The organism is Streptomyces sp. NBC_00344, assembly GCF_036088315.1.
In the GTDB taxonomy this organism is placed as follows: domain Bacteria; phylum Actinomycetota; class Actinomycetes; order Streptomycetales; family Streptomycetaceae; genus Streptomyces.
The window spans coordinates 5433330-5489251 of sequence record NZ_CP107996.1 but is presented as its reverse complement, the minus strand read 5'-3'; the positions used below and the strand labels follow the sequence as shown (position 1 = coordinate 5489251).

General features: G+C 69.3%; 57 protein-coding genes (2 of these 57 cut by a window edge). 29 read left to right on the top strand and 28 right to left on the bottom strand.

Annotated features, from left to right (window positions below; translation table 11 throughout):
- From OHS16_RS24760 to OHS16_RS24750, 3 genes are all read right to left on the bottom strand, one after another.
- Positions 1 to 64: the 5' portion of a GNAT family N-acetyltransferase gene (locus tag OHS16_RS24760; protein ID WP_328539450.1), read on the bottom strand. Its footprint begins 410 nt before the window's first position; only the first 64 of its 474 coding nucleotides appear in the window; the start codon lies at positions 62 to 64; its stop codon lies beyond the left edge, outside the window.
- Positions 65 to 273: 209 nt separating this feature from the next.
- Positions 274 to 885 carry a DUF1349 domain-containing protein gene (locus OHS16_RS24755; protein ID WP_328539449.1) on the bottom strand — a complete coding sequence of 204 codons (612 nt, stop codon included), beginning with the start codon at positions 883 to 885 and terminating at the stop codon, positions 274 to 276.
- The gene (locus OHS16_RS24750; protein WP_328539448.1) at positions 882 to 2408 is read right to left on the bottom strand and encodes an aldehyde dehydrogenase (NADP(+)); all 1527 of its coding nucleotides are present in this window, start codon (positions 2406 to 2408) and stop codon (positions 882 to 884) included. Before OHS16_RS24750 ends, OHS16_RS24755 begins: the two co-directional genes overlap by 4 nt.
- 131 nt (positions 2409 to 2539) lie before the next feature.
- On the opposite strand from OHS16_RS24750, the gene OHS16_RS24745 reads away from it, so the two are divergent.
- The 4 genes from OHS16_RS24745 (at position 2540) to OHS16_RS24730 (ending at position 5870) form a co-directional block, all read left to right on the top strand.
- Positions 2540 to 3313: an IclR family transcriptional regulator gene (locus tag OHS16_RS24745; RefSeq protein ID WP_328539447.1), complete on the top strand. Its 774-nt coding sequence runs from the start codon at positions 2540 to 2542 to the stop codon at positions 3311 to 3313.
- 6 nt (positions 3314 to 3319) lie between these two features.
- Positions 3320 to 3790, top strand: coding sequence for a GNAT family N-acetyltransferase (locus OHS16_RS24740; protein WP_328539446.1), 471 nt, complete (start codon positions 3320 to 3322; stop codon positions 3788 to 3790).
- Positions 3791 to 3898: 108 nt separating this feature from the next.
- Positions 3899 to 5347, top strand: coding sequence for a penicillin-binding transpeptidase domain-containing protein (locus tag OHS16_RS24735; protein WP_328540971.1), 1449 nt, complete (start codon positions 3899 to 3901; stop codon positions 5345 to 5347).
- Between the two features lie 91 nt (positions 5348 to 5438).
- A complete protein-coding gene (locus tag OHS16_RS24730; protein ID WP_328539445.1) occupies positions 5439 to 5870 on the top strand; it encodes a hypothetical protein in 432 nt (143 codons plus the stop codon).
- A gap of 116 nt (positions 5871 to 5986) precedes the next feature.
- Here OHS16_RS24730 and OHS16_RS24725 read toward each other — a convergent pair whose 3' ends face one another.
- Positions 5987 to 6778, bottom strand: coding sequence for an HAD family acid phosphatase (locus tag OHS16_RS24725; protein WP_443042690.1), 792 nt, complete (start codon positions 6776 to 6778; stop codon positions 5987 to 5989).
- Between the two features lie 189 nt (positions 6779 to 6967).
- On the opposite strand from OHS16_RS24725, the gene OHS16_RS24720 reads away from it, so the two are divergent.
- Positions 6968 to 7747 (top strand): GNAT family N-acetyltransferase, encoded by a 780-nt coding sequence (locus tag OHS16_RS24720; RefSeq protein ID WP_328539443.1) that lies wholly within the window; start codon positions 6968 to 6970, stop codon positions 7745 to 7747.
- Between the two features lie 240 nt (positions 7748 to 7987).
- On the opposite strand, the gene OHS16_RS24715 is transcribed toward OHS16_RS24720, so the two are convergent.
- Complete coding sequence (locus OHS16_RS24715; protein ID WP_328539442.1) at positions 7988 to 9151, bottom strand: hypothetical protein; 1164 nt, start codon at positions 9149 to 9151, stop codon at positions 7988 to 7990.
- On the bottom strand, positions 9148 to 10155 hold the full coding sequence (locus OHS16_RS24710) for a 5-dehydro-4-deoxyglucarate dehydratase (protein WP_328539441.1): 1008 nt from the start codon (positions 10153 to 10155) through the stop codon (positions 9148 to 9150). The genes OHS16_RS24715 and OHS16_RS24710 overlap by 4 nt, the downstream gene beginning before the upstream one ends.
- A gap of 239 nt (positions 10156 to 10394) precedes the next feature.
- Between OHS16_RS24710 and OHS16_RS24705 the strand changes: the two genes are divergently transcribed.
- The 8 genes from OHS16_RS24705 to OHS16_RS24670 all read left to right on the top strand — a co-directional run bounded on the left by OHS16_RS24705 (position 10395) and on the right by OHS16_RS24670 (position 18011).
- Positions 10395 to 11219, top strand: a complete 825-nt coding sequence (locus tag OHS16_RS24705) for an NAD-dependent epimerase/dehydratase family protein (RefSeq protein WP_328539440.1) — start codon at positions 10395 to 10397, stop codon at positions 11217 to 11219.
- 263 nt (positions 11220 to 11482) lie between these two features.
- Complete coding sequence (locus OHS16_RS24700; RefSeq protein ID WP_443042790.1) at positions 11483 to 12244, top strand: DeoR/GlpR family DNA-binding transcription regulator; 762 nt, start codon at positions 11483 to 11485, stop codon at positions 12242 to 12244.
- Between the two features lie 24 nt (positions 12245 to 12268).
- Complete coding sequence (locus OHS16_RS24695; protein ID WP_328539438.1) at positions 12269 to 13639, top strand: ABC transporter substrate-binding protein; 1371 nt, start codon at positions 12269 to 12271, stop codon at positions 13637 to 13639.
- A complete protein-coding gene (locus tag OHS16_RS24690; RefSeq protein ID WP_328539437.1) occupies positions 13636 to 14571 on the top strand; it encodes a carbohydrate ABC transporter permease in 936 nt (311 codons plus the stop codon). Before OHS16_RS24695 ends, OHS16_RS24690 begins: the two co-directional genes overlap by 4 nt.
- Positions 14568 to 15464: a carbohydrate ABC transporter permease gene (locus OHS16_RS24685; protein ID WP_328539436.1), complete on the top strand. Its 897-nt coding sequence runs from the start codon at positions 14568 to 14570 to the stop codon at positions 15462 to 15464. Before OHS16_RS24690 ends, OHS16_RS24685 begins: the two co-directional genes overlap by 4 nt.
- The gene (locus tag OHS16_RS24680; protein WP_328539435.1) at positions 15461 to 16459 is read left to right on the top strand and encodes a zinc-dependent alcohol dehydrogenase family protein; all 999 of its coding nucleotides are present in this window, start codon (positions 15461 to 15463) and stop codon (positions 16457 to 16459) included. Before OHS16_RS24685 ends, OHS16_RS24680 begins: the two co-directional genes overlap by 4 nt.
- Before the next feature lie 17 nt (positions 16460 to 16476).
- Complete coding sequence (locus tag OHS16_RS24675) at positions 16477 to 16698, top strand: hypothetical protein (protein ID WP_328539434.1); 222 nt, start codon at positions 16477 to 16479, stop codon at positions 16696 to 16698.
- A gap of 101 nt (positions 16699 to 16799) precedes the next feature.
- Positions 16800 to 18011, top strand: coding sequence for a TerD family protein (locus OHS16_RS24670; RefSeq protein ID WP_328539433.1), 1212 nt, complete (start codon positions 16800 to 16802; stop codon positions 18009 to 18011).
- 274 nt (positions 18012 to 18285) lie between these two features.
- On the opposite strand, the gene OHS16_RS24665 is transcribed toward OHS16_RS24670, so the two are convergent.
- The gene (locus OHS16_RS24665; protein ID WP_328539432.1) at positions 18286 to 19497 is read right to left on the bottom strand and encodes a pyridoxal phosphate-dependent aminotransferase; all 1212 of its coding nucleotides are present in this window, start codon (positions 19495 to 19497) and stop codon (positions 18286 to 18288) included.
- Positions 19498 to 19585: 88 nt separating this feature from the next.
- Here OHS16_RS24665 and OHS16_RS24660 point away from each other — a divergent pair, with 88 nt between their 5' ends.
- A complete protein-coding gene (locus OHS16_RS24660) occupies positions 19586 to 20185 on the top strand; it encodes a winged helix-turn-helix transcriptional regulator (protein WP_328539431.1) in 600 nt (199 codons plus the stop codon).
- A gap of 187 nt (positions 20186 to 20372) precedes the next feature.
- Positions 20373 to 20528 carry a hypothetical protein gene (locus OHS16_RS24655; protein ID WP_328539430.1) on the top strand — a complete coding sequence of 52 codons (156 nt, stop codon included), beginning with the start codon at positions 20373 to 20375 and terminating at the stop codon, positions 20526 to 20528.
- A gap of 142 nt (positions 20529 to 20670) precedes the next feature.
- On the opposite strand, the gene OHS16_RS24650 is transcribed toward OHS16_RS24655, so the two are convergent.
- The 5 genes from OHS16_RS24650 to OHS16_RS24630 all read right to left on the bottom strand — a co-directional run bounded on the left by OHS16_RS24650 (position 20671) and on the right by OHS16_RS24630 (position 24198).
- Positions 20671 to 20865, bottom strand: a complete 195-nt coding sequence (locus tag OHS16_RS24650) for a DUF6011 domain-containing protein (protein WP_328539429.1) — start codon at positions 20863 to 20865, stop codon at positions 20671 to 20673.
- A gap of 83 nt (positions 20866 to 20948) precedes the next feature.
- Positions 20949 to 21575, bottom strand: a complete 627-nt coding sequence (locus tag OHS16_RS24645) for a TetR/AcrR family transcriptional regulator (protein ID WP_328539428.1) — start codon at positions 21573 to 21575, stop codon at positions 20949 to 20951.
- The gene (locus OHS16_RS24640; protein ID WP_328539427.1) at positions 21575 to 21796 is read right to left on the bottom strand and encodes a hypothetical protein; all 222 of its coding nucleotides are present in this window, start codon (positions 21794 to 21796) and stop codon (positions 21575 to 21577) included. The genes OHS16_RS24645 and OHS16_RS24640 overlap by 1 nt, the downstream gene beginning before the upstream one ends.
- Positions 21797 to 22404: 608 nt before the next feature.
- Entirely contained in the window at positions 22405 to 22635 is a 231-nt protein-coding gene (locus OHS16_RS24635) for a CarD family transcriptional regulator (RefSeq protein WP_164267523.1), read from the bottom strand.
- A 96-nt stretch (positions 22636 to 22731) separates the two neighbouring features.
- Entirely contained in the window at positions 22732 to 24198 is a 1467-nt protein-coding gene (locus OHS16_RS24630) for an alkaline phosphatase PhoX (protein ID WP_328539426.1), read from the bottom strand.
- 107 nt (positions 24199 to 24305) lie between these two features.
- Between OHS16_RS24630 and OHS16_RS24625 the strand changes: the two genes are divergently transcribed.
- On the top strand, positions 24306 to 25073 hold the full coding sequence (locus OHS16_RS24625) for an SDR family NAD(P)-dependent oxidoreductase (RefSeq protein WP_328539425.1): 768 nt from the start codon (positions 24306 to 24308) through the stop codon (positions 25071 to 25073).
- 142 nt (positions 25074 to 25215) lie between these two features.
- Here OHS16_RS24625 and OHS16_RS24620 read toward each other — a convergent pair whose 3' ends face one another.
- Positions 25216 to 26667, bottom strand: coding sequence for a hypothetical protein (locus tag OHS16_RS24620; RefSeq protein ID WP_328539424.1), 1452 nt, complete (start codon positions 26665 to 26667; stop codon positions 25216 to 25218).
- Positions 26668 to 26871: 204 nt separating this feature from the next.
- Here OHS16_RS24620 and OHS16_RS24615 point away from each other — a divergent pair, with 204 nt between their 5' ends.
- The 3 genes from OHS16_RS24615 to dapA all read left to right on the top strand — a co-directional run bounded on the left by OHS16_RS24615 (position 26872) and on the right by dapA (position 30812).
- Complete coding sequence (locus OHS16_RS24615) at positions 26872 to 28713, top strand: endonuclease/exonuclease/phosphatase family protein (protein WP_328539423.1); 1842 nt, start codon at positions 26872 to 26874, stop codon at positions 28711 to 28713.
- Positions 28714 to 28899: 186 nt separating this feature from the next.
- Complete coding sequence (lepB, locus tag OHS16_RS24610) at positions 28900 to 29727, top strand: signal peptidase I (RefSeq protein ID WP_328539422.1); 828 nt, start codon at positions 28900 to 28902, stop codon at positions 29725 to 29727.
- 191 nt (positions 29728 to 29918) lie between these two features.
- Positions 29919 to 30812, top strand: coding sequence for a 4-hydroxy-tetrahydrodipicolinate synthase (gene dapA, locus OHS16_RS24605; RefSeq protein WP_328539421.1), 894 nt, complete (start codon positions 29919 to 29921; stop codon positions 30810 to 30812).
- Positions 30813 to 30817: 5 nt separating this feature from the next.
- On the opposite strand, the gene dapD is transcribed toward dapA, so the two are convergent.
- A complete protein-coding gene (dapD, locus tag OHS16_RS24600) occupies positions 30818 to 31813 on the bottom strand; it encodes a 2,3,4,5-tetrahydropyridine-2,6-dicarboxylate N-succinyltransferase (RefSeq protein WP_328539420.1) in 996 nt (331 codons plus the stop codon).
- Positions 31814 to 31968: 155 nt separating this feature from the next.
- Here dapD and OHS16_RS24595 point away from each other — a divergent pair, with 155 nt between their 5' ends.
- Positions 31969 to 32841 (top strand): winged helix-turn-helix transcriptional regulator, encoded by an 873-nt coding sequence (locus OHS16_RS24595; RefSeq protein ID WP_328539419.1) that lies wholly within the window; start codon positions 31969 to 31971, stop codon positions 32839 to 32841.
- A gap of 93 nt (positions 32842 to 32934) precedes the next feature.
- On the opposite strand, the gene OHS16_RS24590 is transcribed toward OHS16_RS24595, so the two are convergent.
- Positions 32935 to 33255: a DMT family transporter gene (locus OHS16_RS24590; protein ID WP_328539418.1), complete on the bottom strand. Its 321-nt coding sequence runs from the start codon at positions 33253 to 33255 to the stop codon at positions 32935 to 32937.
- A gap of 85 nt (positions 33256 to 33340) precedes the next feature.
- On the opposite strand from OHS16_RS24590, the gene OHS16_RS24585 reads away from it, so the two are divergent.
- Positions 33341 to 34444 (top strand): DUF7847 domain-containing protein, encoded by a 1104-nt coding sequence (locus tag OHS16_RS24585; protein WP_328539417.1) that lies wholly within the window; start codon positions 33341 to 33343, stop codon positions 34442 to 34444.
- A 43-nt stretch (positions 34445 to 34487) separates the two neighbouring features.
- Here OHS16_RS24585 and OHS16_RS24580 read toward each other — a convergent pair whose 3' ends face one another.
- The 9 genes from OHS16_RS24580 to OHS16_RS24540 all read right to left on the bottom strand — a co-directional run bounded on the left by OHS16_RS24580 (position 34488) and on the right by OHS16_RS24540 (position 42599).
- On the bottom strand, positions 34488 to 35888 hold the full coding sequence (locus tag OHS16_RS24580; protein ID WP_328539416.1) for a hypothetical protein: 1401 nt from the start codon (positions 35886 to 35888) through the stop codon (positions 34488 to 34490).
- Between the two features lie 162 nt (positions 35889 to 36050).
- A complete protein-coding gene (locus tag OHS16_RS24575) occupies positions 36051 to 36389 on the bottom strand; it encodes a metal-sulfur cluster assembly factor (RefSeq protein WP_328539415.1) in 339 nt (112 codons plus the stop codon).
- Positions 36386 to 36841, bottom strand: a complete 456-nt coding sequence (sufU, locus tag OHS16_RS24570) for a Fe-S cluster assembly sulfur transfer protein SufU (protein ID WP_328539414.1) — start codon at positions 36839 to 36841, stop codon at positions 36386 to 36388. Before sufU ends, OHS16_RS24575 begins: the two co-directional genes overlap by 4 nt.
- A gap of 27 nt (positions 36842 to 36868) precedes the next feature.
- A complete protein-coding gene (locus tag OHS16_RS24565; protein WP_328539413.1) occupies positions 36869 to 38125 on the bottom strand; it encodes a cysteine desulfurase in 1257 nt (418 codons plus the stop codon).
- A complete protein-coding gene (gene sufC, locus OHS16_RS24560; RefSeq protein ID WP_328539412.1) occupies positions 38122 to 38886 on the bottom strand; it encodes a Fe-S cluster assembly ATPase SufC in 765 nt (254 codons plus the stop codon). The genes OHS16_RS24565 and sufC overlap by 4 nt, the downstream gene beginning before the upstream one ends.
- 7 nt (positions 38887 to 38893) lie before the next feature.
- A complete protein-coding gene (locus OHS16_RS24555; protein WP_328539411.1) occupies positions 38894 to 39211 on the bottom strand; it encodes a bifunctional 3-phenylpropionate/cinnamic acid dioxygenase ferredoxin subunit in 318 nt (105 codons plus the stop codon).
- A complete protein-coding gene (gene sufD / locus OHS16_RS24550; RefSeq protein ID WP_328539410.1) occupies positions 39211 to 40392 on the bottom strand; it encodes a Fe-S cluster assembly protein SufD in 1182 nt (393 codons plus the stop codon). Before sufD ends, OHS16_RS24555 begins: the two co-directional genes overlap by 1 nt.
- A gap of 66 nt (positions 40393 to 40458) precedes the next feature.
- Positions 40459 to 41880: a Fe-S cluster assembly protein SufB gene (sufB, locus tag OHS16_RS24545; protein WP_328539409.1), complete on the bottom strand. Its 1422-nt coding sequence runs from the start codon at positions 41878 to 41880 to the stop codon at positions 40459 to 40461.
- The gene (locus tag OHS16_RS24540) at positions 41877 to 42599 is read right to left on the bottom strand and encodes a helix-turn-helix transcriptional regulator (RefSeq protein WP_328539408.1); all 723 of its coding nucleotides are present in this window, start codon (positions 42597 to 42599) and stop codon (positions 41877 to 41879) included. The genes sufB and OHS16_RS24540 overlap by 4 nt, the downstream gene beginning before the upstream one ends.
- Positions 42600 to 42750: 151 nt before the next feature.
- Between OHS16_RS24540 and OHS16_RS24535 the strand changes: the two genes are divergently transcribed.
- From OHS16_RS24535 to OHS16_RS24525, 3 genes are all read left to right on the top strand, one after another.
- Complete coding sequence (locus tag OHS16_RS24535) at positions 42751 to 43677, top strand: ABC transporter ATP-binding protein (RefSeq protein WP_328539407.1); 927 nt, start codon at positions 42751 to 42753, stop codon at positions 43675 to 43677.
- On the top strand, positions 43674 to 44441 hold the full coding sequence (locus OHS16_RS24530) for an ABC transporter permease (RefSeq protein ID WP_328539406.1): 768 nt from the start codon (positions 43674 to 43676) through the stop codon (positions 44439 to 44441). The genes OHS16_RS24535 and OHS16_RS24530 overlap by 4 nt, the downstream gene beginning before the upstream one ends.
- Before the next feature lie 118 nt (positions 44442 to 44559).
- Positions 44560 to 45555 (top strand): COX15/CtaA family protein, encoded by a 996-nt coding sequence (locus tag OHS16_RS24525; protein WP_328540970.1) that lies wholly within the window; start codon positions 44560 to 44562, stop codon positions 45553 to 45555.
- Between the two features lie 70 nt (positions 45556 to 45625).
- Here OHS16_RS24525 and OHS16_RS24520 read toward each other — a convergent pair whose 3' ends face one another.
- Complete coding sequence (locus tag OHS16_RS24520; protein ID WP_328539405.1) at positions 45626 to 45967, bottom strand: hypothetical protein; 342 nt, start codon at positions 45965 to 45967, stop codon at positions 45626 to 45628.
- Positions 45968 to 46123: 156 nt separating this feature from the next.
- Positions 46124 to 47071: a heme o synthase gene (locus OHS16_RS24515; protein ID WP_328539404.1), complete on the bottom strand. Its 948-nt coding sequence runs from the start codon at positions 47069 to 47071 to the stop codon at positions 46124 to 46126.
- Between the two features lie 316 nt (positions 47072 to 47387).
- Here OHS16_RS24515 and tkt point away from each other — a divergent pair, with 316 nt between their 5' ends.
- Genes tkt through pgl form a run of 5 tightly spaced genes read left to right on the top strand, consistent with a single transcriptional unit; the run spans position 47388 to position 53966 of the window.
- Entirely contained in the window at positions 47388 to 49475 is a 2088-nt protein-coding gene (gene tkt, locus OHS16_RS24510; protein WP_328539403.1) for a transketolase, read from the top strand.
- A gap of 34 nt (positions 49476 to 49509) precedes the next feature.
- Positions 49510 to 50628, top strand: a complete 1119-nt coding sequence (tal, locus tag OHS16_RS24505; protein WP_328539402.1) for a transaldolase — start codon at positions 49510 to 49512, stop codon at positions 50626 to 50628.
- A gap of 4 nt (positions 50629 to 50632) precedes the next feature.
- Positions 50633 to 52156: a glucose-6-phosphate dehydrogenase gene (zwf, locus tag OHS16_RS24500; RefSeq protein WP_328539401.1), complete on the top strand. Its 1524-nt coding sequence runs from the start codon at positions 50633 to 50635 to the stop codon at positions 52154 to 52156.
- Positions 52153 to 53187 (top strand): glucose-6-phosphate dehydrogenase assembly protein OpcA, encoded by a 1035-nt coding sequence (opcA, locus tag OHS16_RS24495; RefSeq protein WP_328539400.1) that lies wholly within the window; start codon positions 52153 to 52155, stop codon positions 53185 to 53187. The genes zwf and opcA overlap by 4 nt, the downstream gene beginning before the upstream one ends.
- Positions 53184 to 53966, top strand: coding sequence for a 6-phosphogluconolactonase (gene pgl / locus OHS16_RS24490; protein WP_328539399.1), 783 nt, complete (start codon positions 53184 to 53186; stop codon positions 53964 to 53966). The genes opcA and pgl overlap by 4 nt, the downstream gene beginning before the upstream one ends.
- Before the next feature lie 67 nt (positions 53967 to 54033).
- On the opposite strand, the gene pgi is transcribed toward pgl, so the two are convergent.
- On the bottom strand, positions 54034 to 55695 hold the full coding sequence (gene pgi / locus OHS16_RS24485; RefSeq protein WP_328540969.1) for a glucose-6-phosphate isomerase: 1662 nt from the start codon (positions 55693 to 55695) through the stop codon (positions 54034 to 54036).
- A 57-nt stretch (positions 55696 to 55752) separates the two neighbouring features.
- Positions 55753 to 55922 carry the 3' portion of a hypothetical protein gene (locus OHS16_RS24480; RefSeq protein ID WP_328539398.1) on the bottom strand. Its footprint extends 25 nt past the window's final position, so only the last 170 of its 195 coding nucleotides appear in the window; its start codon lies off the right edge, out of view; the stop codon is at positions 55753 to 55755.

Below are 55922 nucleotides of genomic sequence, written 5' to 3'. Positions count from 1 at the left end.
CGGCGTAGTAGGTGGCGCGGGCTGCTGCGTGGAGAGCGGCGATGGTGTCGACATCTGAGGGCACGGAATGACGGATCATGATCTGGTGGACGCGGCGGACTCCCGGCCGGTTGCGGGCCCGGCAGGTGCTCGGCGAGACACTTCGGCCCGACCCGGCGGCCGGCCCGCGCCCGACGGTGGTTCACCCGGTCCGCCGTGCGGCGGTGATTCGCTTACGGTGCCCGGGAGTCGCGCCCGGAGACGGCAGTGGACCATCTCCGGGCCACATCGCGTTCAGCTCCCGTCCCGCATCCCCTTGGGCCCGTACTTCCGGTACACCACCGAGTCGAACGACACGGCGCACCCGTCCGCCTCGGGGGACTGCGCCAGGAAACCGACCGACGCGGCTGCCGCGACAGCGGCGTCACCCAGGGCGAACACCCGGACGAACGTCCAGCGATCCCCGTCCGCCGAAGCGTGGAAGGCGAACGCCTTCCCCGTACGGCTGATCCGCAGCCAGACGCTGTCCCCCTCCACCACCGAGGAGTTGACGTCGTCGGAGTACCCGCGCGTCACCACGGAACAGACCGTCGGCGTGTCGGGGGAGAGCTCGAAGCAGAGCTTGGCCCACTCCCGGTCGCCGACGTGCAGGTACAGGGCACCCGCGTCGCCGGGGCCGGTGAAGCCGGCCGTCACCCGTGCGATCAGCTGGAAGTCGCCGGCCGGCGGCGTCCCGAGCAGCCGTGGTGCGTCCGACACGGGATCGAGCAGGTCGCCCGACGGCGGCACGAACCGGTCCTGCCGGGGTCCCGCGGTGACCGAGAGCACCCCGGCGTCGTACGACCAGGATGCCGGGGGGCCGTACGGACGCAGGGCGAAAGGCAGCTCGGGGAGGAGTTCGGTCACTCCGGAAGACCGTTGACACGGCGGGGCAGATCCAGCGGATTGGCCTCGCGCAGCTCCGGCGGAAGCAGTGCTTCCGGGGTCGTCTGATAGGCGACCGGGCGCAGCCAGCGCTCGATCGCGGTACCGCCGACCGACGTGGACGTGGAGGTGGTGGCCGGGTAGGGGCCACCGTGGTGCTGCGCGGGGGCCACGGCGACACCGGTCGGCCACCCGTTGACCAGGACCCGGCCTGCGAGCGGGGTGAGCTCGGCGATGAGTGCGGAAGCTCCGCCCTCACCCGCGGCCTCGGCCGTGGAGACCTGAAGGGTCGCCGTGAGGTTGCCGGGCAGACGGGAGAGCACCGCGGCGATCTCATCGGTGGAGCCGTAGCGCGCGACGACCGTCACCGGGCCGAAGCACTCCTCGAGCAGCAGATCGTGCTCGCCGTCCGAGGCGAGCAGCGCGGCGGGCAGGGTCAGGAAGCCCGCGCTCACCGTGTGCTCACCGCCCGCGCCGGGGGTGACCGGGGCGTCGACCCCGGGCAGGGCCGCCCTTTCCTTCACACCGGCCAGGAAGTTGTCCCGCATCCGGTGGTCCAGCAGGACCCCGGCCTCGCTGTCGCTGACGGCGGCGGTCAGCGACTTGACGAAGGCATCGCCCGAGGGGCCGGCAGGGGCAAGCACGAAGCCGGGCTTCACACAGAACTGACCGACACCCAGGGTGATGGAACCGGCCAGACCGGCACCGATCTGCTCGCCGCGTTCCGCCGCGGCGGCCTCGGTCACCACAACCGGGTTGAGCGAGCCGAGCTCGCCGTGGAAGGGGATCGGCACCGGTCGCGCGGCGGCGGCGTCGAAGAGGGCGCGGCCGCCGCGTACCGACCCGGTGAAGCCCGCCGCGGCGACCAGCGGGTGCTTCACCAGAGCGACACCGGCTTCGAAGCCGTGCACGACAGAGATCACGTCGGCGGTCAGTCCCACCTGCTCGGCCGCCCTGCGCAGCACCGACGCGCACAGCTCGGAGGTGGCCGGGTGGTCGGGGTGCGCCTTGACGACGACCGGGCAGCCGGCCGCGAGAGCGCTCGCCGTGTCGCCGCCGGGAACGGAGAAGGCCAGCGGGAAGTTGCTCGCCGCGTACACCGCGACGACGCCGAGCGGCACCTTGTAGCGGCGCAGGTCCGGACGCGGCGGAGTCGCGCCCGCGTCCGGGTGGTCGATGCGGATGTCGAGGAAGGAGCCCTCCTCCACGACATCGGCGAAGGCGCGGAACTGTGCGGTGGTCCTGGCGAGTTCACCGGTGAGCCGGCCGGGGCCGAGGGCGGTCTCCGCGTCGGCGGCCTCGATGACATGAGGGCCGGCCGCGTCGAGCAGGTCGGCGGCGGCCCGCAGCAGGGCGACGCGTACCGTACGGTCGGCGAGCGCGCCGCGTACGGCGTGGGCCGCTCGGACTGCCTGGTCCACCTCCGCGGACGTGGCTTCCACCGCAACCTCTTCGCGCTGCTTCCCGGTTCGGGGGTCGACACTCCAGACTGGTGCTGCTGCCACCGCGAACGTCCTTCCAGATCTACTGCCGCACATCAGGGTTTGTTCGGTATTCTGAACGAAGTTCCTGATGATGAATTTCCTCGGGAACTCTAATAACGCGTGTTCAGTATTGACAAGAGGGGCAAGGTCGAATGTCGACTGCCGAGACAGCAGGTGGGGCGCAGGTCAAGTCCGCGGTGCGCACGGTCGAACTGCTCGAGTACTTCGCCGGGCGGCCGGGCATGCACTCGCTGGCGGCCGTGCAGGAGGCGGTCGGCTACCCGAAATCCAGCCTCTACATGCTGCTGCGCACCCTGGTGGAACTGGGCTGGGTGGAGACGGACGCCACCGGCACCCGGTACGGCATCGGGGTCCGCGCCCTGCTGGTGGGGACGTCGTACATCGACGGCGACGAGGTCGTGGCCGCCGCCCGCGCGACACTGGACCGGCTCTCCGACGACACCACGGAGACCATTCACCTGGCCCGGCTCGACGGCACCAATGTGGTCTATCTCGCCACCCGTCAGTCGCAGCACTATCTGCGCCCCTTCACTCGGGTCGGCCGCCGGCTGCCCGCCCACTCCACCTCGCTGGGCAAGGCGCTGCTCGCCACCCACAGCGACGAACAGGTGCGCAAGATGCTGCCGGAGACCCTGCCGCAGCTCACCGAGCACACCATCACCGACCGCGAGAAGCTCATCGGCGAACTCCGTCTGATCCGCGAGCAGGGATACTCCGTGGACCGCGAGGAGAACACCCTCGGGCTGCGCTGCTTCGGTGTCGCGATCCCGTACCGCACCCCCGCGCGCGATGCGATCAGCTGCTCGGTGCCGGTGGCCAGACTCACCCCCGGGCATGAGCAGATGGTCAAGGACGCGCTCTTCGACGCCCGCGACCGGCTGACCCTCGCCACCCGGAGGCTCTGAAACACCGTGGCCATCACTCTGCGCGAGGTCGAGGACACCGATCTGCCGCTCATCTTCGGGCACATGAGCGACCCCGAGTCCAACCGGATCGCTGCCTTCACCGCCGACGACCCAACGGACCGGGCGTACTTCGACGCCCACTGGGAGCGGATCCGCGCCTCGGATGCCGTGATCCGCACCGTGCTCCTCGACGGTGCGGTCGTCGGGCACACCGCCGTGTACGGGCCTCCGGAGCAGCGCGAGGTCACCTACTTCATCGACCGTGCCCACTGGGGCAGAGGTGTGGCGACCGCGGCTCTGCGCGCACTGCTCGGCGAGGTGTCCACCCGGCCCCTGCACGCCAGGGCCGCCGCCGACAACACGGGGTCGGTCCGGGTCCTGGAGAAGTGCGGCTTCGTGATCACCGGCCGGGACCGGGGCTTCGCGAACGCCCGGCGCGCCGAGACGGACGAGGTGCTGCTCACCCTGGCGGGCTGAGCCAGGTCATCGCCGTTCGGCGGGGACGGATCGCCGCCGGGATGAGAGAACACTGAGAAACCACGGAAGATGGAACGGCGCACCGTGCGCCGCTCGTCCTCCTATGGGATGAACAAGACAATCAGGTATGCCTCGGCCTTCAGCCTGCTTCTGATCCTCGCTCTGCTGCTGCGGGTGACCTGGGTGCAGGCGTTCGAGAACCAGGCCCTCGCGGACAACAAGAACAACCGGCGCAATGCCATCGAGCAGTACGCCCAACCGCTCGGGAACATCGTCGTGGGCGGTTCCGCCGTCACCTCGTCGAAGCGGACGGACAGCGGCGACCTCGCCTACCGGCGTACCTACACCGACGGTGACCTGTACTCGGCCGTCACCGGATACAGCTCGCAGGCGTACGGGTCGACCCAGCTCGAAGGCATCTACCGCGATGTGCTCGACGGCACCGACAACCGGCTGCGGAATCCGGTCGACACGATCACCGGCAAGCAGACCGCTCCCGGCGACGTGCTGACGACCATCGATCCCGCCGTACAGAAGGCGGGATACAAGGCGCTCGGCAACAAGAAGGGCGCGGCCGTCGCGATCGATCCGAAGAGCGGGAAGATCCTGGGGATGGTCTCCACGCCGGCCTACGACCCGTCGAGGATCAGCGGTACGACGGACGGCGCCGCCTGGAAAACGCTGACCGGCTCCGATGCCCAGCCGATGCTCAACCGGGCGCTGCGCCAGCCGCTGCCGCCCGGTTCGACCTTCAAACTGGTCGTGGCCGCCGCGGCGCTCGAGGCGGGACTCTTCTCGTCGGTCGACGAGAAGACGGACAGCCCGAACCCGTACCGCCTGCCGGGCACGGCCACGGATCTGCGCAACGAGAACGCGTCGGCGCCCTGCGAGGACGCGAACCTGCGCACGGCACTGCAGTACTCCTGCAACAACGTCTTCGCGAAGCTGGCCGTCGAACTGGGCCAGGACAAGGTCAGGGCGATGGCCGAGAAGTTCGGCTTCAACGACTCCGGGCGGGATGTACCGGTGCGGGCTTCGGCGAGCGTCTATCCGTCGGGTATGGACAAGGCCCAGACGGCGCTGACCGGGATCGGCCAGTTCGATGTGACGGCAACCCCGCTCCAGATGGCGATGGTGTCGTCGGCCATCGCCAACGACGGTGTGCTGACCGACCCCCATATGGTGTCCAGGGTGACGGACGGGGACGGCAAGACCCTCCGCTCCTACGACGACGCCTCGTCACGGCGCATCGTCTCGTCGGGTACCGCCGCCCAGCTGCGCAGCGCGATGGTCACGGTGGTCGAGGACGGCACCGGGTCCAATGCCCGGGTCAGCGGCGCCGAAGTGGGCGGAAAGACCGGCACAGCGCAGCACGGCGAGCACAACAGCAAGGCGCCCTACGCCTGGTTCACCTCGTACGCGAAGGACTCGTCGACAGGCAAGGAGGTGGCGGTCGCGGTGCTCGTCGAGGACTCGGACGCCGCGCGGTCCGAGGTCAGCGGCAACGGTCTCGCGGCGCCGGTCGCCCAGCGGATGATGGCCGCCGCCCTGAAGTAACAGGGCGCCCCACCCACCGGACCGGTCCCAACCGCCGCCGGGAGCAGCGCTGTTCGACCCGTCCCCCGCGCCCGTCGCATAGGGTGCCGCCATGGCGATACGACTGCCCCGTTCCCCGGCGGGCTGGACCATGGCCGTCTTCGGTGTGCTCGCCCTGACCCTGGGGGTGGTCGGCCTTGTCTCGCCCGACACCTTGTTGCGGATCATGGGCTTCCGGTCGGTGGCGCCCGGCCGGCGGCCGGATTCCGACTACACGCGCACTTTCGTCACGGCCTCGTCCATGGCCGCGGTCAACATGGGTGTGTACTACGCACTGGCCGCCGCGGCCGACTGGAAGGCCTTCTTCCGCTGGACGGTGCCCTTCCGGCTGCTCACCTTCGCCGTGTTCACCACGGCGGTGATCACCGGCCGCGCCCCGTCGGGATTCCTCGGTGTGGGCCTGTGGGAGGGTGCGGGCGCGGTGGCCACGGGTGCGGCACTCCGGTACGAGAAGGTCACCGCCCGCCGACCGGCGCATACCTGAACGAGCTTCGCCCGCCCGCCGGTTGGACGGTCCACTGGTGCCGGTGGCTGCGCCGCCGGAGGAGTGCGGTTGGACCCGCTGCACTCCCCCGGCGGCGGCTGAGGTCCTGCGGCAGGTCAGGGCAGGAAGTACATCGGGTTGGGGATCTTGTACGTGGTGTCGGCGTAGCCGCCGTTCAGGTCGGAGTACTGGTCCCCGAAGTTGGCGACGATGGTGTAGCCGAGCGACTCGATGTGCTTCCTGGTCCCCGCCTTGAACTGGACCGTGGTGCAGGTCCAGGTCGGCGTACCGCAGCTCAGGTACGACGGGACGTGGGTCTTGTCCTTGAGGTAGAAGTGCGCGCCGTCCACCGGGACGTCATAGCCGGCCCTGGTGAGGTTGAGGGCCGAAGCGGTGCGCTGCGACTCGTCGCGACCTGTCAGGAAGAAGACCGCGACGCCCTTGTCGGCGGCGTAGTTCACGACACCGGGCATCCCGAAGACGGCGATCGACGACGCGCTCTGCACATAGGCGTTGAAGGCTGTCGCGTTGTAGGCGAAGCCGTTCTTCTTCTCCCAGTCGTAGGTCAGCAGGCTGGTGTCGTCCACATCGAGCACGATGGCGGGCCTGGCTCCGTGGTGATGACGCGCGGCTTCGGCTATGCGGCGCTTGGCCTTCGCCTCGATGCCGCTGACCTGCTTGGCGTAGTTGCTGGTCGGCGACGCCTGGTAGTTCCCCGACGCATCGGGCGTACCGCCGTAGTAGGCGTTGATGCGGTCTTCGACCTGGGTGATGTTCGGGATGTCCTTGTCGGTCCGCGGGACCGAGTTGTCGGCGGTGGCGGCGCCGATGCCGTAGAGGGCGCTGCCCGCGGCGGCAAGTGCGACCGCACAGGCGGAGATTCGGGTGGCTCTGGAGGGCATGCTCATCTGCTCCGGTTCTGGAGTGCTGACGGAGGGGACGGAGGACGGTGACCTGCGGAGGCGACCGCCGGTGACGACGGATACCAGGTCACTGGTTGTCTACGCGCATCACATGCGTCGCACAAGGCTCTTTACGGATCCGTTGCGGTGGATATCCGGTTGCGACTGATCACGCCGCTCTGCTGAGCTGGCCCGGTGGATGGTGAAGCGGTTCTCAAGACCTTCGACCGGCAACTGCGCCGGGATGCGCCGCCGGACGGCCCCGGGGCCCGGATCGAGCGCGTCGGCGACGTGGTGCGACAGACCGCCGCTGACGGCGCGGGCTGGAACGGTGTCCTCTGGTCGGATCTCGACGAGACGTCCGCGGATCCGGCGATCGCGGAACAGATGCGTCATTTCGCCGCGCTGAAGCGCGAGTTCGAGTGGAAGCTGTACACGCACGACCGCCCCGCCGACCTCGGGGACCGGCTCCGGGCAGCGGGGTTCACACCCGAACCCCCGGAGGCCCTGATGATTGCCGAGGTCGAGGACCTGCCGACACGGATCGTGCTGCCCGACGGGGTCAGGCTGCTTCCGGTGACCGACGCCGCCGGTGTGGACCTGATGACGCGTGCCCACGACGAGGCCTTCGGTACGGACGGCTCGAGGATCCACCATCAGGTACTGGCCCGGTTGAGAGACGCTCCGGAGTCGATGGCCGCGGTCGTCGCCATGGCCGGGGACGTGCCGGTGTGCGCGGCCAGGATCGAGTTCCCTCCCGGCTCCGGCTTCGCCAGTCTCTGGGGCGGCGGGACGGCCCCGGCATGGCGGGGCCGGGGAATCTACCGCGCTCTGATCGCCCATCGGGCCCGGATCGCTGCCGAGCGCGGCTACCGCTGGTTGCAGGTGGACGCGTCCGACGCCAGCCGCCCGATCCTGGAGCGTCTCGGTTTCGCCAGGCTCACCACCACCGTTCCCTACGTGAGCGGGCCCTGAGCCGCGGCGGCCAAGGCCGCGCACCGCCCCCGGCCAAGGCAGCCGAACGATCCCCCTTCCCTCACTCAGCTGCCACGCCGACCTGGTGAAACGTCAAACAGGACGGGCACTGCGGGACCGCAACGCGGGTCTGTATCCGGCAGCGACGATCCTCAATTCCTTCGGCACCAGCGCACGTACTGCTCGCGCTGACAGCCGCGGCGGGACCGACTGCCGCCGTCGTCCTGGCCCGCCGGTACGTCAGGTCAGCGCGTCCCGTACGGACCTGAGGTCGGCGTCCGATGCCAGCCCCGCGTGGTAGAGGCGCAGTTCGTTGGCACCGAGTCCGGCGGCGCGGGCCGCGTCGTCGGCCAGCGCGGCCGGGCTGCCGCCCATCGCGGACACGACGGTGAGGTTCGCCGCGATCACCGTCCCGGGCCCGCGGTGCTCGGCGAAGGGGGCGAGCAGGGCGGGATCGCCCGTACACGGCACGACCACGCCGTCCGCGACCGTGAGGATGTGGGCGGGGTCGACGCCGGCGTTGGCTCCGCAGTGGTAGGCGACAGGGTCGGCGTGCAACAGCACCTGGAAGCCGGGCGGGGCAGCGGACCGCACCGCCGCGACCGTCTGTTCCTGCAGACTGCGAGCGGTCCTGGTGCGCCAGTCGAGGGTGACCCGGGCGATGTCCGCGCCGAGCAGCTTCTCGATCGCCGCCCAGCCGGAGCCCGAATCCCCGGCGTACCAGGCCGGCTCCAGCGCCCGGCGTACCGCCGCCTTCAACTCCCCTGCTTCCAGGCCGAGGTTCCGGTAGCCGTCGGCACAGGAGGGGCAGAAGCAGAGCGACATCAGATACTGGCCCGCGTCCCCGAGCGGCACACCGGCGATCTTGTCATGGGCGTGCAGATGGGCGAGTCCGTACCAGCCGAGCGACTCCAGTTCGGCGCCGCCGGTCCCGGGCCGGGTCGCGGCCTCTGCCGCGAGGCCGGTCAGATAGGCACGGGTGGCGGGCTGTGCGATACAGGGCGCCCACGGATAGCGGTCGCCGTAGGCATTGACCACCGATGTGGCCGGATGCTCGGCGCCGAGCCGGGAGTTGTGCGCGAGCACCACCCAGCTGTGGACCTCGAGCCCGGCCTCGGCGAGAGCCGCCGCCGCCTCGCCGTAGGGGTCGGCGGACGGCGCCCAGGCACCGGCCGGCCAGGGGCGCAGCTCCTGGCCGGCCCACCGCTCGTCGGATGCCGGATAGAGGACCGACGCATGAGCCGCTGTGACGATCCGGTGGCCGGGGTGGCGTGGCGTGAGCGCCCGGGTGGAGTGGTAGGCCGAGGCGAGGGTGACCTGCTGGACTCCGAGGTCCGCGATGCGGGCCGCCGCGTCGGGGTCCCCGACGACATCCCAGGGATAGACGAATGCCGAGGTCTTCATACCGATTCCCCCGGCTCCGCGGCGTTTGCCGATGGCGGAGAGGCCGATGGGTCCTGGGTGGCCGGAGTGTCCCGGCCGTCGGACAGCACCGCACGACCGCGCTCGATGATCTCGGTGAGTTCCTTGATATGGGCGGCCGTCGGCTCGCTGAGCGGCGCACGGACCTCGCCGACGTCCAGCCCGCCGAGCCGTACACCCGCCTTGACCAGGGACACCGCATAGCCGCGGCCCTGGTCACGCAGTTCGACCAGCGGCCGGTAGAAGCCGTCGAGCAGACGGTTTACCAGGCCGTCGTCACCGGAGCGCAGCGCCCGGAAGAAGGCCAGCGCGATGTCGGGCGCGAAGCAGAAGACCGCCGACGAGTAGAGCGTCACACCGATGGCGCGGTAGGCGGGGCAGGTGAGTTCGGCAGTGGGCAGCCCGTTGAAGTAGAGGAAGTCCCGGCCGGGGAGTTCGGTGCGTACCGCGCTGACGATGCGCTGCAGCAGGTCGATGTCGCCGTGCCCGTCCTTGAGACCGATGATCCCGTCCACCTGGGCGAGCCGCACAACGGTTTCCGGGGTGAACACCGCGTTGTCGCGCTGGTAGACGATGAGGTCGAGCGGGGTGGCCGCGGCCAGCGCCGCGTAGTGGCGGAGCAGCCCGTCCTGGTCGGCGGCCACGAGATAGGGCGGCATGGCGAGCAGCCCGTCCGCGCCGGCCTCCTCGGCGAGCTTGGCGTACTGGACGGCGAGCGCGGTCCCGTACCCGGCGCCGGCGACGACCGGGACCCGGCCCGCGCTCTCCTCGACCGCGGCGGCGACGAGTGCGCCGAACTCCTCCGGTGCGAGAGCGTGGAATTCACCCGTGCCACAGCAGGCGAAGACCGCAGCCGCGCCTGAGTCGATGCCCCGGCGCACATGTACGCGGAAGGCGTCGAGATCGATGGCACCGTCAGGCCCGTACGCGGTTACGGGGAAGAACAGCAGGCCATCGAGTCGGCCGGCGAGCGGGGCTGAGGACACGGGCGCTCCCTGAGTCATCCAGTTGTGCACAGTTCTGATCAGTGTCTATATTTCTGAACATCATCACGCTAGGCCAGCAGGACGGGCCGGTCAAGACGAGAAACACCGGAACGGAGGCGGAATCCGGCGCTCCGCAGGACACTTGACGGGGCTTCGCGAGGCTCCTTACGTTGTCCATGCATGTGAATATTGTCCATGGACGCATCCGATCTGCTGATCCATCGAGGAGAGACCCGCCGATGCCCGCTCCCCGCACCATCCTGCTCACCGGAGCCGCCGGAGGCCTCGGCACCCTGATGCGGGGGCTGCTGCCCGCGTACGGATACGAGCTGCGTCTGTTCGACGTCATCCCGATCGAAGGCGAGCCGACGGCCGTCACCGCGGATCTGGCCGACAGGGAAGCGCTGCGGGAGGCTGTGCGGGGCGTCGATGCGATCATCCACCTGGCCGGCATCTCCCTGGAATCAACCTTCGACAAAATCCTCCGGGCCAATATCGAAGGCACGTACAACCTCTACGAGGCGGCGCGCGAGGAGGGTGTCCAGCGGATCGTCTTCGCCTCCTCCAACCACGCGGTGGGCTACACCCCGAGCCCGGAGGGCGATGTCCCGCTGGATTCCAACGCGCTGATCCCGATCGACACCCCGCGCCGTCCCGACACCTACTACGGCCTCTCGAAGTGCTTCGGCGAGGACCTGGCCCAGCTCTACTGGGACAAGTTCGGCCAGGAGACGGTGTCCGTCAGGATCGGCTCCTGCTTCATGGAACCGGCCTCGGTACGGATGCTCTCGGTCTGGATGAGCCCCGGCGACGGCGCGCGTCTCTTCCACGCGGCGCTCACCGCCGATGATGTCGGGCACTCGGTGGTCTACGGCTCGTCCGCCAACACCAGGCTCTGGTGGGACCTCTCATCGGCGCGGGCACTTGGTTACGAGCCGCAGGACGACTCGGAGCAGTACGCCGAGAAGCTCATCGCCGAGCACGGTGAACTCGACCCGGACGACCCCGCCCAGTCGCACGTCGGCGGCCCCTTCCTCACCGACCCGCCCATCTGGCCCTACTGACAGACACCCCGGCGCGCGGCACCGCGCGCCGCCCCAGCACCTCACGAGCAGGGATACGGGCACCGAACGGGCCCGTCCGGTACGCCGGACGGGCCTTCGTCATGCCCGGACGGGCAGGGGCGCCCAGGTCGTACCCGCATGACGCCCTGCGGAAGCGGGCACAAACGGGCAGGACCGAGCCCGTTCCTGCCCTGTTCACGCCAGGCAGCCGACGGTAGACATCTCCCCACAGCACGTGGGAACGGTGAGGAGGACGCGTGGCAGTGAGCGCGGAGCAACGACAGCGGGAGATCGTCCTGGCCGCCAGACGGTCGGGTTCGGTCGATGTCGCGGAGCTGTCCGCGCAGCTCGGCGTCGCCAAGGAGACCGTACGCCGAGACCTGCGGGCGCTGGAGGACCACGGTCTGGTCCGGCGTACGCACGGCGGGGCCTACCCGGTCGAGAGCGCCGGTTTCGAGACGACGCTCGACTTCCGCACCACCATGCACGTCCCCGAGAAACGCCGGATCGCCGCGGCCGCTGCCCAGCTGGTCGGTGACGCGGAAACGGTCTTCGTCGACGAGGGGTTCACCCCTCAGCTGATCGCCGAGGCGCTGCCGCACGACCGTCCGCTCACGGTGGTCACCGCATCGCTGCAGACGGCGAGTGCACTGGCCGCCGCCGAGAAGACATCGGTCTTGCTCCTCGGCGGCCGGCTGCGGTCCGGCACCATGGCCACCGTCGATCACTGGGCGACCCGGATGCTGTCCGGCTTCGTCATCGATCTGGCGTTCATCGGTGCCAACGGCATCTCCCGCGAACACGGACTCACCACCCCCGACCCGGCGGTCGGCGAGGTCAAGGCACAGGCCGTCAGAGCCGCCAGGCGCCGGGTGTTCGTGGGCAATCACACCAAGTTCGGCGCCGCCAGCTTCTGCCGGTTCGCCGAGGTCACCGACTTCGAGTCGATCGTCACCAGCACGCTGCTTCCCTCGTCGGAGGCACACCGCTACTCCCTGCTGGGCCCGCAGGTCATCCGCGTCTGAGCCCGACCACCCGAGGAGCATTCCATGCCACGTCAGAGCCGACGGAGGCCACGCACCGTGCTCGTGCAGGCCGCCGCGGGGGTCCTGCTCACCAGTCTGCTCTCCGGTTGCTGGACCGGTGCCGGAGGAAACGGATCGGGCGGGAACTCGATCAACGTCCTGATGGTCAACAACCCGCAGATGACGGAGTTGCAGAAGCTCACCGCCGCCCACTTCACCCGGGAGACCGGCATCAAGGTGAACTTCACCGTGCTGCCCGAGAACGATGTGCGCGACAAGATCAGCCAGGACTTCGCCAACCAGGCCGGGCAGTACGACGTCGCGACCCTGAGCAACTACGAGATACCCATCTACGCCAGGAACGGCTGGCTGCACGAGATCGGCGGTTACGCGGCAGGCGACAAGGCGTTCGACCAGCAGGACATCCTTCCCGCGCTGCGCCAGTCCCTCACAGGCGACGACAAGAAGCTCTACGGCGAGCCCTTCTACGGCGAGTCCTCCTTCCTGATGTACCGCAAGGACGTCTTCGCGAAGAAGCATCTGAAGATGCCGGCCCGCCCCACCTGGCAGCAGATCGCCGACCTCGCCGCCAGGGCGGACGGCGCGAAGCCGGGAATGAAGGGCATCTGTCTGCGCGGTCTGCCCGGCTGGGGCGAACTGGCCGCCCCGTTGACCACGGTCGTCAACACCTTTGGCGGCACCTGGTTCGACAAGAACTGGAAGGCACGTGTGGACTCCCCCGCCTTCAAGCAGGCCGTCGACTTCTATGTGCAACTGGTACGCAATCACGGTGAGTCGGGGGCCGCGCAGTCCGGATTCGCCGAGTGCCTCAATGACCTCACCCAGTCCAAGACCGCGATGTGGTACGACGCGACATCCGCCGCCGGATCGCTGGAATCGGCTTCGTCCCCGGTCAAGGGCAAGATCGGCTACGTACCCGCGCCGGTGGAGAAGACCAGGAGCTCCGGCTGGCTCTACACCTGGGCCTGGGGCATCCAGAAGACGTCCCACAACCCGGACAAGGCGTGGAAGTTCATCTCCTGGGCGTCGAGCAAGAAGTACGAGGAACTCGTCGGCAGGAAGTCCGGCTGGTCCGACGCCCCGGCAGGCAAGCGCGCCTCCACCTACGCCAACCCCTCGTACCGCAAGGTGTCCGCGGCCTTCGCGGACACCACGCTCAATGCCATCAAGAGCGCCAGGCCGAGCGATCCCGGGGTGCAGGCGAGGCCGGCGCCCGGTATTCAGTTCGTCGGTATTCCCGAGTTCACCGATCTCGGGACCAAGGTCTCCCAGGAGATCAGCGCGGCCATCGCCGGACGCCAGTCGGTGGATTCCGCCATCAAGGCATCCCAGCGGCTCGCCTCGAAGATCGCGAAGGAGTACGAGGGACGATGACTGCAACCGCCGCTCCGACCCTGCCCGCCCTCGCACCCCCGCCAGGCGGCCGGCTGCGCGCCTGGGCCACCCGGGCCCCGCTGCTCCCCGCTCTGCTCTTCATGATCGTGGTCACCCAGCTGCCCTTCGTGGCAACGGTGGTGATCTCCTTCTTCGACTGGAACGCGCTCTATCCCAAGGCGCGGCACTTCACCGGTTTCGCCAACTACTCCGACGTCCTCACCGATCCGGCCCTTCGCAAGTCGGTCTTCACCACCGTGCTGCTGACCGTGACGGTGGTACTCGTCAGCCTGGTCATCGGGCTGATCCTGGCCCTGCTCCTGGACCGCAGGTTCAAGGGGCGCGGATTCGTCCGCACGCTCCTGATCGCACCGTTCCTGGTGGTCCCGGTCGCGGCGGCGCTGCTCTGGAAGCATGTGCTGTACAACCCGGAGTACGGGCTCTTCAACGGACTGCTGCACTGGGTGGGTGGCAACGGCGCGCCGCAGCCCGACTGGGTCTCCAACACGCCGCTGCTCGCGGTGGAGGCATCGCTCGTCTGGCAGTGGACACCGTTCATGATGCTCATCCTGCTCGCCGGTCTGCAGAGCCGCTCGCCCGAGCTGATCGAGGCGGCCAGGATCGACGGGGCCGGCGGCTGGCAGGTCTTCCGCTACCTGACGCTTCCTCATCTGCGGCGCTATCTCGAGCTCGGTGCACTGCTCGGCTCCATCTACATCGTGCAGAACTTCGACGCGGTCTTCACCATCACATCGGGCGGCCTGGGCACCGCGAACCTCCCGTACACCGTCTATCAGGCCTTCTACCAGGCACATGAGAACGGACTCGCCTCCGCCGCGGGTGTGCTGGTGGTCATCGGCACGATCATCATCGCGACCTTCGCGCTCCGCGTGGTCTCGTCCCTCTTCAACGAGGAGGCATCCCGGGCATGACGTCCCTCGACACACCTGCCGCGACATCCACCGGTTCTTCCGCCGGCGCACCTCCCGACACCGGGCGCACCGCGCGCAGAAAGGGCGCTGCGCTCGGACTCGCCGCCTGGCTCGCGGGGATCCTCTTCTTTCTGCCCATCGCCTGGATGGCGCTGACCTCCTTCCACGCGGAGACGGACGCCGCCACCAACCCGCCGTCGCTGCTCGCCTCCCTCACCCTCGACGGCTACCGCGACTTCTTCGGCGCGGGCGGAGGCGCCGGCCCCTGGCCGGCGCTGATCAACTCGGCCGTGGCGTCGGTGGTGTCCACCCTGTGCGTCCTGATGCTGGCGATGCCCGCCGCGTACGCACTCTCCATCCGGCCGGTGAAGAAGTGGACCGACGTCCTGTTCTTCTTCCTCTCCACGAAGATGCTGCCGGTGGTCGCCGGGCTGCTGCCGGTCTATCTGTTCGCGAAGAACACCGGGATGCTCGACAACATCTGGATGCTGGTCATCCTCTACACCTCGATGAACCTTCCGATCGCGGTGTGGATGATGCAGTCCTTCCTGGCGGAGGTGCCGGTGGCCATCATCGAGGCCGCCCGGGTCGACGGAGCCCGGCTGCCGGTGATCCTGACCCGGATCGTCGCCCCGATCTCCGCGCCCGGTATCGCCGCCACCGCACTGATCTGCTTCATCTTCAGCTGGAACGAGCTGCTCTTCGCACGGGTACTGACCGGTGTGGTCGCCCAGACAGCGCCCGTCTTCCTGACCGGCTTCATCACCAGCCAGGGCCTGTTCCTGGCCAAGGTGTGCGCCGCGTCGCTCGTCATCTCCCTGCCGGTGCTCGCCGCGGGGTTCGCCGCCCAGGACAAACTGGTCCAGGGCCTTTCGCTGGGAGCCGTGAAATGAAGGCCGCCATCATCGAATCCGTCGGCAAGGTCGGATACGGGGAGGTGCCCGACCCCACTCCAGGGCCGCGGGACGTGATCGTCGAAGTGGCCGCCTGCGGACTGTGCGGTACCGACCTGCACATCCTGCAGGGCGAGTTCGCTCCCACCCTGCCGGTGGTACCCGGCCATGAGTTCGCCGGCACCGTCGTGGCGCTCGGCAGCGACGTGACATCGCTGGCGGCCGGGGACCGGGTGGCCGTCGACCCCTCCTTGTACTGCTTCGAGTGCCGCTACTGCCGCCTCGGTCACAACAACATGTGCGAGAGGTGGGCGGCGATCGGGGTGACCACAGCGGGCGGCGCCGCCGAGTACGCGGTGGCGCCTGCCGCCAACTGCGTCAGGCTGCCCGACCACGTGCGGACCGAGGACGCGGCGCTGATCGAACCGCTCTCCTGCGCGGTACGCGGCTATGACGTCCTGAACAGCAGGCTCGGCTCGCATGTGCTGATCTACGGCTCCGGGACGATGGGCCTGATGATGCTGGAGCTGGCGAAGCGGACCGGGGCGGCGAGCGTCGATGTCGTCGACATCAACGAGGAGCGGCTGGCCACCGCCCGCGGGCTCGGCTGCTCGTCGGCGGCCCGAGCCGCCGACGAGCTGGGCCGTGCACCGCGGGGCTGGGACGTCGTCATCGACGCCACCGGAAACGCGGCGGCCATCCAGGACGGGCTGGGGCGGGTGGCCAAGGCCGGGACGTATCTGCAGTTCGGCGTCGCGGACTATGCGACCCGGGCGACCATCGACCCGTACCGGATCTACAACCAGGAGATCACCATCACCGGCTCCATGGCGGTGCTGCACAGTTACGAGAGGGCTGCCGAGTTGTTCGCCGCGGGGGTCCTCGATCCGGAGATCTTCATCAGCGACCGGCTGTCCCTGGAGAGCTACCCGGATGCGCTGGAACGCTTCGCGTCCGGTCTCGGACGGAAAATCGTGGTGCTGCCCGGGCGCTGAGCCGTTACTGTCCGGCCATGCCCCGACCTCATGGATTCAGCTTCACCCGGCGTGCCGACGGCAGCGTGGTCATCGTCCACCAGGGCCGCGCTGCGGGCAGGCTGCGCGGAGCGCGGGCCGTTGAGTTCCTGGCCGAAGCGGAGTCGGGAGATGCTCAGCTGGTGATGGCGCGCTGGACGGGCGCGTACAAGCACGGCAATGAGCGTACCGCGCGCGACCACCCCCGTAACCGCCGCTGACGCCCTCCGACGCCGACGAACGGGCGCCGTCCGGCGGGCCGCCGGGAAAGTCCGGAAAAGATTCAAGGAACCGTAAAGGGCCTCCGCTCGTTCCTCCGGACATGACCGCAATGACCCCTGGCTCGAACATCCCGCTCCCGACCGCCCATGTCGTGGTGGACGTCGCCGCTCCGGTGCGGCTCGACGTGTCGGGCCTGCTGCTCACCGCCGACGGCAAGGTGCGCTCCGACGACGACTTCATCTTCTACAACCAGCCGTCGGGCCCGGGTGTCAGTCACCGGTCCGGCGGGGGCTCAGCGCCGGACGCGATCGTGGTGGACACCGCGGCCCTGCCGCCCGGCATCGAGAAGATCGTCGTCACCGCGAGCCCCGACGCGGCCGGCCAGACCTTCGAGGGCATCGAACCCACGGCCACCGTCCGCAACGCACAGGACGGCAGCGAACTCGCCACCTTCACCCCACCACGGCTGGGCACGGAGACGGCGCTGGTCATCGTGGAGATCTACCTGCGCAACGGCGCCTGGAAGGTCCGGGCGGTGGGTCAGGGATATGCGAACGGGCTCGCCGGTATCGCGACCGACTTCGGCGTCTCGGTGGAGGAGCCCGCCGCCCCGGCGCCGGTCCCCGCCTCCGCCCCGCCCATGCCGCAGGCACCCCCGGCGCCCGCCGCGGACCCGAGGGTCGCGGCGCCCGCCGCTGCCGCTCCCCCGGCTGCGCCCGCGCCGGCCGCCGCGGGCCGCATCAACCTCGACAAGGGCCGGGTCAGCCTGCGGAAGAACGAGACGGTCTCGCTGGTCAAGGCCGGCAAGCCGCTCCTCTCCCAGGTGAAGATGGGCCTCGGCTGGGAGCCGGCATTCCGCGGCAAGGACATCGATCTCGACGCGTCGGTCATCGCCTACGGCCCGCAGCGCAACCACATCGACAGCTGCTACTTCGGCAAGCTCTCGATTCTCGGCGGTGCGGTCAAGCACTCCGGCGACAACCTCACGGGCGAGGGTGCGGGCGACGACGAGGTGATCGTCGTCGATCTCGGCCGGATCCCCGCCGAGACGACGGCTCTGGTCTTCACGGTCAACTCCTTCACCGGCCAGAAGTTCACCGAGGTGGCGAAGGCCTACTGCCGGCTGATCGACGCTGCGAGCGGCGAGGAGCTGGTCCGCTTCGACCTGACCGACGCGGAGCCCCAGACGGGGGTACTGATGGCCAAGCTGATCAGGCAGTTCTCCGGCGAATGGGAGATGACGGCGGTGGGTGACTTCGTGAAGTCCCGTACGGTCCGCGGCATGGTGAAGCCCGGGGCTCAGGCGCTCTAGGTCATGGGCCAGGGCTTGTCGGGGAAGTGAACGGGCGCTCCCCGGGGCCGGGTCCGCTGAGAGGGCGCCGTTCCCCGCGGGAGCCCGATCAGCCCGTCGGGAGCACCACGATCTTCTCCAGGGCCGCGTTGCGCTCCATCATGCGACGGGCCTGGACGATGTCCTTCAGCCCGAAAAAAGAGGCAGCGGCCGGCCGAGCGCCGATGTGACGCCCCGTACGCCGAGCCGCTGCCCGGGGCGCAGACCGAGCGCCGGAGCGAGCCGGTGTGCGAAGTCACTGGCGATAGCCGTTCAGGAAGCGGCCGATACGGCTGATCGCGGCATCGAGGTCGTCGGCGTGCGGAAGGGTCAGGATCCGGAAGTGGTCGGGGCGCGGCCAGTTGAAGCCGGTGCCCTGGACGACCTGGATCTTCTCGCGCAGCAGCAGATCGAGGACGAACTTCTCGTCGTCGTGGATCCTGTGAATCTTGGGGTCCAGCCGCGGGAAGGCGTACAGCGCCCCCTTGGGCTTCACGCAGGAGACACCCGGGATCTCGTTGAGCTTCTCCCATGCCCTGTCACGCTGTTCGTGCAGACGGCCGCCCGGCGCGGTCAGCTCCCTGATGGACTGGCGTCCGCCCAGCGCGGCCTGGATGGCGTACTGCGCCGGCGCATTGGCGCACAGCCGCATGGAGGCCAGCATGGTGAGGCCTTCGAGGTAGTTCCTCGCGTGCTGTTTCGGGCCCGTGACGACCAGCCAGCCGGAGCGGAAGCCGGCCACCCGGTAGGTCTTCGAGAGACCGCAGAAGGTCAGTACCAACAGGTCAGGGGCGAGGGCCGCCGCGCTGTGATGGACCGCGTCGTCATACAGGATCTGGTCATAGATCTCGTCGGCGAGGACCATCAGGCCGTGCCGTCGGGCGAGGCCGAGCATGCCCTCGACGACCTCGCGCGGATAGACGGCGCCGGTGGGGTTGTTGGGATTGATGATCACCAGGGCCTTGGTGCGATCGGTGATCCTCGACGCCATGTCGTCGAGGTCGGGGTTCCAGTCGGCGGATTCATCACAGATGTAGTGCACGGCCTTGCCGCCCGCCAGCGTGGTCACCGCAGTCCACAGCGGGAAGTCCGGTGCGGGAATGAGGACTTCGTCGCCGTCCTCGATCAGTGCCTGCATCGCCATGGAGATCAGCTCGGACACACCGTTCCCGAGAAAGACGTCGTCGACGGTGACATCGGCGAGACCCAGGTCCTGGTAGCGCTGCACGACGGCGCGGCGGGCCGAGAGGACACCTCTGGAATCGGTGTAGCCATGCGCCCGGGGCAGCATCCGGATCATGTCCTGGACGATCTCCTCCGGAGCCTCGAAGCCGAAGAGGGCAGGGTTTCCGGTGTTGAGACGGAGCACGCTGTGGCCCGCTTCCTCCAGCGCGTCGGCGTGTTCGATCACCGGGCCCCGGATCTCGTAACAGACCTCGCTCAACTTGTTGGACTGGCGGAACTCCATGCCGTGGCCCTCCCAGGTCTCACTTGCTTCACTTGGTTTTACCAAGTAGCAGCTTGGAAAGTCCAACTTCTTGTCTAGACTGCGTCGCATGCCACGCCGACGTTACGACCAGTACTGCGCCGCAGCCCGTGCCCTCGACACCGTCGGGGACCGGTGGACCCTGCTGATCGTCCGGGAGCTGCTGGCCGGCCCCCGCCGCTACACGGACCTGCACGCGGACCTGCCCGGTGTGAGCACCGATGTCCTCGCCTCCCGGCTGAAGGACATGGAACGCGACGGACTGACGACCCGGCGTAAACTGCCGCCGCCCGGTGCGGTGTCCGTGTACGAACTGACCCCGCGCGGACTGGAGCTGCTGCCGGTCCTCACCGCGCTGGCCGACTGGGGCGCCCCGGCACTGGCCGATCGCCGTCCCACCGACGCGCTCCGGGCGCACTGGTTCGCCATCCCCCTCGCGCGCCGCCTGGAGGATCTCGGCGCGAACGTGGTCGAGGTGCGTCTGGACGAGGGCGTCTTCCATGTGCGCACCGACAACGGCCGGCCGCTCTACGGCGACGGCCCCGCGGACCGGCCCGATGCCACCCTCACGCTGGACACCGGCACCTGTATCGCGATCAGCGAGGGCAGGATCTCGGTCAAGGACGGCGTGCGTGAAGGTCTGGTGGTGCTGGAGATCCCGCCCGTGTGAGCAGGGTCGCACGGCCGAAAAGAGTCCGCCTGCGGACGAACTCGATGCCACCGTCGCCGCGTTACTCCCCTGACCTGCACCAATACCCTATTCGGGTGACCGGTGCCACGGTTGCCTCCAGAACACGTGACCGATACCACGCGCAGATGAGGGTTAACTGTCAGTGGCAGGCCGTAGCCTTGTTCACATGTCCACCACACCTGCCGCCTCCGAGGCCAACGACGCCATCCGCCGGCTCGTCGATGCCCAGACGACAGATGCCGAGTGGCCGTCGGAGGACTACGAAGTGCTGCTGGTGGAGTGGGCCGCGGCGATACAGGGCGGGATCGAGCCGGCCGCTTAGGAACACCCCTCGGCCGCCATCCGGCCGACTGTGCGCGCGACCGGCCGGCAAGGACACCTGCCGGTCTGTTCGGGTTCGCAGCTGCGCCGGGTCCGCCCTTCCCGAGAACACCAGGACGACAATCGGCGCCGCCCGTCCGCGCTCACTCGATCCCTGGAAGCGTCTCCTGGTCCACCTCATGGCGGCGGGCCCTGATGTCCGGGCCCGCGGGATGCAGCTTCGCGTCGCAGGCAGGCCCCAGCCCCGTTCGCCGTGACGCCCGTCCCTTCAGCGGCCTGCCGCACATCTGGCAGAGCACCGGCCTGCGCCCGTTCTCCGGCCCGGTTTCGGGCAGCATCGCCGGTTCCTCCGGTCGCCCGCTCCCGGAATCCTGTCCTGTTTCCCGCCCCCCGGAACCCGTTCCAGGTGCGCCCGCGCCCCTCACGCCGCGCCCGCTGCCCGGTCGCCCGCCCCGCCGCGACCGGCACCGGCCCGACCGGGCCCGGCGCAGCCGATCCCGTCGAGCATCAGCGAGAGGTAGCGGGCGATCCCGCACCTGTCGCCCGAGCCCGGCTCTGCTGCCGTCGTGACGGCGTGGGTCAGCCGCAGCAGCTCCGTGACCTGCAGATCGGCGCGCACCTCGCCGGCCTGTTGTGCCGCCGCGAGCAGGTCACCCGCCGCACCCCTGAGCCGGCCGCTGCAGGTGGTGATCACCGGCGGGCCGCCATCGGCCATCGCGGCCCCGAGCAGCGTCTTCAGGCCGCGGAGATGGATCACCTGCTCGGCGAGTTTCTGCAGCCAGTCGCTCAGCGCCTCGCCCGGCGGCCGCGCCGAGGCGCTGAACTCGGCAGCCTGGCAGACGAGTTCCCCGATGGAGTCGGCATAGACCGCTTCGAGGAGATCCTGACGGGTCGGGAAGTGCCGGTAGAGCGTGCCCGAGCCGACCCCGGCGCGCCTGGCGATGTCGTCGAGCGACGCGTCGGCGCCCCGCGCGGCGAAGGCCGGCGCCGCCTCGCGAACGAGGCGTTCGTAGTTGCGGCGCGCGTCGGCCCGCATCGGCTTCGGCATCAGTGCTCCTCGCGAACCGGGTTCTCGCCGTCATCGTCACGGCCTGCTTCATGGTCGCCATCGACTCCACGGTCGTCAATGCAGGCCTCCCGGACAGCCGCCAGGGGCAGGGCTTCGGCCTCGCGGGGCGCCGGCTCCGCGCTCACCGCACCGAGCACACTCGCCCTGATCACCGCCCATGTTCTTGAGACCGCCGCCGCGACGACGCACTCCGCGTCCATGCCTCGATGACGCGCGGCGGCGCGCCGGTCGGAGAGTTCGCGGGCGCGATGCCCGCCGCCCGGACTTCTGGCGCTCGGTCCTCCTGATCAATGCGGTGTACCGGCGCCGCCCTGTCGCACCCGTGCTGCCCGGTTACCCACAGGCACCGCCACGGCACGCCGGGCACGTCGATGTGGCCGGAGTTCTCACCGGCACCGCGCCGCTGATCTCATCGGCCGCGGGCCCACTGACCGGTGACCCCACCGGTACCCGCGCGGGCTGATAGCCCCTCTGGTGGACCTCTGGTGGTGCTGGGCCTCGGGGCCTGCCTGGGTCTCGTGCCGCTGAAACGCGACGGCCCTCGCCGGCGTCGGGCACGGAGGCGGGGCCGCATCCGGGCCGCTCCGGACCCGTCAGTCGCTGGGCGGCGCGCCGGGTCGTCCGGTCCTGCTCATGGTCTGCGGAACGGTGACCCGGCATTGCACCGGGTCACCTCACGCCGTACTGAAGGAAGGCGAGACCAGCGCCTTCCTCGCGGGCGCACTGATCACGCTGTGTGCGGTCCCGGTCGCCGCCCTCATGGTCAAGGGCGGGCGCCCGGCCCGTAGCCGACCGGTCCTGGCGGGACTCAGAGCTTGGTCAGCTTGGCGTATGGGCTGAGGATCCTCCCCTGACGCCCGGAGAAGTCGATGAGCACGGCGTCATTGTCGCCCTCGATTCCGATGACTCTTCCGAGCCCGAACTGATCATGCGAAACCCGGTCTCCCACATCGAAAATCTCGATCGGTGCGGCAGCTTGGGCCGGGCGGTTGAAGGGACTGGAGGGCAGGTGGCGCCGGGATCCGGCTGACTTAGTCATTGCTGTCAGTATGCGCCCGCGAGCCCCCCTCACGCCATGTCTGTCCCTCGGCCCGGCATCCGGTGACCGGATTCCGGGCCGTGGGACCGCACGCTTCTAGCGGTTCTGGCGCTTCCAGGGTCCCGTGATGGCCAGCATGATGCCCGGTGTCTGGATATTCGCGAAGAGCGTCCGTCCGTCGGGCGAGAACGTCACGCCGGTGAACTCGCTGTACTCGGGTTCCTCCGCCGTCCCGATGTTGAGTTCGTTCCTGGCGATCGGATATGTACGGCCGCCGTCGGTGGCGCCGAAGAGGTGCTGCACCCCCTCGCCGTCCTCAGCGATGACCAGACCGCCGTAGGGGGACACGGTGATGTTGTCGGGGCCGTCGAAGGCGCCGTCCGACGCGGGGTCGCGGTTCACCCCGAGAAGGACCTTCAGCGTCAGTGTGCGCCGCTTGGCGTCGTAGAACCACACCTGTCCGTCGTGCTGGACAGGGCTCTCGTCGCGGGCGAACGAGGACACGATGTAGGTGCCGCCGTCGGCCCACCACATGCCCTCCAGCTTCCTGGCGCGGGTCACCGCTCCGTCGGCGAACTGCTTGCGCACCGAGACCGACTTCGCGTCACGGTCCGGCACATCCGCCCAGTCGACGCCGTAGACCGTGCCGGTACGCGTGGCGCGGGACAGGTCGTCGACGAATCTTCCGTGCCGGTCGTAGCACTTCGCGGCCTGCAGCACACCGGCCGTGTCCGTAAGGCTCCCCAGCTGTCCGCGGCCGTGCCGGAACCCCTGCTCCGGGGGTGTCCAGCGGTAGAGCAGCCCGTTGGGGCCTGCCGCGTCCTCGGTCAGATAGAGATGACCGCTCCCCGGGTCGACCACGACGGCCTCGTGCGCATAGCGGCCGAGTGCCTTGATCGGCCGGGGTGCCTGGTTGGCTCTGCTGTCCCGCGGATCGACCTCGAACACATAGCCGTGATCCTTGGTCATACCGTTGGCGCCGGCCTTGTCCTCGGTCTCCTCGCAGGTCAGCCAGGTGCCCCACGGAGTGCTGCCGCCCGCGCAGTTGGTGGCCGTACCCGCGATGCCGACCCATTCGGCGACCTCGCCACTGCGGTGCACCTCGACGACCGTGCAGCCACCGCCCGCCGCGGGGTCGTAGACCAGCCCCTCGATGTGCGGCACCGGATGGGGGATCCTGGAGCGTGGTCCGCCCAGTTCATGGTTGTTGACCAGCAGTGTGGTGCCGCGCGGGCCCGCGAAGGCCGCGGTTCCGTCGTGGTTGGAGGGAGTGGTCTCGCCGGACTCGAGCATGGTCACCCCCGTGCGGGTGATGACGCGATAGGAGAACCCCTCTGGCAGCGCGAGCAGACCGGCGGGATCGGCCACCAGGGCGCCGTAGCCGGGCTCCCGGTGGCCGTGACCGTGGGCGTCGTCGTGACCGGCGCCGTGACCGTCGGCGGACGGCTCGGTCGCGGCGAGGGCCCCGGGGGCGGTGGCAAGCGCTCCGACGGCCCCCGTCAGGGCCACGCCCGCACCGGTGAGCGCGGACTGTCTGCTGAATTCCCTGCGGCTGAGCGGCATCGCGAGTCTCCTGAGGTACACGGACGGCTGAGTCGTTTGCGGGCTCACCGTCCCGCCCGCGTATAAACGGCGGTTGAACGTCGCACGTCTTCGAGAGGCATTTCCCCATGGAATTCCCAACAACCGGCCGGCGTGTCCTCATCAGCGGCGCCTCGCGCGGCCTGGGACGCGCCGTCGCCCGCGTCTTCGCGGCCAACGGCGACCGGGTCGCGGTGCACTACGCATCCCGGGAGGCCCAGGCACTGCGGACGCTGGAATCGCTCAGCGGCAGCGGCCATGTGCTGGTGGGCGGCGACCTGTCGGACCCCGCCGGTGCGGCCGACGTCGCCGGACGCACCGCCGCGGAACTGGGCGGGATCGACGTACTCGTGAACAACGCCGCGGTGAATGTGCGCCACCCGCTTCCCGAGACGCCGTACGAGGAGTGGGTGGCCGCCTGGCAGCAGCATGTGGCCGTCAATCTGCTGGCCACGGCACATCTCAGCCACCTCGCCGGGCGCCGCATGATCGACGGAGGGACGGGCGGCCGGATCGTCAACATCGGTTCACGCGGCGCATTCCGCGGTGAGCCCGATCACCCGGCGTACGGCGCGACCAAGGCGGCGGTGCACGCACTCGGCCAGTCGCTGGCGGTCTCGCTCGCGCCGTACGGGATCGGCGTCGCTTCGGTCGCCCCCGGATTCTTCGAGACCGAACGGGTGGCACACCGGCTGAGCGGGGCCGAGGGCGAGGCGATCCGGGCTCAGTCGCCCTTCGGGCGGGTGGCATCGGCGGACGAGATCGCGGCAGCCGTGCTCTGGCTCGCCTCACCGGCCGCGGAGTGGTCGTCGGGCACCGTGCTCGATCTCAACGGCGCCTCGCACCTGCGGACCTGACCGGCCGGGGCGCCGCGCCGGGCCCGGTCTCCGGCGCCCGAGCCTGGCGGGCGGCGAGGCGCCGCCGTGAGCGGCCTCAGGAGCTTTACGCCGGCGCCGGTCCGTCCCCCGACGGGCTCCCGCCGGCCCGTCGTCCCGGACCTCAGGCCCGCGACCGCGCCTTGAAGGCCGCCTTGCGTGCGTCCTTCGCGGCCTTCTTGTCCGGGTGCAGACGCCCCATGGCCTCGAGCACATCGGCTGTCGCAGGGTGGTCGACCCGCCACGCCGCGTCGAAGAAACCACTGTGCTGTCCGGTCAGCCCTTCGACCAGCCCCTGGAGCTCCTCCACCTCACCGTCCGCCTCCAGCTGCGCGGCCAGTGTGTCGATCGCCAGCCAGAAGATCATGGTCTCCGGGGGCGGCGGCACATCGGCGGAGCCGCGCTCCGCGAGCCAGACCCGGGCGAGACCGCCCAGCTCTTTGTCGTCGAGCACCGCGCGTACCTCGTCCTCAGCGGCCTCGTCGGCGACGAGCGCGAGCGCCTGCTGACAGTGCAGCCGCCGCAACGGCGCACCCCGGTCCGCACCTCGCGCGGCCGACAGCAACTCCTTCGCGGCGGACGCGGGTTCCCGGCCGGTCAGCCAGAGCACGGTCTCCGCCCGGGCCGCCGTCAGGGGAAAGTGTCCGAGGGCGTCGAGGAGGGCGCCCGCGTCCTTGTCGGCGAGGTCCCCGACGGCCGGTGCGTCGACGCCCGCCTCCAGCATCCGGGCCCGCACACCGTAGAGTCCGAGCGGGGTGAGACGGACCATTCCGTACCGCGCGACGTCTTCTTCGTCGACCGGTGCCACCGGCTCCGATGCGGCGTCGGGCTCCTCCGCCATCAGCGCCTCGTCCACCGGCCGGTACTCCACAAGGCCGATCGGTTCGAGGAGACGGAACTGGTCGTCCAGGCGCATCATCGCATCGGACACCTGCTCGAGTACGTCGTCGGTGGGCTCTCCCATGTCGTCGGGGACGATCATCGACGCGGCGAGTGCGGGCAGCGGTACGGGCGCGTCGGTGGGGCCGGTCTCCGCGACTGTCAGCAGATAGAGATTGCCCAGCACGCCGTCGAGGAATTCCGCCTCCGTCTCCGGGTCCCACTCCAGCTTCGCGAAGTCGATCTCGCCGTCCTCACCGACCAGGTCCGCGAAGTCGTCGAACTGCGGCGCGATGGCATCGGCATGCACCGTTTCCAGCCCGTCCAGCCAGAGGGCGAGGATCTCCTGCGGACTGCCCGACGTGACCAGCTCCAGATTGCCGCCCGGCGCCGCCGTGCCCTCCCCGTCCTCCTCCTCGGCCTCGTCGACCTCGACCAGACCGGTGTCGACGGCGAGACGCCAGGCCTCGCTCGCACCGGCCGCACCGTCCTCGTCCGCCGTCAGTCCGAGCTCTGCGGCAGCAGCAGGCAGCTGGTCCTCGGCCAGTTCCCCGCCCGCACCGACCCGGGTGCCCGGCCCCGCCCAGCGCGCCAGCCGCACCGCACGGGCGAAGAGCGGGGAGACCAGCGCGTCACGAGCCAGCTCCGCTTCGGAGTTCAGCCGCACCGGCGGCAGGGTGGGGTGGTCACCGGACATCGGTGGTTCTCCTCGGGACTTACGGGCTTTCGCTTCGGGCGCGGCCCAGCGTAGACGCATTTCGCCCCATGCGGCCTGGTTCATGTACCCGTCAGGTTCCGTCCACCGGCGAACCCTTGACAACTCCCCTGCTCACACAAGAGATTGACGCGCGTAGAACGTAGACCACCGCTCCGCTCCACCCTCACCTTCCGGAGTTCCGTGATGCCTGCCGTACCTTCCCTCGTCCTCACCAGACCGACCGCGGTCGCCGCCGTCGTCGCCGCCGCGCTGGCCGCCGGTCTGCTCGTCGGCACGTCTTCCGCGAGCGCTGCCGAGGTCCGCATCCACGACATCCAGGGCTCCACCCGGACGTCTCCGCTCGCCGGTCAGCAGGTGGCAGGTGTTACCGGCGTCGTGACCGGGGTCCGGACGTACGGATCCAAGGGTTTCTGGTTCCAGGACACCCACCCCGACGCCGACCCCGCGACCAGCGAGGGCGTCTTCGTCTTCACCAGCTCCACGCCGGCCGTCGCGGTGGGTGACGCTGTCACGGTCTCCGGCACGGTCAGCGAGTACGTCCCGGGCGGCGCCGCATCCGGCAACCAGTCGATCACCGAGATAGGCAAGCCGACGGTGACGGTCGACTCGACGGGCAACGCCGTGCCCGCCGCGACGGTCATCGACTCCCGCTCCGTCCCCGGCACCTTCGCACCGGAGGGCGACCCGGCCGCGGGCGGCTCCATCAACGGCCTGACCCTGCGGCCGCGGACGTACGCCCTCGACCACTACGAATCCCTCGAGGGCATGAACGTCCGGATCGGCACCTCGCGCGTCACCGGCGCCACCGACCCGTACAGCGAGCTCTGGGTCACCGTGAAGCCGGGAGAGCGGCCGACCCCGCGCGGCGGCACCCTGTACAACTCGTACACCTCGCAGAACACCGGCCGTCTGATGATCCAGTCGCTGGTCCCGACGGCCGATCAGCCCTTCCCGGCGGCCAACGTCGGCGACTCGCTGACCGGCACGACCGAGGGTCCGCTGGACTACAACCAGTACGCCGGGACCTACACCGTGGCCGCACGGCAGCTCGGCACCGTCACGGCGGGCAGCACCACGCCCGAGGTCACTCGCCCGCAGCGGAAGAACGAGCTGGCGGTCGCCACGTACAACGTGGAGAACCTTGACCCGACGGACCCGCAGAGCAAGTTCGACAAGCTCGCGGCAGGCATCGTGGACCATCTGGCATCGCCCGACATCGTCGCGATCGAGGAGGTCCAGGACAACGACGGCGCCAAGAAGGACGGCGTGGTCGCCGCCGATGTGACGGTCGGCAAGTTCATCGACGCGATCGTCGCGGCCGGCGGTCCCCGTTACGAATGGCGCTCCATCGATCCGGTCGACCTCGCGGACGGCGGCGAGCCCGGCGGCAATATCCGCCAGGGCTTCCTCTACAACCCGGACCGGGCCGACTTCATCGACCGCTCGGGCGGCAACGCCACCACCGCCACCGATGTGGTGTCGAAGAACGGCAAGGCGGCCCTCACCTACTCCCCCGGCCGTATCGACCCGGCCGACACGGCCTGGACCAACAGCCGCAAGCCCCTCGCCGGGGAGTTCACCTTCCGCGGCAAGAAGGTCTTCGTGGTCGCCAACCACTTCTCGTCCAAGGGCGGGGACCAGGCGCTGGACTCTCAGTACCAGCCGCCGACCCGCAGCTCCGAGACGGCCCGCCACCTGCAGGCCACGGTCGTGAACACCTTTGTGAAGAAGATCCACGCGGCGCAGAAGAGCGCCGAGGTGGTCGTACTCGGGGACCTGAACGACTTCGAGTTCTCCGGCACCGCGAAGCTGCTCACCGACGGCCGCGCACTGGAGGCGACGGCCTACTCGCTGCCGAAGAACGAGCGGTACTCGTACGTGTATCAGGGCAACTCGCAGATTCTGGACCAGATTCTGGTGAGCCCGACGATCAAGAACTACGACCTGGACATCGTCCACATCAACGCGGAGTTCGCCGACCAGAACAGCGATCACGACCCGAGCGTGCTGCGTTTCCGCCCGTAACCCGCTCCGCGCGGAACCCGGGGGCGGGGTGCGCCACTGCCCCCGGGTGGCTCGGGATCCGCACCCGCCGGGGCGCGACCGGCCCGATGCCACCCGCCCGACGCCGGGCCATGGGCCGTGCGGGCCCGATGGCGTGGGAAGATCTGGAGAAATGATCCAGCTCCCGGACGAAGTAAGGGTGGGGATGTGACGGTCGGCACAGAACCGGACCAGGGAAGCGATGCCGCGGACACCAGGGCCCCAGGGGGACGGAACGGGGGACAGAACAGGCAGCGCTCCTTCTGGAAGGAGCTGCCCCTGCTGATCATCATCGCGCTGGTGCTGGCGCTGCTGATCAAGACATTTCTGCTGCAGGCGTTCTCGATCCCGTCGGGCTCCATGGAGAACACCCTGAAGGTGGGCGACCGGGTCCTGGTCGACAAGCTGACCCCCTGGTTCGGCTCGAAGCCTCAGCGCGGCGAGGTCGTGGTCTTCCACGATCCGGACGGCTGGCTGGCCGACGAGCCGACGAGCAGGCCCAGCTCCGTGCAGAAGGCGCTCGGCTCTGTCGGACTGATGCCGTCCGCAGACGAGAAGGACCTGATCAAGCGGGTCATCGGCGTGGCAGGCGACACCGTGGAATGCAAGGGCAGCGGCCCTCTCAAGGTCAACGGCAAGGCACTCGACGAGCCGTATGTCTTCCCCGGGAACACCGCCTGCAGCACGGACGCCGGGGGCCAATTCAAGATCACGGTGCCCAGCGACCGCATCTGGGTGATGGGTGATCACCGGCAGTACTCGGCCGACTCGCGCTACCACCAGGACAAGCCGGGCGGCGGAGCCGTACCGGTGAAGGACGTGGTGGGCCGGGCCGTCGTGGTCGCCTGGCCGCTGAACCGGGCGGACGACCTGCCGGTTCCTTCCACCTTCGGCCAGTCCGGCATCAGCACGGCCGCGGCAGCGGCACCCGGAGCACTCGGTCTGATGGGCGCGGTACCGCTGGTGCTGTGGCGCAGGCGGAAGCGTTGGGACTGACACCGGACATCGCCCGCCGGCGCGGGACCCCGCCGGAGAACGGGCGGACCCCGGCCGCCGCGGTGTGCACCGCGCCGGCCGGGGTCCGTCCGCGAACCGCGTCGGGCGGCGGCACCGTTCAGCGTTTCTGGTGGTTCACCCGAAGAAGAACTAAGTAGACCTTTATCTTTTCCGGGGCCCACACTTCCCTCATGACCGGGTCACGCCCCTTCGGGCGCTCTCTCTGCGCAATGATCACGCCGTTCACCACGACCGGTGACCTCGACCTGGCGGGCGCGCAGCAGCTCGCGGCCCGGCTGGTCGGGTCGGGTTGCGACGGGCTCGTCCTCAGTGGCACCACCGGGGAGTCCCCGACCACCACGGACGCCGAGAAGACGGCACTGGTGCGGGCTGTGGCAGAGGCCGTCGGTGACCGCGCACACATCGTGGCGGGGGTCGGGAGCGCGTGGACCCGGCACACATGCGAACTCGCCGGTGCGGCGGAACGGGCGGGGGCCGACGGCCTTCTGGTGGTGACGCCCTACTACAGCCGGCCGCCGCAGGAGGCGGTGGAGACGCACCTGCGCGCGGTCGCGGACGCCACAGGGCTGCCGGTCATGCTGTACAACATTCCCGGCCGCACCGGGACCCGTATCGAGACCGACACCCTGCTGCGGCTCGCGGAGCATCCGCGCATCGCGGCGGTCAAGGACTGCGCCTACGACCTGCTGGGCTCCACCAAGGTCATCTCACGCACCGGCCTCGCGTACTACTCGGGCTGCGAGGAGCTGAATCTGCCGCTGTACGCGGTGGGCGGCGCGGGCTATGTGAGCACGGTCGCGAATGTGGCGCCGCGCCCGCTCCGGGCGGTACTGGACACCTACGACGCCGCGGACCCGGCGCGGGCCGCTGAGCTCAACCGGCTCGTCCTTCCGCTGGTGGAGTCGATGATGGCGTCGGGCTTGCCGGGCACCGTGACCGCGAAGGCTCTGCTCGGCCTCGCCGGACTGCCTGCCGGTCCGGTCCGGGAACCGCTGCAGCCCGCCGGCCGCGAAGCGGTCGACGGGCTGCGCACGGCGTACGAAGGGCTGCTCGGCGCCCTGTGACGCACTCAGTTGTGGCTGTGCAGAACCTCGTTGAGCCCGTCCCACACCGCGTTGTTCGGCCGGGCCTCCACCTTGCCGGTCACCGAGTTGCGGCGGTAAAGGATGTTCGAAGCGCCGGAGAGTTCACGGGCCTTGATGATCTGCCCGTCGGGCATGGTCACCCGGGTGCCCGCGGTGACGTAGAGCCCGGCCTCGACGACACACTCGTCGCCCAGCGCGATCCCGACCCCTGCCTCGGCGCCGATCAGGCAGCGCTCGCCGATGCTGATCCGGACGTTGCCACCGCCGGAGAGCGTACCCATGGTGGAGGCGCCGCCGCCGATGTCGGAGCCGTTGCCGACCACGACCCCGGCGGAGACCCGGCCCTCGACCATGGAGGTGCCGAGGGTGCCCGCGTTGAAGTTGACGAAGCCCTCATGCATGACGGTGGTGCCGTCGGCGAGATGCGCGCCGAGCCGCACCCGGTCGGCGTCCGCGATCCGTACGCCCCTGGGCGCGACGTAGTCCGTCATCCGCGGGAACTTGTCGATCGAGGTGACCTGCAGATGCAGGCCCTCGGCACGGGCGTTGAGCCGCACCTTCTCGACGTCGTCCACCGCGACCGGGCCGAGGGAGGTCCAGGCGACGTTGGCGAGCAGGCCGAACATGCCGTCGAGGTTCTGGCCGTGCGGCTGCACCAGCCGGTGCGAGAGCAGATGCAGGCGGAGATAGACGTCATGAGCGTCCAGCGGCTTGTCGTCGAGTGAGGCGATGACCGTACGGACGGCGATGACCTCCACCGCGCGGCGGCGGTCGGCGCCGAGCGCCCTGGGCGCCGCCTGCCCCAGCAGCTCCTCGGCGCGTTCGGCGGAGAGCCGCTCGGTGCCCGAGGGGCCGGGCTCGGCGGTGAGCTCGGGAGCGGGGAACCAGGTGTCGAGGACGGTTCCGTCGGCGGTGACGGTGGCGAGTCCGGCGGCCACGGCGCCGGTGGAACGGGAACCCTGCGAAAGCGTGTCGGTCATGACCAAAACCTAACCGGCCGGGCCCCGCACCCGCGAACCGGTCTCAGCGACCGGCCGTATCGAGTGAGTTCCTTTTGGGAACTAGCCATGGCAGCATGGTGTTCGCGGAGCAGAGCTGCTCCGCGAACACCTACGGAAATCGGAAGGGGCGCGCCGTGCCTCTGCGCACCCGGCTGGACGACGCCAACTGCTCCATCGCGCAGGCCCTGGACGTGGTGGGCGACTGGTGGACCCTGCTGATCGTGCGGGACACCGCTCGCGGTGTCCACCGCTTCGAAGCACTCCAGCGGGAACTCGGAATGTCCCGCAAGGTGCTCACCGAGCGGCTCCGGCTGCTCGTCGAAGCAGGGGTGCTGTCGAGGGAGCCCTACCAGGACCGGCCGGTCCGCCACGAGTACCGGCTCACCCCGCGCGGCCGCGCCCTTCTTCCGGTTCTGGTCGCACTCCAGGACTGGGGCGACTCCTGGGTGCTCGGAGAAGGAGAGACGATGGCGACGACGGCCGAGGCCTCGCAAGAGGCCGAGCGGGTGCACCGACTGGTCGGGACACGCGTGCCCGAGCTACGGCTCATGGGCCATGACGGCGCTCCGTGCGATCCGGTCGCGGCGGGTACCGCGCATACCGTCCTCTACTGCTTTCCGAGCGCCTACGCGCAGCGTGACTCCTACCCGCCCGGCTGGGCGGAGATCCCGGGGGCGTCCGGCTGCACCCTGGAGTCCTGCACCTACCGCGACCAGCTGGCCGAGTTCACCGCGGCGGACGCGACGGTGCACGGTGTGTCGACCCAGCGCCCCGACGAACAGCGGGCGTTCGCCGAGAAGGAGGGGCTGCGCTTTCCGCTGCTCTCGGACGCCGACCTGGCCCTGACGGCGGCGCTCCGGCTGCCGACGTTCCGCACGGCCGGCGTCAGCAGGCTGAAGCGGCTGACTCTGGTGATCGACCGGGACCGCACGATCCGGGCCGCGTTCTATCCGATCACCGACATCGAGGCGAGTGTGCGGGCCGCGCTCGCCGCGGTGAGCCGATGACCCGGGCCGGTGCTCTCCGCACGCGGTCTCGACCGGACTCGCGCCTCGCGGCGCCGTGCGGCGAGACGGAGCCCGGGCCCCGGCGGCGTGCCGTCAATGGGACCCGCCGAGATTGAGCAGCACGACGCCGATGATGACCAGGGCGATCCCGGAGATCCGGGCCACGCCTGCCGCCTCGCCCATGAAGAGCATCCCGATGACCGCGATCGACGCGGTGCCCACCCCCGCCCAGATCGCATAGGCCGTGCCCACCGACATCGACTTCAGCACCTGCGCCAGCAGGGCGAAGGCGAGCACATAGCCGATGACCGTCGCGATCGAGGGCCACAGTCTGCTGAAACCCTCGCTGTATTTCATGGCGGTGGTCCCGCCGACCTCCGCCGCGATGGCTGCAGCAAGCAGTACGTAGGGCATGCGTAGGACCGTACACATCGTGCACCGGTTACGGTGTGCCGTCCGGTGCGGAGACTGACGCACCACCAAAGCGACGGAGTGAGCGGTGGCACAGGATTCGGGGTGGGGTGGGGCGTACGGAGGTGCGCCGCACGGAGGGGCTCCTGGATGGGGCGCGGGCTGGGGCGGCTGGATACCTCCACAAGCGCCCAAGCCGGGGGTGATACCGCTGCAGCCCCTGCGGCTCAGCGACATACTCGGCGGGGCGGCGGCCACGGTGAGCCGCTACTGGAAACAGCTGCTGGGCATCGCGGCGACCGTCTACGGAGGTGCGGCGGTGCTCGTGGGGGCAGCGCTGGCCATTCTCTACGCGGTGCTCTCGGACCGGATCCACACGGTCTTCGACACATCCGACGAGCGTCCCCGCATCGGCTGGCACGAGGCCGGGCCGCTCGTCATCTCGTTCCTCGGTGTGATCATTGGCGCCGCACTGCTGCTGACGGTGTGCACGGCCGTGGTCTACGCGACCTGCGCCGTGGTGCTCCAGGAGGCGGTGCTCGGCAGGCCGACCACCTACGGTGCGGTCTGGCGGCGGGCATGGTCCAGAATGCCCTCGGTCATCGGCACGCTGTTCCTGAGCGGTCTGATCGTCATGCTCCCGCTGCTGCTGATCGCCGGGGTGGCCGGTGGTCTGATCGCCGTGGCGGTCAGCCACGACAGCACGGGCCTGGCGATCGTGACCGGGGTCGTCGGGGCCCTGGCTCTCGCGCCGCCCGCCGCCTGGCTCTGGGTGCTGTTCACCGTGGCCCCGGCGGCAGTGGTGTTCGAGCGGCAGGGGCCGATCGGCGCACTGCGCCGATCGGCCCGGCTGGTGCGGGGCTCCTGGTGGCGGACCTGCGGTATATCGCTGCTGGGCCTGGCGATCGGTGCGGGAGCGGGCTACTTCATCCAGCTCCCGTTCAGCATCGTGGGCATGTTCAGCAGCGTGAACCTGAACGCGCCGGTCCAGAACGACCCGACCCCGGCTCAGGTCTTCGCCACCATGTCGGGTTATCTGGTTCTCTCGCTGCTGGGCCAGACGCTCAGTCAGATCATCTCCGCCACCTTCCCCCAGCTGGTGAACGGACTGCTCTACGTCGACCTGCGGATACGCAGGGAGGATCTGGCCCCGGCGCTGGTCGACGCGGCGTCCCACGATGCGGCAGCGTGACCGTCTCCGCGTGAAGGCCGGCGGGTGACCTCACGGCCTGCCGTCACGGCGTCACGGTGAACCAGGTGGCGCGGGACTTCTTCCACTCGTCGTGGGGGAGGTCCTTCGCCTCCGTGCCGTCTCCGTAGAGATCTGCCGAGCCGTCATCGGTGATCACCTGGGCACGCGCCCCGGGCACGGTCAGGTCGGGTACATCCACCACGGCCTCCCACCCGCCCGGGTCGCTGGTGGGCAGATCGGCCCGCTTCACCGGGGCGTGGCCGGCCACCCCGTCCCATGAGTAGAGGGCGTAGGGATCCGAGTTGTCGTCCGCGGCCCAGGAACCGGCCACGATCAGATACTGGTTCGCCGCGTTCTTGCGGATGTCACGGATGGCGAGGCCGCCGAGATCCAGCTGGATCGGCGTACCGAACACCGCCTTGCTGCCGGTCACCACCTTGTCGATGTTGGTGACCGGCACGATCAGCGCCTTGCCGCCGTCCACCGGGGGTACCAGCGGCGCACGGAAGCCTAGATAGGCCGTCGTGGCCGAACCCGGTGCGAACTCCAGCCCCTCGACATTGAATCCGTCGATCTGCTTGGGGACCTGGCCGTCCTGCGTACCTGCGTCGAACCCGAACCGGTCGCCGTTGGCCTTGTCCCATGCGACGAGGTCGTCCCGCAGCTTCCGGTACGAACCGCCCGGCGTCAGAGCGGTGTCCGCCCCGGACCCGTTCACCACCGTGGTGAAGATCCGGTTGCGGTCGGACTTGTACTCGCCGTCCTTGTTGTTGCCCAGCGAACCGGCCCAGTAGATCGTGTTGCCGACCCTCGCGGCGCTCTCGATGTCGATCTCTTTGTCGACCCCGAGATCATCGCTGAAATCCCAGGTCCTGACGGGCGCGCCCGACAGTGAACCGTTGTAGAGGCGCAGCGTGTTGGACTCGTCGTCGGCCACCACCAGATAGCCGCCGCCGACCGGAACCGCGGCGGACGCGTCGGACGAACCGGTGAGGTACCGGGTGTCCGTGCTGTGCTGGACGGCTGCCGACGCGGCATAGTGCAGTGTCTTGGTGGCGGTCTTGCCGCCGAGACCGGTGACCTTGACGGTGAGGTCGGTGTAGCCGCGCGCACGGGCGGACACCGTCAGCCGGCGGGCGGTGCCCGTGCCGGTCACGGAGACATCGCCGGCAGCGGCGACCGACGACGTGGAGCTGGCCGATACGGCGACGGTCAGCGCCGACGCGTCCGCACCGCTCTGTCCCACGGTCACGGTGACGTCGGGATCGCCGGTCGCACCAACGGCGCCGGAGAGGTAGCCCGCAGACAGGGAGATCGTCGGAGTTCCGTAACCCGCCGCGTGCGCGGGAGCGTTCAGGCCGGTGAAGGCCAGTGAGAGAAGACCGCTCGCGGATGCGACAGCGGCAACGGACCTGCGGCGGGACGGGGAAGCGGAGGACGGCACGGGGTCCCTCTCGTCGTGGGGTGTCGAGGAGAAGGCTCTGGTTTCCGCCCCAACTGCGGGTGCCCGCCGGGCGTACGGCAGTGGAACAACGCGGAACGGCCCCGGTGCGCGAGGCACCGGGGCCGTTCCCGGGACGGACGGATCAGCTGGGACCCGAGAAGATCAGACGTTGAAGCCGAGGGCGCGCAGCTGCTCGCGGCCGTCGTCCGTGATCTTGTCCGGGCCCCACGGCGGCATCCAGACCCAGTTGATCTTCAGCTCGCTGACCAGACCGTCGGTCGCCGACTTCGCCTGGTCCTCGATGACGTCGGTCAGCGGGCAGGCCGCGGACGTCAGCGTCATGTCGAGGGTGGCGATGTTGGCATCGTCGATGTGGATGCCGTAGATCAGCCCGAGGTTCACCACGTCGATGCCCAGCTCGGGGTCGACGACGTCGTAGAGGGCTTCCCGGACCTCCTCCTCGGAGGCCGGCTTCATCGTGGCAGTCTCGTTGTCGCTCATGCGGTATTCCCTTCGGACAGCGCCTTCGCCGTCGCGTCCTTCCACGCCATCCAGCTCAGCAGCGCGCACTTCACGCGCGCCGGGTACTTCGAGACACCGGCGAACGCCACCGCGTCCTCCAGCACCTCCTCCATCGCGTCGTCCGGTTCGATCTGGCCTCTGGACTGCATCAGTTCCAGGAAGGTGGCCTGGATCTTCTGCGCGTCGGCCAGGTCCTTGCCGACCAGGAGTTCGTTCAGCACGGATGCGCTGGCCTGGCTGATGGAGCAGCCCTGGCCCTCGTACGACACATCCGCGATGCGGTCACCCTCGTATTTCACACGCAGCGTGATCTCGTCGCCGCACGTGGGGTTGACGTGGTGCACCTCGGCGTCGCCCTCACGGAGGCCGCGCCCGTGCGGGTGCTTGTAGTGGTCCAGGATCACTTCCTGGTACATCGAATCCAGCTTCACGATCCAGTCCCTGCCCGGTGTGTTCGGTTAACCGAAGAAGTTCCGTACATGCTCGAGGCCGTCCACCAGCGCGTCGACCTCGGCAGGCGTGGAGTACAGATAGAACGACGCTCGCGTGGTCGCAGGAATTCCGTACCGCAGGCAGACCGGGCGCGCGCAGTGGTGTCCGACCCGGACGGCGATGCCTTCCTCGTCGAGCACCTGGCCCACATCGTGCGGGTGGATGTCGCCAAGGGTGAAGGAGATCGCCGCACCCCGGTCCACGGCCGTGGAGGGCCCGATGAACCGCAGGTCGGGCACCTCACCGAGACGCTTCATCGCGTACTCGGTGATCGCGTGCTCATGAGCGGCGATCTTGTCCATGCCGATCGCGGAGAGGTAGTCCACGGCTGCGCCGAGGCCGACGGCCTGGGCGATCGGGGGCGTACCCGCCTCGAACTTGTGCGGCGCGGGGGCGTAGGTCGAGGAGTGCATCGAAACGGTCTCGATCATCTCTCCGCCACCGAGGAACGGCGGCAGGTCCTCGAGGAGCTCCTGGCGGCCCCAGAGCACGCCGATACCCGTCGGGCCGACCATCTTGTGCCCGGTGAAGGCAACGAAGTCGGCCTGCAGCGCCTGGACGTCCAGCACCATGTGCGGGGCGGCCTGCGAGGCGTCGATGCAGACCAGCGCGCCGACCTCCTGGGCGCGGCGGATGATCGCCTCGACCGGGTTGACGGTGCCCAGCAGGTTGGAGACCAGCGTGAAGGAGACGATCTTCGTCTTCTCGTTGATGATCTCTTCTATGTTGGACAGGTCGAGACGGCCGTCGTCGGTGAGGCCGAACCACTTCAGCTTCGCGCCGGTGCGCTGCGAGAGCAGCTGCCAGGGCACGATGTTGGAGTGGTGCTCCATCTCGGTGATGGCGATCTCGGTCTCGTGGTCCACCCGGTAGGGCTCATCGGCCCAGCCCAGCATGTTGGCCACCAGGTTGAGCGACTCGGAGGCGTTCTTGGTGAAGATCACCTCGTCGCGGCTCGGCGCGTTGATGAAGGCGGCGACCTTGTCGCGGGCGCCCTCGTACAGCGCCGTGGCCTCCTCGGCGAGCACATGTACGCCACGGTGGACGTTGGAGTTGTGCCGCTCGTAGTACTCGTTCAGTGCGTCGAGGACCTGGCGCGGTTTCTGTGATGTCGCCGCATTGTCCAGGTAAACGATCTTCTTCCCGTCGTGGACCACGCGATCCAGCAGGGGGAAGTCCTTGCGGATCGCTTCTGTGTCGAGAAGGCCCGGCAGCTGTGTCACGCGGTTGCGCCACCCTTCGTGTATGCCTCGTAGCCCTCGTTCTCCAGCTTGTCCGCGAGCTCGGGGCCGCCGGACTCGGCGATCCGGCCGTTCGCGAAGACATGCACGAAGTCGGGCTTGATGTAGCGCAGAATGCGCGTGTAGTGAGTGATCAGCAGAGTGCCGACGTCGCCGGACTCACGGACCCGGTTGACGCCGTCGGAGACCTGACGCAGCGCGTCGACGTCCAGACCCGAGTCGGTCTCGTCGAGGATCGCGATCTTCGGCTTGAGCAGCTCGAGCTGAAGGATCTCGTGGCGCTTCTTCTCGCCGCCGGAGAAGCCCTCGTTCACGTTGCGCTCGGCGAAGGCCGGGTCCATCTGGAGGGTCTCCATGGCGGTCTTGACCTCCTTCACCCAGGTACGCAGCTTCGGCGCCTCGCCACGGATGGCGGTGGCCGACGTACGCAGGAAGTTGGAGACCGAGACACCGGGGACCTCGACCGGGTACTGCATGGCGAGGAAGAGCCCCGCACGGGCGCGCTCGTCGACGGTCATCTCCAGCACGTTCTCACCGTCGAGGGTGACGGTGCCACTGGTGATCGTGTACTTGGGGTGCCCGGCGAGGGAGTACGCCAGCGTCGACTTGCCCGAGCCGTTGGGGCCCATGATGGCGTGGGTCTCGCCCTGCTTCACGGTCAGGTCGACGCCCTTGAGGATCTCCTTCGTACCGTTCTCGGTTTCGACGGAGACGTGCAGGTCGCGGATTTCAAGCGTTGCCATGGGTGACTCAGGACTCCTGGGTGACGGAGACGAGCACATCGTCCCCTTCGATCTTGACGGGGTAAACGGGGACGGGGCGCGTCGCGGGGAGAGCGGACGGCTTGCCGGTACGGAGGTCGAAGCTGGAACCGTGCAACCAGCACTCGATGGCACAGTCCTCGACCTCCCCCTCCGAGAGGGAGACGTTCGCGTGCGAGCAGATGTCGTTGATCGCGAACACCTCGCCCTCGGTGCGGACGAGCGAGACTGGCGTGGAGTCGATTTCCACCCGCTTCGGGGTGTCGTCCTCCAGCTCGCTCAGCGCACAGGCTTTGACGAAGGCCATCAGACGGAGGCCTCCAGCTCGGCGTCGATCTTGGCGAGCAGGCGCTCCTCGACGTCCGGGAGACCGATCTGCTGGACGAGTTCCGCGAAGAAGCCACGGACCACCAGACGGCGGGCCTCCGACTCAGGGATACCCCGGGACTGCAGGTAGAAGAGCTGCGCGTCGTCGAAGCGGCCCGTCGCCGATGCGTGGCCCGCTCCCGCGATCTCGCCGGTCTCGATCTCCAGGTTGGGGACAGAGTCGACCCGCGCGCCGTCCGTGAGGACGAGGTTGCGGTTGAGCTCGTAGGAATCGGTGCCCTCCGCCGCGGCCCGGATCAGCACGTCGCCGATCCACACCGCGTGCGCGTCCTGGCCCTGCAGCGCACCCTTGTAGGCCACGTTCGACCTGCAGTTGGCGGCATTGTGGTCGACGAAGAGGCGGTGCTCCTGGTGCTGGCCGCGGTCGGTGAAGTACAGACCGAAGAGCTCGGCCTCGCCACCGGGGCCGGCGTACTCCACTCGCGGGTGAAGACGTACGACATCGCCGCCGAAGGTGACGACGACCGACTTGAACGAGGCGTCCCGGCCCACCAGCGCATTGTGCTGAGCGACATGGACGGCCTTGTCGTCCCAGTCCTGGACCGAGATGACGGTCAGCTTGGCACCGTCGCCGAGGATGTAGTCCACATTGGCCGCGAGCACCGCGTCACCGGTGTGGTCGATCACCACGACAGCTTCGGCGAAGGCACCGAGCTCGATGATCTGGTGTCCGTAGGCGACGCCGCCCGCACCGCGCACCGCGATCCGGATCGGCTCGCTGAGCACAGCCTCCTTGGGCACCGAGACGACCGAGGCCTTCTCGAAGGAGGAGAACGCCTGCGCCGTGACCCGGTCCACGGGCTTGCCGGCCCGGCCGACGCGGGCGTCGTCCCGGCCAACGGTCTCGACGGTCACGCCGTCGGGGGCGGAGACCTCGATCCCGAAGCCGCTGCCGGTCGCGACGGCGGTGCCGTCGTGCAGGCCCCTGAGGCGCTCCAGCGGGGTGAACCGCCACTCCTCCTCGCGGCCGTGCGGAACGGGGAAGTCCGCCACGTCGTAGGAGGGCGGGGCGCTCATACGAGTGGCGACGGTGGACTCGGCAGCCACCGCGATGGACCCGGCAGTGGTGGAACCCGCCGGAATGTTCTGAGCCTCAGCCATGGCTGTCGTCGTGCTCGCTTTCTGATGAAGACGTCGGGTTCGGGCGATGGTGCGGGCGGTCGGCCGTCAGCCGACCGATCCCTCCATCTGCAGCTCGATCAGCCGGTTGAGCTCCAGGGCGTACTCCATCGGGAGCTCCTTGGCAATCGGCTCGACAAAGCCACGAACGATCATCGCCATCGCCTCGAACTCCGTCATACCGCGGCTCATCAGATAGAAGAGCTGGTCGTCGGAGACCTTGGAGACGGTCGCCTCATGGCCCATGGACACGTCGTCCTCACGGACGTCCACGTAGGGGTAGGTGTCCGAGCGGGAGATGGTGTCGACGAGCAGCGCGTCGCACAGCACGTTGGACTTGGAGCCCTCCGCGCCCTCGCCGATCTCGATCAGACCGCGGTAGGAGGTGCGGCCACCGCCTCGCGCCACCGACTTGGAGACGATGTTGGAGGAGGTGTTGGGGGCCATGTGGACCATCTTGGCACCGGCGTCCTGGTGCTGGCCCTCGCCCGCGAAGGCGATCGACAGGGTCTCGCCCTTGGCGTGCTCGCCCATCAGGTAGACGGCCGGGTACTTCATGGTGACCTTGGAGCCGATGTTGCCGTCGACCCACTCCATGGTCGCGCCCTCGTAGGCCACCGCGCGCTTGGTGACCAGGTTGTAGACGTTGTTGGACCAGTTCTGGATCGTCGTGTAGCGGCAGCGGCCGCCCTTCTTCACGATGATCTCGACTACCGCGCTGTGCAGCGAGTCGGAGGAGTAGATCGGGGCGGTACAGCCCTCGACGTAATGGACGTAGGCGTCCTCGTCGACGATGATCAGCGTCCGCTCGAACTGGCCCATGTTCTCCGTGTTGATACGGAAGTAGGCCTGGAGCGGGATGTCGACGTGCACACCCTTCGGCACGTAGATGAACGAACCGCCCGACCACACGGCCGAGTTCAGCGACGCGAACTTGTTGTCGCCGACCGGGATGACCGTGCCGAAGTACTCCTGGAAGAGCTCCGGGTGCTCCTTCAGCGCGGTGTCCGTGTCGAGGAAGAGGACGCCCTGCTCCTCCAGGTCCTCGCGGATCTGGTGGTATACGACCTCGGACTCGTACTGGGCGGCCACGCCGGCGACCAGGCGCTGCTTCTCCGCCTCCGGGATACCGAGCTTGTCGTACGTGTTCTTGATGTCCTCCGGCAGGTCCTCCCAGGACTCCGCCTGCTTCTCGGTCGACCGCACGAAGTACTTGATGTTGTCGAAGTGAATGCCCGACAGATCGGAGCCCCAGCTCGGCATGGGCTTCTTGCCGAACAGACGCAGGCCCTTCAGCCGCATCTTCAGCATCCACTCCGGCTCGTTCTTCTTCGCCGAGATGTCGCGGACGACAGCTTCGGACAGGCCGCGCTTGGCCGCGGCACCTGCCGCGTCGGAGTCGGCCCAGCCGAATTCGTACGTACCCAGTCCCTCGAGTTCGGGGTGGGCAGTCTCCGTGGGGAGAGTCATGCGGGGTTCCTCCCGGCCTTGCTTGCGGATGCTGATTCGGTGGTCTGATGTGCGGTCTTCGGGATGAACGTGGTGCACACCCCGTCGCCGTGGGCGATGGTGGCCAGACGCTGTACATGGGTTCCCAGCAGGCGGGAGAAGACCTCGGTCTCCGCCTCGCACAGCTGCGGGAACTGCTCGGCCACATGTGCCACAGGGCAGTGGTGCTGGCACAGCTGCTCGCCCACCGGCGCCGTACGCGCCGTGGCAGCGTACCCGTCGGAGGTCAACGCCTTGGCCAGGGCCTCGGTCCGGCTCTCGGGGGCGGCGGCCTCGACGGCCACCCGGTAGGTCTCGGCCTGAGCGGCCAGCCGGTCCCGGGCGAATTCCATGACGGCCTCGTCGCCGGAACGCTCGGCGATCCAGCGCAGGGCGTCGGCGGCGAGTTTGTCGTACGACTGGTCGAAGGCATCGCGGCCGCAGTCGGTGAGGACGAAGACCCTGGCCGGGCGGCCACGGGTCCGTGCGCCGTACACCCGCTGCTCGCGGGCGGCGATCACGTCATCGGCCACCAGGGCGTCGAGATGGCGGCGGACAGCCGCCTGCGTCAGCCCGAGGCGCCCCGCCAGCTCGGCCACAGTGGACGGGCCGTTGTCCAGAATGGAGCGCGCGACACGGTTGCGGGTCGACCGCTCACCGGTCGCGAGTTCCTCCTGCGGAGCCTCGCCGACCTTTTTCACAACGCCATTGTTGCGTAATTCCCCGTCCCGCGACAAGCGAAGATCCGCATCGCCGTCGGTGGGCTCCGTCACTTAGGGTCACCTAATTACCCCACCGGGCCCCGGGGCCCCCGGGGCAGGCGGGCCCCGCACGGTTCGTAGACTCGCCGGTATGAGCACAGATCCCGCCGTTGAGGTGAGCGGCCTCGTCAAGCGGTACGGCAGCAAGACCGCGGTGGACGGCCTGGACCTGAGAGTCGGGGCCGGCACCGTCACTGCGGTCCTCGGTCCGAACGGCGCGGGGAAGACCACCACCGTCGAGACCTGCGAGGGCTACCGCAGGGGCGACGCGGGGACGGTCCGGGTGCTCGGCCTCGACCCGGTGGCCGACGCGGCGGCCCTGCGACCGCGGATCGGTGTGATGCTCCAGTCGGGTGGCGTCTACTCGGGTGCGCGGGCCGAGGAGATGCTGCGCCACACAGCCGGACTGCATGCGCACCCGCTCGACGTGAAGGCGCTGTCGGAGCGCCTGGGCCTGGGCAGCTGTGGCCGTACGCCGTACCGCAGGCTGTCCGGCGGCCAGCAGCAGCGGCTGGCTCTGGCGCTGGCCGTGGTCGGGCGGCCCGAACTGGTCTTCCTGGACGAACCGACCGCCGGTCTCGATCCGCAGGCCCGCCGGTCCACCTGGGATCTCGTACGGGAGCTGCGCGCCGACGGGGTGACAACCGTGCTCACCACCCACTTCATGGACGAGGCCGAGCAACTGGCCGACGATGTCGCGATCATCGACGCCGGCCGGGTCATCGCCCACGGCAGCCCCGACGCGCTGTGCCGCGGCGGCGCCGAGAACACCCTGCGCTTCATGGGCAGGCCCGGGCTCGATCTCGGCTCCCTGCTGAAGGCGCTGCCGGACGGCAGCGAGGCCGCCGAGCTGATCACCGGCTCCTACCGGATCACCGGAACCGTCGATCCCCAGCTGCTCGCCACCGTGACCTCCTGGTGCGCCCAGCACGGCGTCCTGCCGGACCGGATCTCGGTCGAACGCCACACCCTCGAAGACGTCTTCCTGGAACTGACCGGCAAGGAGCTGCGCGCATGAGCGCCGGTACGTACACCCCGCAGCCGGGGGCGGCCCCGCTCCCCCGCATGATCGCGGCGCAGACCGTCTTCGAGACGAAGATGATGCTGCGCAACGGCGAACAGCTGCTCCTGACAGTGATCATCCCCTCGCTGCTTCTGGTCCTCTTCTCCGCCGTCGACATCGTCGACACCGGTGCGGCCAGTGCGGTCGACTTCCTGGCCCCGGGCATCCTGGCGCTCGCCGTGATGTCCACCGCCTTCACCGGCCAGGCCATCGCCACCGGCTTCGAGCGCCGCTACGGCGTGCTCAAGCGGCTCGGCGCATCACCCCTGCCGCGCTGGGCGCTGATGACCTCCAAGACGTTCTCGGTGCTGGTCACCGAGATCCTGCAGATCGTGCTGCTCACCGTGATCGCCTTCGCACTGGGCTGGTCCCCGCACGGCAGTCCGCTCGCCGTCCTGCTGCTGCTCGTCCTCGGCACGGCCGCCTTCTCCGGCCTCGGCCTGCTGATGGCGGGGACACTCAGGGCTGAGGCCACCCTCGCCGCCGCGAACCTGGTCTTCCTGCTGCTGCTCGTCGGCGGCGGCGTGATCGTCCCGATGGACAGGTTCCCCGCCGGGATCCGTTCCGTGCTCGAACTGCTGCCCATCTCCGCGCTCTCCGGCGGACTGCGCGACGTCCTCCAGCACGGCGCCGCCATGCCGTGGGGTGATCTGGGCATCCTGGCGGTCTGGGCGGTGGCGGGCCTGGGCGCGGCTGCCCGCTTCTTCCGCTGGGAGTGACGCCGTCGAGCGCTGGGATCGGCGCCGCGGAGGGCATGAGCGGAGCGGAGCGGTCCGGGGACGCCCCCCTCGTGAAAGCACGCACAAGCGGCCCGCCTACGATGTCCTCGTGCCGAAGATGACCCCCGCCGACGCCGTTCGAGCCGCGCGCAACCCGCTCGCCTTCATCGCCGATCGCTGGACTCCGGATCCCCGGACCGTCCAGCGGGCGGCTCTCGCCGCCGTCGTGATGGCTGTGATCATCGTCGTCACCGGCGGCGCCGTCCGGCTGACCGGGTCCGGACTGGGCTGCCCGACCTGGCCCAAGTGCACCGACCGGAGCCTCACCGCGACCAGCGAGATGGGCGTCCACGGCGCCATCGAGTTCTCCAACCGGATGCTGACGTACGTCCTGTGCGCGGCGGTCGGCTGGGCCATCATCGCGGCCCGCTCGGCGAAGCCCTGGCGGCGTCCGCTGACCCGGCTCGGCTGGGCCCAGTTCTGGGTGGTCATGGGTAACGCGGTACTGGGCGGGATCGTGGTGCTGGTCGGCCTCAACCCGTACACCGTGGCCGCGCACTTCCTGCTGACCACCGCGCTGATCACGGTCGCCGTGCTGACCTGGCAGCGCACCCGCGAGGGCGACGGAGCGCCGCGCCCCCTGGTGGGCAAGGCGGTCACGCAGCTGGCCTGGCTGCTGGTGGTCGCATCAGGCGCGCTGATCGCTGTCGGCACTGTGGTCTCGGGGGCCGGCCGGCACGCCGGGGACTCCAGCGAGGTGTCCCGCATCCCGCTCGACTGGGAGATGATCGCCCAGCTGCACGCCGACCTGGCCTGGGTGGTGGTGGCCCTCACCGTCGCGCTCTGGTTCGTGCTGAAGGCGGTGGACGCGCCCGTGGGGCCGCTCCACCGGGCCCGTGATCTCTTCCTGGTGCTGATGGCACAGGGCGTGATCGGCTACGTGCAGTACTTCACCCACACACCGGAGGTCCTCGTCGGCATTCACATGCTCGGCGCGACCCTGGTGTGGATCGGCGTCCTGCGCGTCCTTCTGTCGCTCCGTGAGCGCCCGGGGACCGGCGGCGCGGAGACCGTGCCCGCCGCGGACGCGGACGCCGCGCTCACGGCCGTTTAGGAAGGACCCGCAGGGGCCCGTCCGCGGCCATGAACGCGGCGGTGGCGCATGCCCGCCGCAGCGACGGGACTCAGCCGTTGTCCGGGCCGCCCAGCTGAAGGCCGGCCATCCGCTTCCATTCGTAGGGTCCTGTGCGGACCTTGGCCGCGAAGTCTCCGTCGAAGGCCTCGTGCACAGTGACTCCGGCCTGCTCGGCCGCGCTCTGCGCGATGGCGAACGACGGAGCCACCAGGTCGCCCCAGCCGCCGTCCTCGCCCACCAGCACGATGCGGGCACCGCGCCGGCCGATGTACGCGAGCTGCGCCTCGGCGCCACCGTGCGCCTGGCCGAATGCCCGGATCTGCTTGGCCAGCCTGGCCGCCTTGCGGTCGGCCCTGGCCTGCTGCTTCTCGTCAACCTGGGTGTCTGCCATGGGCGAATGCTACTAGCGGGTATCCCGCTGCGCGACGGGCGGGTGGGGTGGTGTGGGCCACGCGAAGAGGGCCGGGCACGAGCCCGGCCCTCTTTCGTCGGCCGCTGGAACCGCGGTCCCGTCCCCCGCGGCCGACCGGCGCGGGTCCTGGCTGTCCTAGCGCAGGAACGGGTCCACGGCCACCGCCACGAAGAGCAGCGACACATACGTGATCGACCAGTGGAACAGCCGCATTTCCTTCAGCTTCGCACCGGTCGCCCCGTCCTTGGCGCGCGACTGCAGACCGTGCGCCTCCCAGAGCCACCACCCGCCGGACACCAGTGCGACGGAGGTGTAGAACCACCCCGTGTACCCGAGCGGCGTCAGCAGCAGCGAGACGGCGACCATCACCCAGCTGTAGAGCACGATCTGCCGGGCCACGACCTGGTTGGTGGCGATGACGGGGAGCATCGGGACGCCGACCCGGGCGTAGTCGTCCTTCACCTTCATCGACAGCGGCCAGTAGTGCGGCGGCGTCCAGAAGAACATCACGAGAAAGAGGATGACCGGTGCCCACGACAGGGAGTCCGTGACGGCGCTCCAGCCGATGAGGACGGGCATGCAGCCGGCGATACCGCCCCAGACGATGTTCTGCGAGGTCCGGCGCTTGAGGATCATCGTGTAGACGACCACGTAGAAGAGCAGTGCGCCCAGCGCGAGCCCCGCGGACAGCCAGTTGACGAGGAATCCGAACCACAGGGTGGAGATCGTGGCGAGCGCGGAGGCGAAGACCAGGCATTCCCGCGGCGAGACCATCCCGGTCACCAGCGGGCGCAGCGACGTGCGGTCCATCAGCGCGTCGATGTCACGGTCGATGTACATGTTGAACGCGTTGGCACCGCCGGCCGAGAGATAGCCGCCGACCGTTGTCACCAGGACCAGCCACAGGTCGGGTACCCCCTGCTGCGCCAGGAACATCACCGGCACTGTGGTGATCAGCAGCAGTTCGATGATCCGCGGTTTGGTGAGCGCCACAAACGCCTTGACGCGGGCCCCGAACGGCCGATGGCCCCCCGGGCTGGGAGTCAGGACGACCCCTGCGGGTCGGGACTCGACGGCCGTCACGTACACCCCTGACAGAGAATTTCCCAGCAAGTTCCGGCGGCGAAAGCCCGGTAAACACTTGCGCGTACCACGCCACTCTAGACGTAGCCCTTGCGTCGTTTTCCGCGGGGGTGCGGTCGTGTTGAGGCCTGCGTCAAGGGGGAAGCGGGTCCTTCCGACGGGCGGACCGGCGCGGCCACCGGCACCCTGGCAGGTGACCCGCTTTCATCGACACGAACTCGAAAAAGATGAGCGTTGCCACAGGGGTAGGCTCGACAACGCCCGGTGCATCGACCGTTACCGGGATTACATATGTGGAGAGGAGCCCTGACCCAGGGTGAGTACCAAGCCGACCACCACAGACCTCGAGTGGACCGAATTGGACCAGCGGGCCGTCGACACCGCCCGCGTGCTGGCCGCGGACGCCGTACAGAAGGTCGGCAACGGCCATCCCGGTACGGCCATGAGCCTGGCCCCCGCCGCGTACACCCTCTTCCAGAAGGTGATGCGGCACGACCCGGCCGACCCCGAGTGGACCGGCCGCGACCGGTTCGTCCTCTCTGCTGGCCACTCATCGCTGACCCTCTACACCCAGCTCTACCTGGCCGGCTTCGGTCTGGAGCTGGATGATCTGAAGGCATTCCGCACCTGGGGCTCCAAGACTCCGGGCCACCCGGAGTACGGCCACACCGCCGGCGTCGAGACCACCACGGGTCCGCTGGGCCAGGGGGTCGCCAACGCTGTGGGTATGGCCATGGCCGCCCGCTACGAGCGCGGTCTCTTCGACCCCGAAGCTGCCCCCGGCACCTCGCCGTTCGATCACTTCATCTTCGCGATCGCGGGCGACGGCTGCCTCCAGGAAGGCATCTCGTCCGAGGCGTCCTCGCTGGCCGGGCACCAGAAGCTCGGCAATCTCGTGCTGCTGTGGGACGACAACCACATCTCCATCGAGGGCGACACGGAGACCGCGGTCTCCGAGGACACCATCGCGCGGTACGAGGCATACGGCTGGCACGTCCAGCGGGTGGCCCCCAAGGAGAACGGCGACCTCGACCCGGCCGCTCTCCACACGGCGATCCAGGCCGCCAAGGCCGAGACCGGGCGCCCCTCCTTCATCGCGATGCGCTCGATCATCGCCTGGCCCGCCCCGAACGCCCAGAACACCGAGGCCGCTCACGGCTCGGCGCTCGGCGACGACGAAGTCGCCGCGATCAAGAACGTTCTCGGCTTCGACCCCACGAAGTCCTTCGAGGTTTCCGACGAGGTTCTGACCCACACCCGGGCAGCCCTCGACCGCGGCCGGGAGGCCAAGGGCGAGTGGGAGAAGGGCCTGGCCGCCTGGCGCACCGCCAACCCGGAGCGCGCCGCCGAGTTCGACCGGATCAGCGCGGGCGAACTGCCCGATGGCTGGCAGGACAGGCTCCCCCGGTTCGAGGCCGGCAAGGCGGTCGCCACGCGTGCCGCCTCCGGCAAGGTGCTCCAGGCTCTGGGCGATGTCGTTCCCGAGCTGTGGGGCGGCTCCGCCGACCTCGCGGGCTCGAACAACACCACCATCGACAAGAACTCCTCGTTCCTGCCGGTGGGCAACCCGCTGCCCGGTGCGGACCCGTACGGCCGGACGATTCACTTCGGTATCCGCGAGCACGCCATGGCCGCGGCCATGAACGGCATCGCGCTGCACGGCCACACCCGGATCTACGGCGGCACCTTCCTGGTGTTCTCCGACTACATGCGTAACGCGGTCCGGCTCTCCGCACTGATGCACGCGCCGGTCACCTACGTGTGGACGCACGACTCGGTCGGCCTCGGCGAGGACGGCCCGACGCACCAGCCTGTGGAGCACCTCGCCTCGCTGCGTGCCATTCCGGGCCTCAACGTCGTCCGTCCCGCGGACGCGAACGAGACGGCGATCGCCTGGCGCGAGATCCTCAAGCGCTACACCAAGGAGTTCGGCAAGGGCGCCCCGCACGGCCTCGCGCTGACCCGCCAGGGTGTGCCCACCTACGAGGCGAACGAGGACGCCGCCAAGGGCGGCTACGTGCTCTTCGACGCCGAGGGCGGCGAAGCCCAGGTCGTGCTCATCGGCACCGGCTCCGAGGTCCAGCTGGCTGTGGAGGCGCGCGAGCAGCTCCAGGCCGCCGGAGTCCCGACCCGGGTTGTCTCGATGCCGTCGGTCGAATGGTTCGAGGAGCAGGACCAGGGGTACCGGGACTCGGTACTGCCGCCGTCCGTGAAGGCGCGGGTGGCTGTCGAGGCCGGTATCGCCCTGACCTGGCACCGCTTCACGGGTGACGCGGGACGCATCGTGTCGCTGGAGCACTTCGGCGCGTCCGCCGACGCCAAGGTCCTCTTCCGCGAGTTCGGTTTCACGGCCGAAGCGGTCGTGGCGGCGGCCCGGGAATCTCTCGAAGCCGCAGCACGCTGACGCCTGTATACGACAAGTAGGAGATGCAATTCCCATGACAGACGCACTCAAGCGCCTCTCCGACGAAGGCGTCGCGATCTGGCTCGACGACCTTTCGCGCAAGCGCATCACATCCGGCAACCTGGCCGAGCTGATCGACCAGCAGCACGTGGTCGGTGTCACCACCAACCCGTCGATCTTCCAGAAGGCGATCTCGCAGGGCGATGGTTACGACCAGCAGCTCTCCGACCTCGCGGCCCGCAGCGTCACCGTCGAGGAAGCCATCCGGATGATCACGACGGCGGATGTTCGCGACGCCGCCGACATCCTCCGGCCGGTCTTCGACTCGACGGACGGTCAGGACGGCCGGGTCTCCATCGAGGTCGACCCCCGCCTCGCCCACAACACCAAGGCCACGGTCGCCGAGGCCAAGCAGCTGGCCTGGCTGGTCGACCGCCCGAACACGCTCATCAAGATCCCGGCGACCGAGGCCGGTCTGCCGGCCATCACCGAGACCATCGGCCGGGGCATCAGCGTCAATATCACGCTGATCTTCTCGCTGGAGCGCTACCGCTTGGTCATGGACGCCTACCTGGCAGGACTCGAGAAGGCCAAGGCCGCGGGCCTGGACCTCTCCAAGATCCACTCGGTTGCCTCCTTCTTCGTGTCCCGGGTGGACACCGAGATCGACAAGCGTCTGGACGCGCTGGGCACCGACGAGGCCAAGGCCGCCAAGGGCAAGGCCGCGGTCGCCAACGCCCGGCTGGCCTACGAGGCGTACGAGGAGGTCTTCTCCTCCAGCCGCTGGGCAGCACTCGACAAGGCGCGCGCCAACAAGCAGCGCCCCCTGTGGGCGTCGACCGGCGTCAAGGACCCGGCGTACCGGGACACCATGTACGTGGCCGACCTGGTCGCGCCCAACACGGTGAACACCATGCCGGAGGCGACGCTCGACGCCACCGCCGACCATGGTGAGATCACCGGCAACGCGGTTTCCGGCAGCTACGAGCAGGCACGCGCCGACCTCGCTGCCATCGAGAAGCTCGGGATCTCGTACGACGACGTCGTACAGGTCCTCGAGGACGAGGGCGTCGAGAAGTTCGAGGCGGCCTGGACCGACCTGCTCAAGTCGACCGAGGCGGAACTCAAGCGCCTCGCCCCTTCGGAGGGCTAAAAAATTGTCCAGCAGCAACCCGCTGCGTGACCCCCAGGACCGACGGCTCCCGCGCATCGCGGGACCGTCGGGTCTGGTCATCTTCGGCGTCACAGGCGATTTGTCCCGTAAAAAACTGATGCCTGCCGTCTACGACCTGGCCAACCGCGGCCTCCTGCCGCCAGGCTTCTCGCTCATCGGCTTCGCCCGCCGCGACTGGGAGGACGAGGACTTCGCCCAGGTGGTGCACGATGCCGTCAAGGAGCATGCGCGCACACCCTTCCGCGAAGAGGTCTGGCAGCAGCTGATCCAGGGCATGCGCTTCGTCCAGGGCACCTTCGACGACGACACGGCGTTCGAGACGCTCAAGTCGACGATCGAGGAGCTCGACAAGGCACAGGGCACCGGAGGCAACTTCGCCTTCTATCTGTCCGTGCCGCCGAAGTTCTTCCCCAAGGTCGTCCAGCAGCTCAAGAAGCACGGGCTCGCCGACCAGAAGGAAGGCTCCTGGCGACGCGCCGTCATCGAGAAGCCGTTCGGTCACGACCTGAAGAGCGCCCAGGAGCTCAACAAGGTCGTCCACGAGGTCTTCCCGCCGCACGAGGTCTTCCGGATCGACCACTACCTCGGCAAGGAGACCGTCCAGAACATCCTGGCGCTCCGCTTCGCCAACACCCTCTTCGAGCCCATCTGGAACCGGTCGTACGTCGACCACATCCAGATCACCATGGCCGAGGACATCGGAATCGGCGGCCGGGCCGGCTACTACGACGGCATCGGCGCCGCCCGTGACGTCATCCAGAACCACCTGCTGCAGCTGCTCGCGCTGACCGCGATGGAGGAGCCCGCCTCCTTCGACGCCGATGCTCTGGTGGCCGAGAAGACCAAGGTGCTCGGCGCGGTCAAGCCGCCCAGGGACCTCGGCAAGGAGACGGTGCGCGGCCAGTACGCCGCGGGCTGGCAGGGCGGCGAACAGGCCGTCGGCTATCTCCAGGAGGACGGCATCGACCCCAAGTCGACGACCGACACCTACGCCGCGGTGCGGCTGGAGATCGACAACCGCCGCTGGGCGGGCGTCCCCTTCTACCTGCGTACCGGCAAGCGGCTGGGCCGCAGGGTCACCGAGATCGCCGTCGTCTTCCAGCGCGCTCCGCACTCCCCCTTCGACCACACGGCGACGGAGGAGCTGGGGCACAACGCGATCGTCATCCGGGTGCAGCCCGACGAGGGCATCACCATGCGGTTCGGCTCCAAGGTGCCCGGCACCTCGATGGAGATCCGGGACGTCTCGATGGACTTCGCCTACGGCGAGTCCTTCACCGAGTCCAGCCCCGAGGCCTACGAGCGGCTCATCCTCGATGTTCTGCTCGGCGACTCGAACCTCTTCCCGCGGCTGGAGGAGGTCGAGCAGTCCTGGCGGATCCTCGACCCGATCGAGCGGTACTGGGAGACCCACGGCAAGCCCGCCCAGTACGAGGCGGGCACCTGGGGGCCGGTCGAGGCGGACGAAATGCTCGCACGAGAAGGACGGAGCTGGCGCCGGCCATGAAAATCGATCTGACGGAAACCACGGCCAGCAAGGTCAACAAGGCCCTTGTGCAAGGCCGGCGTGCCATCGGCACACCCGCCGTCGGCATGGTGCTGACCCTCGTCATCGTCACCGACGAGGAGAACGCCTACGACGCGCTCAAGGCGGCCAACGAAGCGTCGCGCGAGCACCCCTCGCGCACGCTGGTGGTCATCAAGCGGGTCTCCCGCTCCCCGCGCGACCGGGCCGCGGCGCGGCTCGACGCCGAGGTGCGGGTCGGCACGGAGGCGGGCACCGGCGAGACGGTGATCCTGCGCATGTACGGCGAGGTGCTGCACCACGCCCAGTCGGTGGTGCTCCCCCTGCTGCTGCCCGACGCCCCCGTGGTGGTCTGGTGGCCGGTGAACGCGCCGCTCGACCCGGCGAAGGACCCGCTCGGGGCACTGGCCCAGCGCCGGGTCACCGACTCGTACGCCGCCGAACAGCCGATACACGAGCTGACGGCGCGTTCTGCGGCCTACGCGCCGGGCGACACCGATCTGTCGTGGTCCCGCATCACCCCCTGGCGCTCCATGCTCGCGGCAGCGCTCGACCAGGTACCTGGCAAGGTGAGCGCGGCCGACGTGGAGGGCGAGGAGTTCAACCCGAGCTGCGAGCTGCTCGCCATGTGGCTCGCGGACCGCCTGGACGTGCCGGTGACCCGCTCGTTCTCGTCCGGCCCCGGCCTCACCGCCGTACGGATGGAGACCGACCACGGCGAGATCGTGCTCGACCGTGCGGACGGCTCGCTGGCCACGCTCTCCATGCAGGGCCAGCCGGACCGTGCGGTGGCCCTGAAGCGGCGCGAGACCTCCGAGCTGCTCGCGGAGGAGCTGCGCAGGCTGGACCCGGACGACACCTACGCGGCGGCGCTGAAGTTCGGCGTGGACCGCCTCGGGGCGCCGTCCGACAAGCCCGGCCGGCCGACGCCCGATCAGGCCCCTGAGGAGCCGAAGAAGGCTGCTCCCGCGGCGAAGAAGACGGCGCCGGCCAAGAAGGCGGCATCGAAGTGAGCTCTCCGCAGCTCGTCGTCCACCGCGACAAGGATCTGATGGCGCAGGCCGCGGCGGCCCGGCTGATCACCAAGGTCGTGGACGCCCAGGCCGCCAGGGGGTCCGCTTCGGTGGTACTCACCGGCGGGCGCAACGGCAACGGGCTGCTCGCGGCCCTGGCCGACGCGCCCGCCCGGGACGCCGTCGACTGGTCGAGGATCGACCTGTGGTGGGGTGACGAGCGGTTCCTGCCGGAAGGCGATCCGGAGCGCAACATCACGCAGGCCCGTGCGGCACTGCTGGACACGGTGGGGGTGGACCCCACGCGAGTGCACGCCATGGCCGCTTCGGACGGCCCGTACGGCAGTGATGTGGAGGCTGCGGCCGCGGCCTACGCGGCAGATCTGGCCGCCGCTTCGGAGCCGGAGGACCACGGTGACGTGCCCGCGTTCGACGTACTGATGCTCGGGGTGGGCCCGGACGCCCATGTGGCCTCGCTCTTCCCCGAGCTTCCGGCCGTACGGGAGACTGTGCGCACCGTCGTCGGGGTGCACGGTGCGCCCAAACCGCCGCCGACCCGCATCTCGCTGACGCTGCCCGCGATCCGGGCGGCCCGTGAGGTGTGGCTGCTGGCGGCCGGCGAGGACAAGGCAGGGGCTGCCGCTCTCGCGCTGACCGGGACCGGGGAGGTCCAGGCCCCGGCCGCAGGGGCATACGGCCGCAGCCGCACCCTGTGGCTGCTGGACTCGGCCGCGGCTTCGCAGCTGCCCCCTCAGCTCTACGGGCCGGCCACCGCATAGCGGCCGCCGGTACAGGTACGGCCCGCGCCCCTCGCCCGAGGGGTGCGGGCCGTTTCCCGTTCCGGTGTCAACGGCCCCGCAGGGTGCGGTACTTGTCCACCAGCGCGGAAGTGGAACTGTCCAGCTGTCCGGCGTCCCGGCCCGGGGCCGCCCCGGTGAGGACCGGCTCGATCTTCTTGGCGAGGACCTTGCCGAGCTCGACACCCCACTGGTCGAAGGAGTCGATGTTCCAGATGGCGCCCTGCACGAACACCTTGTGCTCGTAGAGCGCGATCAGCTGACCGAGAACCGACGGAGTGAGGGTGTCCGCGAGGATCGTCGTCGTCGGGTGGTTGCCGCGGAACGTCTTGTGCGGCACCAGCTCATCGGCGACGCCCTCCGCGCGTACCTCGTCGGGTGTCTTGCCGAAGGCGAGAGCCTGCGTCTGTGCGAAGAAGTTGGCCATCAGGAGGTCGTGCTGGGCCTCAAGACCCGGCGTCAGATCGTCGACCGGCCGGGCGAAGCCGATGAAGTCGGCAGGGATGACCTTGGTGCCCTGGTGCAGCAACTGGTAGTAGGCGTGCTGGCCGTTGGTACCCGGCGTGCCCCAGACCACCGGGCCGGTCTGCCAGTCGACCGGGTTTCCCTCACGGTCCACGGACTTGCCGTTGGACTCCATGTCCAGCTGCTGGAGATACGCGGTGAACTTCGAGAGGTAGTGCGAGTAGGGCAGCACGGCGTGCGACTGCGCGCCGAAGAACTCGCCGTACCAGACACCGAGCAGGCCGAGCAGCAGGGGGACGTTCTGCTCGGCGGGGGCGGTGCGGAAGTGCTCGTCGACCAGGTGGAAGCCGTCGAGCATCTCCCGGAAGCGGTCCGGCCCGATCGCGATCATCAGGGAGAGGCCGATGGCCGAGTCGAAGGAGTAACGGCCGCCGACCCAGTCCCAGAACTCGAACATGTTGGCCGTGTCGATGCCGAAGTCCGCGACCTTCTCGGCGTTCGTCGACAGAGCCACGAAGTGCTTGGCCACCGCCTCGTCGCCGGCCCGCAGGCCGGTCAGCAGCCAGTTGCGCGCGGACGTGGCATTGGTGATGGTCTCGATGGTGGTGAAAGTCTTCGACGCGATGATGAACAGCGTCTCGGCGGGGTCCAGGTCCCTGACGGCCTCGTGCAGATCGGCCCCGTCGACATTCGAGACGAAACGAACCTGCAGATCGCGCGCGGTGAACGACCGCAGGGCTTCGTAGGCCATCGCGGGGCCCAGGTCGGAGCCGCCGATGCCGATGTTGACGACCGCCCTGATCCGCTTGCCGGTGTGGCCGGTCCACTCCCCCGACCTGACCTTGTCGGCGAACGCCGCCATCGTGTCGAGCACCGTGTGCACCGCCGGCACGACGTTCTTCCCGTCCACCTCGATCACCGCGTCGCGCGGGGCACGCAGGGCGGTGTGCAGCACCGCGCGGTCCTCGGTGGTGTTGATCTTCTCGCCGCGGAACATCGCGTCACGCAGCTCGGCGACCCCGGCGGCAGCGGCCAGCTCCCGGAGCAGGCCCAGCGTCTCGTCGGTCACCAAGTGCTTGGAGTAGTCGAGATACAGATCGCCCGCCCGGAGGGTGTATGCGGTCCCTCGCTGTGGATCCCTGTCGAACAGCTCCCGCAGACGCGTGTTGCCCAGCTGCTCACGGTGCTTGCCCAGAGCGGTCCACTCGGGCATCTGGTTGAGCCTGGTACGGCCTTCTGCGTTCATCTCGGACATCGGTCCATTCTTCTCGTACCTGCCTGCATACCCCGCTGCGTATCCAACCTAATTGATCTGGCGTACGAGTGACGCTACGGCAGCCAGGAAGAGACAGGCTGTCAGAAGTACGGGCGTGTCGAGCCCCCGGCCGGCGGCCACCGGGCCGCCCATCAGTGCGCCCAGCGGGACTTTGCCGGTGGAGTGCCTACGGAAGGCGGCGCTGGTTCTGCCCACCA

What these genes read in the sequence shown, in the direction of transcription:
- OHS16_RS24615 (WP_328539423.1), top strand. Translation starts at nt 26,872, where the DNA reads ATGCCTGCCGTACCTTCCCTCGTCCTCACCAGACCGACCGCGGTCGCC.
- OHS16_RS24680 (WP_328539435.1), top strand. Translation starts at nt 15,461, where the DNA reads ATGAAGGCCGCCATCATCGAATCCGTCGGCAAGGTCGGATACGGGGAG.
- tal (WP_328539402.1), top strand. Translation starts at nt 49,510, where the DNA reads ATGACAGACGCACTCAAGCGCCTCTCCGACGAAGGCGTCGCGATCTGG.
- OHS16_RS24590 (WP_328539418.1), bottom strand. Translation starts at nt 33,255, where the DNA reads ATGCCCTACGTACTGCTTGCTGCAGCCATCGCGGCGGAGGTCGGCGGG.
- OHS16_RS24640 (WP_328539427.1), bottom strand. Translation starts at nt 21,796, where the DNA reads ATGGACGCGGAGTGCGTCGTCGCGGCGGCGGTCTCAAGAACATGGGCG.
- OHS16_RS24535 (WP_328539407.1), top strand. Translation starts at nt 42,751, where the DNA reads ATGAGCACAGATCCCGCCGTTGAGGTGAGCGGCCTCGTCAAGCGGTAC.
- sufC (WP_328539412.1), bottom strand. Translation starts at nt 38,886, where the DNA reads ATGGCAACGCTTGAAATCCGCGACCTGCACGTCTCCGTCGAAACCGAG.
- OHS16_RS24715 (WP_328539442.1), bottom strand. Translation starts at nt 9,151, where the DNA reads ATGAAGACCTCGGCATTCGTCTATCCCTGGGATGTCGTCGGGGACCCC.
- OHS16_RS24650 (WP_328539429.1), bottom strand. Translation starts at nt 20,865, where the DNA reads ATGCTGCCCGAAACCGGGCCGGAGAACGGGCGCAGGCCGGTGCTCTGC.
- OHS16_RS24555 (WP_328539411.1), bottom strand. Translation starts at nt 39,211, where the DNA reads ATGGCCTTCGTCAAAGCCTGTGCGCTGAGCGAGCTGGAGGACGACACC.
- OHS16_RS24670 (WP_328539433.1), top strand. Translation starts at nt 16,800, where the DNA reads ATGACCGCAATGACCCCTGGCTCGAACATCCCGCTCCCGACCGCCCAT.
- OHS16_RS24735 (WP_328540971.1), top strand. Translation starts at nt 3,899, where the DNA reads ATGAACAAGACAATCAGGTATGCCTCGGCCTTCAGCCTGCTTCTGATC.
- dapD (WP_328539420.1), bottom strand. Translation starts at nt 31,813, where the DNA reads ATGACCGACACGCTTTCGCAGGGTTCCCGTTCCACCGGCGCCGTGGCC.
- sufD (WP_328539410.1), bottom strand. Translation starts at nt 40,392, where the DNA reads ATGGCTGAGGCTCAGAACATTCCGGCGGGTTCCACCACTGCCGGGTCC.
- OHS16_RS24520 (WP_328539405.1), bottom strand. Translation starts at nt 45,967, where the DNA reads ATGGCAGACACCCAGGTTGACGAGAAGCAGCAGGCCAGGGCCGACCGC.
- OHS16_RS24655 (WP_328539430.1), top strand. Translation starts at nt 20,373, where the DNA reads ATGTCCACCACACCTGCCGCCTCCGAGGCCAACGACGCCATCCGCCGG.
- OHS16_RS24660 (WP_328539431.1), top strand. Translation starts at nt 19,586, where the DNA reads ATGCCACGCCGACGTTACGACCAGTACTGCGCCGCAGCCCGTGCCCTC.
- OHS16_RS24620 (WP_328539424.1), bottom strand. Translation starts at nt 26,667, where the DNA reads ATGTCCGGTGACCACCCCACCCTGCCGCCGGTGCGGCTGAACTCCGAA.
- OHS16_RS24705 (WP_328539440.1), top strand. Translation starts at nt 10,395, where the DNA reads ATGCCCGCTCCCCGCACCATCCTGCTCACCGGAGCCGCCGGAGGCCTC.
- OHS16_RS24630 (WP_328539426.1), bottom strand. Translation starts at nt 24,198, where the DNA reads ATGCCGCTCAGCCGCAGGGAATTCAGCAGACAGTCCGCGCTCACCGGT.
- OHS16_RS24690 (WP_328539437.1), top strand. Translation starts at nt 13,636, where the DNA reads ATGACTGCAACCGCCGCTCCGACCCTGCCCGCCCTCGCACCCCCGCCA.
- OHS16_RS24625 (WP_328539425.1), top strand. Translation starts at nt 24,306, where the DNA reads ATGGAATTCCCAACAACCGGCCGGCGTGTCCTCATCAGCGGCGCCTCG.
- OHS16_RS24675 (WP_328539434.1), top strand. Translation starts at nt 16,477, where the DNA reads ATGCCCCGACCTCATGGATTCAGCTTCACCCGGCGTGCCGACGGCAGC.
- opcA (WP_328539400.1), top strand. Translation starts at nt 52,153, where the DNA reads ATGAAAATCGATCTGACGGAAACCACGGCCAGCAAGGTCAACAAGGCC.
- OHS16_RS24745 (WP_328539447.1), top strand. Translation starts at nt 2,540, where the DNA reads ATGTCGACTGCCGAGACAGCAGGTGGGGCGCAGGTCAAGTCCGCGGTG.
- pgi (WP_328540969.1), bottom strand. Translation starts at nt 55,695, where the DNA reads ATGAACGCAGAAGGCCGTACCAGGCTCAACCAGATGCCCGAGTGGACC.
- OHS16_RS24530 (WP_328539406.1), top strand. Translation starts at nt 43,674, where the DNA reads ATGAGCGCCGGTACGTACACCCCGCAGCCGGGGGCGGCCCCGCTCCCC.
- OHS16_RS24635 (WP_164267523.1), bottom strand. Translation starts at nt 22,635, where the DNA reads ATGACTAAGTCAGCCGGATCCCGGCGCCACCTGCCCTCCAGTCCCTTC.
- OHS16_RS24575 (WP_328539415.1), bottom strand. Translation starts at nt 36,389, where the DNA reads ATGAGCGACAACGAGACTGCCACGATGAAGCCGGCCTCCGAGGAGGAG.
- OHS16_RS24645 (WP_328539428.1), bottom strand. Translation starts at nt 21,575, where the DNA reads ATGCCGAAGCCGATGCGGGCCGACGCGCGCCGCAACTACGAACGCCTC.
- sufB (WP_328539409.1), bottom strand. Translation starts at nt 41,880, where the DNA reads ATGACTCTCCCCACGGAGACTGCCCACCCCGAACTCGAGGGACTGGGT.
- OHS16_RS24665 (WP_328539432.1), bottom strand. Translation starts at nt 19,497, where the DNA reads ATGGAGTTCCGCCAGTCCAACAAGTTGAGCGAGGTCTGTTACGAGATC.
- dapA (WP_328539421.1), top strand. Translation starts at nt 29,919, where the DNA reads ATGACCGGGTCACGCCCCTTCGGGCGCTCTCTCTGCGCAATGATCACG.
- OHS16_RS24685 (WP_328539436.1), top strand. Translation starts at nt 14,568, where the DNA reads ATGACGTCCCTCGACACACCTGCCGCGACATCCACCGGTTCTTCCGCC.
- OHS16_RS24725 (WP_443042690.1), bottom strand. Translation starts at nt 6,778, where the DNA reads ATGAGCATGCCCTCCAGAGCCACCCGAATCTCCGCCTGTGCGGTCGCA.
- OHS16_RS24695 (WP_328539438.1), top strand. Translation starts at nt 12,269, where the DNA reads ATGCCACGTCAGAGCCGACGGAGGCCACGCACCGTGCTCGTGCAGGCC.
- OHS16_RS24525 (WP_328540970.1), top strand. Translation starts at nt 44,560, where the DNA reads ATGACCCCCGCCGACGCCGTTCGAGCCGCGCGCAACCCGCTCGCCTTC.
- OHS16_RS24730 (WP_328539445.1), top strand. Translation starts at nt 5,439, where the DNA reads ATGGCGATACGACTGCCCCGTTCCCCGGCGGGCTGGACCATGGCCGTC.